The 55903-nt window shown below is 69.8% G+C and carries 53 protein-coding genes and 2 pseudogenes (2 of these 55 cut by a window edge); 33 read left to right on the top strand and 22 right to left on the bottom strand.

The features are described 5' to 3' along the window. Together ACTWPV_RS28330 and ACTWPV_RS28325 are read left to right on the top strand one after the other, a co-directional pair. Positions 1 to 624, top strand: partial view of an HAD family hydrolase gene (locus tag ACTWPV_RS28330; protein ID WP_443154128.1) — the 3' portion only. 147 nt of this gene lie to the left of the window's left edge; the window shows 624 of its 771 coding nt (coding positions 148-771); its start codon lies beyond the left edge, outside the window; its stop codon occupies positions 622 to 624. An 83-nt stretch (positions 625 to 707) separates the two neighbouring features. Next, the gene (locus ACTWPV_RS28325) at positions 708 to 971 is read left to right on the top strand and encodes a DUF4031 domain-containing protein (protein ID WP_347648953.1); all 264 of its coding nucleotides are present in this window, start codon (positions 708 to 710) and stop codon (positions 969 to 971) included. Here ACTWPV_RS28325 and ACTWPV_RS28320 read toward each other — a convergent pair. Next, complete coding sequence (locus tag ACTWPV_RS28320; protein ID WP_443154127.1) at positions 924 to 1553, bottom strand: HD domain-containing protein; 630 nt, start codon at positions 1551 to 1553, stop codon at positions 924 to 926. The genes ACTWPV_RS28325 and ACTWPV_RS28320 overlap by 48 nt on opposite strands. Between ACTWPV_RS28320 and ACTWPV_RS28315 the strand changes: the two genes are divergently transcribed. The 3 genes from ACTWPV_RS28315 (at position 1501) to ACTWPV_RS28305 (ending at position 4800) form a co-directional block, all read left to right on the top strand. Beyond that, positions 1501 to 2823, top strand: coding sequence for an alpha-hydroxy acid oxidase (locus tag ACTWPV_RS28315; RefSeq protein WP_443154126.1), 1323 nt, complete (start codon positions 1501 to 1503; stop codon positions 2821 to 2823). The two genes, ACTWPV_RS28320 and ACTWPV_RS28315, sit on opposite strands and share 53 nt — an antisense overlap. 110 nt (positions 2824 to 2933) lie before the next feature. Continuing rightward, positions 2934 to 3353: a hypothetical protein gene (locus tag ACTWPV_RS28310; protein ID WP_347648956.1), complete on the top strand. Its 420-nt coding sequence runs from the start codon at positions 2934 to 2936 to the stop codon at positions 3351 to 3353. A 181-nt stretch (positions 3354 to 3534) separates the two neighbouring features. After that, positions 3535 to 4800 (top strand): hypothetical protein, encoded by a 1266-nt coding sequence (locus ACTWPV_RS28305; protein ID WP_443154125.1) that lies wholly within the window; start codon positions 3535 to 3537, stop codon positions 4798 to 4800. A gap of 1 nt (position 4801) precedes the next feature. Here ACTWPV_RS28305 and ACTWPV_RS28300 read toward each other — a convergent pair whose 3' ends face one another. Continuing rightward, a complete protein-coding gene (locus tag ACTWPV_RS28300) occupies positions 4802 to 5380 on the bottom strand; it encodes an RNA polymerase sigma factor (RefSeq protein WP_347648958.1) in 579 nt (192 codons plus the stop codon). Between the two features lie 182 nt (positions 5381 to 5562). Between ACTWPV_RS28300 and ACTWPV_RS28295 the strand changes: the two genes are divergently transcribed. From ACTWPV_RS28295 to ACTWPV_RS28285, 3 genes are read left to right on the top strand one after another with little or no spacing between them, the layout of a single operon-like run. After that, positions 5563 to 6267, top strand: a complete 705-nt coding sequence (locus ACTWPV_RS28295) for a Crp/Fnr family transcriptional regulator (RefSeq protein WP_443154124.1) — start codon at positions 5563 to 5565, stop codon at positions 6265 to 6267. A gap of 22 nt (positions 6268 to 6289) precedes the next feature. Continuing rightward, complete coding sequence (locus ACTWPV_RS28290) at positions 6290 to 7591, top strand: oxygenase MpaB family protein (RefSeq protein ID WP_443154123.1); 1302 nt, start codon at positions 6290 to 6292, stop codon at positions 7589 to 7591. Then, positions 7588 to 10794 carry an ATP-binding protein gene (locus ACTWPV_RS28285; RefSeq protein ID WP_443154122.1) on the top strand — a complete coding sequence of 1069 codons (3207 nt, stop codon included), beginning with the start codon at positions 7588 to 7590 and terminating at the stop codon, positions 10792 to 10794. Before ACTWPV_RS28290 ends, ACTWPV_RS28285 begins: the two co-directional genes overlap by 4 nt. On the opposite strand, the gene ACTWPV_RS28280 is transcribed toward ACTWPV_RS28285, so the two are convergent. From ACTWPV_RS28280 to ACTWPV_RS28255, 6 genes are all read right to left on the bottom strand, one after another. Next, positions 10787 to 11653 (bottom strand): hypothetical protein, encoded by an 867-nt coding sequence (locus ACTWPV_RS28280; protein ID WP_347648962.1) that lies wholly within the window; start codon positions 11651 to 11653, stop codon positions 10787 to 10789. The two genes, ACTWPV_RS28285 and ACTWPV_RS28280, sit on opposite strands and share 8 nt — an antisense overlap. Before the next feature lie 91 nt (positions 11654 to 11744). Next, positions 11745 to 12488, bottom strand: coding sequence for an SDR family NAD(P)-dependent oxidoreductase (locus tag ACTWPV_RS28275; RefSeq protein ID WP_443154121.1), 744 nt, complete (start codon positions 12486 to 12488; stop codon positions 11745 to 11747). A 69-nt stretch (positions 12489 to 12557) separates the two neighbouring features. Further along, complete coding sequence (locus ACTWPV_RS28270) at positions 12558 to 13598, bottom strand: ABC transporter substrate-binding protein (protein WP_443154120.1); 1041 nt, start codon at positions 13596 to 13598, stop codon at positions 12558 to 12560. Then, positions 13595 to 14464, bottom strand: a complete 870-nt coding sequence (locus ACTWPV_RS28265; protein ID WP_443154119.1) for an ABC transporter permease — start codon at positions 14462 to 14464, stop codon at positions 13595 to 13597. Before ACTWPV_RS28265 ends, ACTWPV_RS28270 begins: the two co-directional genes overlap by 4 nt. Further along, positions 14442 to 15263 carry an ABC transporter ATP-binding protein gene (locus ACTWPV_RS28260; RefSeq protein WP_443154118.1) on the bottom strand — a complete coding sequence of 274 codons (822 nt, stop codon included), beginning with the start codon at positions 15261 to 15263 and terminating at the stop codon, positions 14442 to 14444. Before ACTWPV_RS28260 ends, ACTWPV_RS28265 begins: the two co-directional genes overlap by 23 nt. A gap of 498 nt (positions 15264 to 15761) precedes the next feature. Beyond that, positions 15762 to 16793, bottom strand: coding sequence for a hypothetical protein (locus ACTWPV_RS28255; RefSeq protein ID WP_443154117.1), 1032 nt, complete (start codon positions 16791 to 16793; stop codon positions 15762 to 15764). A gap of 444 nt (positions 16794 to 17237) precedes the next feature. Here ACTWPV_RS28255 and ACTWPV_RS28250 point away from each other — a divergent pair, with 444 nt between their 5' ends. The 6 genes from ACTWPV_RS28250 (at position 17238) to ACTWPV_RS28225 (ending at position 24824) form a co-directional block, all read left to right on the top strand. Next, positions 17238 to 18578, top strand: a complete 1341-nt coding sequence (locus ACTWPV_RS28250; protein ID WP_443154116.1) for a glycosyltransferase — start codon at positions 17238 to 17240, stop codon at positions 18576 to 18578. Next, the gene (locus tag ACTWPV_RS28245; RefSeq protein ID WP_443154115.1) at positions 18575 to 19750 is read left to right on the top strand and encodes a pyridoxal-dependent decarboxylase; all 1176 of its coding nucleotides are present in this window, start codon (positions 18575 to 18577) and stop codon (positions 19748 to 19750) included. Before ACTWPV_RS28250 ends, ACTWPV_RS28245 begins: the two co-directional genes overlap by 4 nt. Continuing rightward, entirely contained in the window at positions 19723 to 20628 is a 906-nt protein-coding gene (locus tag ACTWPV_RS28240) for a glycosyltransferase (protein WP_443154114.1), read from the top strand. Before ACTWPV_RS28245 ends, ACTWPV_RS28240 begins: the two co-directional genes overlap by 28 nt. Next, on the top strand, positions 20598 to 22511 hold the full coding sequence (locus ACTWPV_RS28235; RefSeq protein ID WP_443154113.1) for an ABC transporter ATP-binding protein: 1914 nt from the start codon (positions 20598 to 20600) through the stop codon (positions 22509 to 22511). Before ACTWPV_RS28240 ends, ACTWPV_RS28235 begins: the two co-directional genes overlap by 31 nt. Then, positions 22508 to 24403 carry an ATP-binding cassette domain-containing protein gene (locus ACTWPV_RS28230; RefSeq protein ID WP_443154112.1) on the top strand — a complete coding sequence of 632 codons (1896 nt, stop codon included), beginning with the start codon at positions 22508 to 22510 and terminating at the stop codon, positions 24401 to 24403. The genes ACTWPV_RS28235 and ACTWPV_RS28230 overlap by 4 nt, the downstream gene beginning before the upstream one ends. A gap of 79 nt (positions 24404 to 24482) precedes the next feature. Continuing rightward, on the top strand, positions 24483 to 24824 hold the full coding sequence (locus tag ACTWPV_RS28225; protein WP_443154111.1) for a hypothetical protein: 342 nt from the start codon (positions 24483 to 24485) through the stop codon (positions 24822 to 24824). Between the two features lie 48 nt (positions 24825 to 24872). Here ACTWPV_RS28225 and ACTWPV_RS28220 read toward each other — a convergent pair. Beyond that, positions 24873 to 25286, bottom strand: a pseudogene (locus ACTWPV_RS28220) (cytochrome P450); the annotation flags it as partial. Positions 25287 to 25806: 520 nt separating this feature from the next. On the opposite strand from ACTWPV_RS28220, the gene ACTWPV_RS28215 reads away from it, so the two are divergent. After that, the gene (locus tag ACTWPV_RS28215) at positions 25807 to 26466 is read left to right on the top strand and encodes a hypothetical protein (protein WP_443154110.1); all 660 of its coding nucleotides are present in this window, start codon (positions 25807 to 25809) and stop codon (positions 26464 to 26466) included. A gap of 307 nt (positions 26467 to 26773) precedes the next feature. Here the strand turns inward: ACTWPV_RS28215 and ACTWPV_RS28210 are convergent, their stop codons facing one another. The 4 genes from ACTWPV_RS28210 to ACTWPV_RS28195 are packed head-to-tail and all read right to left on the bottom strand — an operon-like array spanning position 26774 to position 31521. Continuing rightward, positions 26774 to 27652, bottom strand: a complete 879-nt coding sequence (locus tag ACTWPV_RS28210) for a carbohydrate ABC transporter permease (protein ID WP_347648975.1) — start codon at positions 27650 to 27652, stop codon at positions 26774 to 26776. A 2-nt stretch (positions 27653 to 27654) separates the two neighbouring features. After that, positions 27655 to 28605 (bottom strand): carbohydrate ABC transporter permease, encoded by a 951-nt coding sequence (locus ACTWPV_RS28205; protein WP_443154109.1) that lies wholly within the window; start codon positions 28603 to 28605, stop codon positions 27655 to 27657. A gap of 23 nt (positions 28606 to 28628) precedes the next feature. Next, on the bottom strand, positions 28629 to 29903 hold the full coding sequence (locus ACTWPV_RS28200) for an ABC transporter substrate-binding protein (protein WP_443154108.1): 1275 nt from the start codon (positions 29901 to 29903) through the stop codon (positions 28629 to 28631). A 28-nt stretch (positions 29904 to 29931) separates the two neighbouring features. Then, positions 29932 to 31521 carry an alpha-amylase family glycosyl hydrolase gene (locus ACTWPV_RS28195; protein ID WP_443154107.1) on the bottom strand — a complete coding sequence of 530 codons (1590 nt, stop codon included), beginning with the start codon at positions 31519 to 31521 and terminating at the stop codon, positions 29932 to 29934. Positions 31522 to 31533: 12 nt separating this feature from the next. Here ACTWPV_RS28195 and ACTWPV_RS28190 point away from each other — a divergent pair, with 12 nt between their 5' ends. The 7 genes from ACTWPV_RS28190 (at position 31534) to ACTWPV_RS28160 (ending at position 39306) form a co-directional block, all read left to right on the top strand. Further along, entirely contained in the window at positions 31534 to 32307 is a 774-nt protein-coding gene (locus ACTWPV_RS28190) for a TetR/AcrR family transcriptional regulator C-terminal domain-containing protein (protein WP_443154106.1), read from the top strand. A 479-nt stretch (positions 32308 to 32786) separates the two neighbouring features. Beyond that, complete coding sequence (locus tag ACTWPV_RS28185; protein ID WP_347643837.1) at positions 32787 to 33086, top strand: pentapeptide repeat-containing protein; 300 nt, start codon at positions 32787 to 32789, stop codon at positions 33084 to 33086. 5 nt (positions 33087 to 33091) lie between these two features. Then, on the top strand, positions 33092 to 33391 hold the full coding sequence (locus ACTWPV_RS28180; RefSeq protein ID WP_443154105.1) for a hypothetical protein: 300 nt from the start codon (positions 33092 to 33094) through the stop codon (positions 33389 to 33391). Further along, the gene (locus ACTWPV_RS28175) at positions 33391 to 34245 is read left to right on the top strand and encodes a hypothetical protein (RefSeq protein ID WP_443154104.1); all 855 of its coding nucleotides are present in this window, start codon (positions 33391 to 33393) and stop codon (positions 34243 to 34245) included. The genes ACTWPV_RS28180 and ACTWPV_RS28175 overlap by 1 nt, the downstream gene beginning before the upstream one ends. After that, complete coding sequence (locus ACTWPV_RS28170) at positions 34242 to 35156, top strand: ATP-grasp domain-containing protein (RefSeq protein ID WP_443154103.1); 915 nt, start codon at positions 34242 to 34244, stop codon at positions 35154 to 35156. Before ACTWPV_RS28175 ends, ACTWPV_RS28170 begins: the two co-directional genes overlap by 4 nt. A gap of 269 nt (positions 35157 to 35425) precedes the next feature. Beyond that, entirely contained in the window at positions 35426 to 35926 is a 501-nt protein-coding gene (locus tag ACTWPV_RS28165; protein ID WP_443154102.1) for a hypothetical protein, read from the top strand. A gap of 158 nt (positions 35927 to 36084) precedes the next feature. Beyond that, positions 36085 to 39306, top strand: a complete 3222-nt coding sequence (locus ACTWPV_RS28160; RefSeq protein WP_443154101.1) for a S8 family peptidase — start codon at positions 36085 to 36087, stop codon at positions 39304 to 39306. A gap of 224 nt (positions 39307 to 39530) precedes the next feature. Here the strand turns inward: ACTWPV_RS28160 and ACTWPV_RS28155 are convergent, their stop codons facing one another. The 3 genes from ACTWPV_RS28155 to ACTWPV_RS28145 are packed head-to-tail and all read right to left on the bottom strand — an operon-like array spanning position 39531 to position 41586. Beyond that, complete coding sequence (locus tag ACTWPV_RS28155) at positions 39531 to 40298, bottom strand: alpha/beta fold hydrolase (RefSeq protein ID WP_443154100.1); 768 nt, start codon at positions 40296 to 40298, stop codon at positions 39531 to 39533. After that, complete coding sequence (locus ACTWPV_RS28150; protein WP_443154099.1) at positions 40295 to 40861, bottom strand: dihydrofolate reductase family protein; 567 nt, start codon at positions 40859 to 40861, stop codon at positions 40295 to 40297. The genes ACTWPV_RS28155 and ACTWPV_RS28150 overlap by 4 nt, the downstream gene beginning before the upstream one ends. A gap of 56 nt (positions 40862 to 40917) precedes the next feature. Continuing rightward, positions 40918 to 41586, bottom strand: a complete 669-nt coding sequence (locus ACTWPV_RS28145; protein ID WP_443154098.1) for a helix-turn-helix domain-containing protein — start codon at positions 41584 to 41586, stop codon at positions 40918 to 40920. Between the two features lie 569 nt (positions 41587 to 42155). Here ACTWPV_RS28145 and ACTWPV_RS28140 point away from each other — a divergent pair. Genes ACTWPV_RS28140 through ACTWPV_RS28125 form a run of 4 tightly spaced genes read left to right on the top strand, consistent with a single transcriptional unit; the run spans position 42156 to position 44654 of the window. Next, a complete protein-coding gene (locus ACTWPV_RS28140; RefSeq protein WP_443154097.1) occupies positions 42156 to 42566 on the top strand; it encodes a DUF6069 family protein in 411 nt (136 codons plus the stop codon). Between the two features lie 22 nt (positions 42567 to 42588). Next, complete coding sequence (locus tag ACTWPV_RS28135; RefSeq protein WP_443154096.1) at positions 42589 to 42945, top strand: YciI family protein; 357 nt, start codon at positions 42589 to 42591, stop codon at positions 42943 to 42945. A gap of 7 nt (positions 42946 to 42952) precedes the next feature. Beyond that, the gene (locus ACTWPV_RS28130) at positions 42953 to 44155 is read left to right on the top strand and encodes an RNA polymerase sigma factor (protein ID WP_443154095.1); all 1203 of its coding nucleotides are present in this window, start codon (positions 42953 to 42955) and stop codon (positions 44153 to 44155) included. Position 44156: 1 nt separating this feature from the next. Beyond that, positions 44157 to 44654, top strand: coding sequence for an SRPBCC domain-containing protein (locus ACTWPV_RS28125; protein WP_443154094.1), 498 nt, complete (start codon positions 44157 to 44159; stop codon positions 44652 to 44654). A 73-nt stretch (positions 44655 to 44727) separates the two neighbouring features. Here ACTWPV_RS28125 and ACTWPV_RS28120 read toward each other — a convergent pair whose 3' ends face one another. Next, a complete protein-coding gene (locus ACTWPV_RS28120; protein ID WP_443154093.1) occupies positions 44728 to 45630 on the bottom strand; it encodes an aminoglycoside phosphotransferase family protein in 903 nt (300 codons plus the stop codon). Between the two features lie 272 nt (positions 45631 to 45902). Here ACTWPV_RS28120 and ACTWPV_RS28115 point away from each other — a divergent pair, with 272 nt between their 5' ends. Further along, positions 45903 to 47153 (top strand): serine hydrolase domain-containing protein, encoded by a 1251-nt coding sequence (locus ACTWPV_RS28115; protein ID WP_443154092.1) that lies wholly within the window; start codon positions 45903 to 45905, stop codon positions 47151 to 47153. 287 nt (positions 47154 to 47440) lie between these two features. Then, positions 47441 to 47926, top strand: a complete 486-nt coding sequence (locus ACTWPV_RS28110) for a hypothetical protein (RefSeq protein ID WP_443154091.1) — start codon at positions 47441 to 47443, stop codon at positions 47924 to 47926. Here the strand turns inward: ACTWPV_RS28110 and ACTWPV_RS28105 are convergent. Continuing rightward, positions 47923 to 48090: a hypothetical protein gene (locus tag ACTWPV_RS28105; protein ID WP_443154090.1), complete on the bottom strand. Its 168-nt coding sequence runs from the start codon at positions 48088 to 48090 to the stop codon at positions 47923 to 47925. The genes ACTWPV_RS28110 and ACTWPV_RS28105 overlap by 4 nt on opposite strands. A 166-nt stretch (positions 48091 to 48256) precedes the next feature. Here ACTWPV_RS28105 and ACTWPV_RS28100 point away from each other — a divergent pair, with 166 nt between their 5' ends. Next, positions 48257 to 49240, top strand: a complete 984-nt coding sequence (locus ACTWPV_RS28100; RefSeq protein WP_443154089.1) for a hypothetical protein — start codon at positions 48257 to 48259, stop codon at positions 49238 to 49240. A gap of 180 nt (positions 49241 to 49420) precedes the next feature. Here ACTWPV_RS28100 and ACTWPV_RS28095 read toward each other — a convergent pair whose 3' ends face one another. Beyond that, positions 49421 to 49999 carry a TetR/AcrR family transcriptional regulator gene (locus ACTWPV_RS28095; protein WP_347643854.1) on the bottom strand — a complete coding sequence of 193 codons (579 nt, stop codon included), beginning with the start codon at positions 49997 to 49999 and terminating at the stop codon, positions 49421 to 49423. Positions 50000 to 50092: 93 nt separating this feature from the next. Here ACTWPV_RS28095 and ACTWPV_RS28090 point away from each other — a divergent pair, with 93 nt between their 5' ends. Continuing rightward, complete coding sequence (locus ACTWPV_RS28090; RefSeq protein ID WP_443154088.1) at positions 50093 to 51505, top strand: MFS transporter; 1413 nt, start codon at positions 50093 to 50095, stop codon at positions 51503 to 51505. A 69-nt stretch (positions 51506 to 51574) separates the two neighbouring features. Further along, positions 51575 to 51709 (top strand): annotated as a pseudogene (locus tag ACTWPV_RS28085) (MerR family transcriptional regulator); the annotation flags it as partial. Positions 51710 to 51907: 198 nt separating this feature from the next. Here ACTWPV_RS28085 and ACTWPV_RS28080 read toward each other — a convergent pair. Continuing rightward, positions 51908 to 52435, bottom strand: coding sequence for a carboxymuconolactone decarboxylase family protein (locus ACTWPV_RS28080; protein WP_443154087.1), 528 nt, complete (start codon positions 52433 to 52435; stop codon positions 51908 to 51910). 422 nt (positions 52436 to 52857) lie between these two features. Between ACTWPV_RS28080 and ACTWPV_RS28075 the strand changes: the two genes are divergently transcribed. Beyond that, positions 52858 to 53385, top strand: a complete 528-nt coding sequence (locus ACTWPV_RS28075) for a DUF4396 domain-containing protein (protein ID WP_443154086.1) — start codon at positions 52858 to 52860, stop codon at positions 53383 to 53385. A gap of 461 nt (positions 53386 to 53846) precedes the next feature. Here ACTWPV_RS28075 and ACTWPV_RS28070 read toward each other — a convergent pair whose 3' ends face one another. Next, positions 53847 to 54284: a DUF305 domain-containing protein gene (locus ACTWPV_RS28070; protein ID WP_443154085.1), complete on the bottom strand. Its 438-nt coding sequence runs from the start codon at positions 54282 to 54284 to the stop codon at positions 53847 to 53849. A gap of 402 nt (positions 54285 to 54686) precedes the next feature. Continuing rightward, positions 54687 to 54899 (bottom strand): heavy-metal-associated domain-containing protein, encoded by a 213-nt coding sequence (locus tag ACTWPV_RS28065; RefSeq protein ID WP_443154084.1) that lies wholly within the window; start codon positions 54897 to 54899, stop codon positions 54687 to 54689. Between the two features lie 147 nt (positions 54900 to 55046). On the opposite strand from ACTWPV_RS28065, the gene ACTWPV_RS28060 reads away from it, so the two are divergent. Next, a protein-coding gene (locus tag ACTWPV_RS28060) for an NAD(P)/FAD-dependent oxidoreductase (protein ID WP_443154083.1) crosses the window boundary here: on the top strand, positions 55047 to 55903 show its 5' portion. Its footprint extends 322 nt past the window's final position; the window shows 857 of its 1179 coding nt (coding positions 1-857); its start codon is at positions 55047 to 55049; its stop codon lies beyond the right edge, outside the window.

Here is a 55903-nt window from a genome sequence, read left to right as displayed (position 1 = left end):
TCGGCGCCCTTCGACATCCGCGACGACTACCTCCGCCACGTCGACGGGCGTCCCCGGCTCGACGGCATCCGCACCTTCCTGGCCGCGCGCGGCATCACGCTGCCCGAGGGCGCGCCCGACGACGAGCCAGGCGCGCCGACCGTGCACGGGCTCGGCCTGGCCAAGGACCAGATCTTCATGGCCCAGGTGGACAAGTACGGCGTGGCCGCCTTCCCCTCCACGGTCGCGCTGCTGCACGAGCTGCGGCGGCGAGGAGCGCGTACGGCGGCCGTGTCGGCCAGCCTGCACGGCCGCAGGCTGGTGACCGCGGCGGGCGTCACGCACCTGTTCGACCTGCTGGTCGACGGCAACGACGCGGCCCTGATGAACCTGCCGGGCAAGCCCGATCCCGCCCTGTTCCTCGAGGCCGTACGCCGCCTCGACCTGCCCGCCGCCAGGGCCGCGGTGGTCGAGTCCGCGCTGCCCGGCGTCGAGGCGGGCAGGAAAGGCGGCTTCGGGCTGGTGATCGCGGTCACCAGGGACGGCGGCGGCGCGGCCGAGCTGCACGTGCACGGCGCCGAGATCGTGCTGCCCGACCTGGGCGAGCTGGCCGTGCGCGGCCGGGTCCTGCCCGTCCGGCGCTGAGGCGGCGGGCCCGGCCCGGCCGCCCATGGTGGCCTGGCCGTCCGGCGCCGGCCCGGCCGCGGCGCCCTTCTATTCTTGGGGTCGTGACCGTCCTCATCGACCCGCCCAACTGGCCGGGGCCGCGCGGCCTCATGTGGTCGCACCTGGTCAGCGACAGCTCGCTGCGGGAGCTGCACGACTTCGCGCTGCGGCTCGGGGTGCCGGAGCGGGCGTTCGACCGTGATCACTACGACGTGCCGGAGACCGTGCACGCCCGCGCGGTGTCGCTGGGCGCCCAGGCGGTCAGCTCCCGCGAGCTGCTACAGCGGCTCGTCGCCGCCGGCCTGCGCCGCCGCAAGCGCCGCTAGCTCGGCGGCCAGGTTGGCGCGGGCGGCCTCCTCCCACCACTCGCGCGCCCGCGCCGTCCGGTAGATGGACGGCCCGGCCAGCAGCCGGCGCAGCACCTCGGAGCGCCCCTTGGCGAACAAATCGTCGGGCACGTGGGCGTACTCCTCGCGGACGGCCGCGGCGTAGCCGGCGTAGTCCGGGCCGCCGAGGACGGCGAGGTCGGCGTCGCACAGGACGGCGCCGTCGCGGTCCCCGTCGGCCGGCGCGTGGGCGGCCGTCAGGCGTACCAGTCTGGCCACCTCGGCGACGCGGCCGGCGGGCACGCCGCACCTGGGCAGCCTCGACTGCGCGAGCTGGGCGCTGCGCTCCTCGTCCCAGCCCGGCCTGCCGTCGTAGACGGCGTCGTGGAACCAGGCGGCCAGCAGCACCGCCGCGGGATCGTCCGCGTCTCCTGCCAGCCGGCCGGCGGCCGCGAGCACGGCGGCCAGGTGGCCGAGGGTGTGGTAGCGGCGGTGCGGCTCCGACCAGCGGGCGACCAGTTCCGCCCCGGTGGCGAGGCTCGCGGGCGAGCCGCCCGCGAGCACGGTCCAGTCGTCGATCACCATCCCACCGTACGCGGTTCGTCCAGGATCGTTTGGTAACGTCCTGGTCATCGACGCCACACCGAAGCAGCCGCGGCGCCTGCCCCGCTGGCGGGAGCTGCGGGCCGTGATGCCCGGCCGGCCCCGCTGGTCCGCGGCCCAGCGCATCGCGGGCGCCGCCGACGTGGCCGGCCTGCGGCTGCTGGCCAGGCGGCGGGCTCCGCGGATGGTGTTCGACTACGTCGACGGCGCGGCCGAGGGCGAGCGGTCGATGGCCAGGGCGCTGGAGGCGTTCGAGCGCGTGGAGTTCAGGCCCCGCGTGCTGCGGGACGTCGCCGAGGCCCCGACCGCGGTCGAGATCCTGGGGCGGCGGATCGCGATGCCGGTCGTGCTCGGCCCCACCGGCTTCACCCGCATGATGCACCGCGAGGGCGAACCGGCGGTGGCGCGGGCCGCCGCACGCGCGGGTGTCCCGTACACGCTGTCCACCATGGGCACCACCAGCGCCGGCGACGTGGCCGCCGCGGCCCCCGGCGGGTGGAACTGGTTCCAGCTGTACGTCGTCCGTGACCGCGCCCGCAACCTGGACGTCCTGTCCCTGGCGCGGGAGGCGGGCATGGACGTGCTGGTGGTGACCGTGGACGTGCCCGTGGCGGGGGCCCGGCTGCGCGACGTGCGGCACGGCCTGACCGTCCCGCCGTCCCTGCGCTGGCGGAGCGCGCTCCAGGCGGTGCGGCACCCGGCGTGGTGGTTCGACTTCCTGACCAGCGAGCCGCTCAGGTTCGCCACCGTGGACGGCGCGCCCGACGACCTGGCGGGGATCACGAACCTGATGTTCGACCCCTCGGTGACGATCAGGGACCTCGGCTGGATCCGGTCGGCGTGGCGGGGCAAGCTGCTGGTCAAGGGTGTGCAGCGGGTCGACGACGCCAAGGAGCTGGCCGCGGTGGGAGTGGACGGCATCGTCGTGTCCAACCACGGCGGGCGGCAGCTCGACCGCGCCCCCACGCCGCTGGAACTGCTGCCAGCGGTGGTGGCCGCCGTCGGCGACCGCACCGAGGTCTTCCTCGACGGGGGCGTCCGCACGGGCGCCGACGTGGCCGCCGCGGTCGGGCTGGGCGCGAAGGCTTGCTTCATCGGCCGCGCCTACCTCTACGGGCTGATGGCGGGCGGCGAACCGGGCGTGCGCCGGGTGCTCGACCTGCTGCACGCCGAGCTCGTACGCACCCTGCAGCTGCTGGGCGTCGGCGACGTCACCGAGCTGGGCCCCGACGCGGTCCGCCTGCGCTAGACGGACGGCCAGAAGTCCGTCATCCATCACCAGAAGGGTGCGTATTTCCCCGCCATCGGCGGCGCTCTGCACCTTCGCACGGGGCACCGCCCCGCGGAGAGGAGAGCGACATGGCGACCGGGGAATTCCACGTGATGAAGGTGCCGGCCGAGCAGCTGACCGGGACTCTGCACGGTCAGGTGGTCGATCCCGGTGCTCAGCCCACGAAGGTCGTGCGGCGGGGCGAGGGCTGGACCGTGGACGTGAGCTGGGAGGTCACCGGTGAGCTGGTCGACTGGCTGGCGGGCTGCTGGAAGCTGGAGATCGTCACCGACCGGCCGGGAGGCGGTGAGTCACGGCATCCCACTCCGCCCATGGAGTTGACCTTCACCCCTGGCTCGGGCCGGTACACCGCTTCCGTCCCGATGCGCGGCCGGCTCAGCGCCGGCACCTATGACCTCGTGGTCAACCTCACCACGGCGACCGCCGCCGGCAGCGCGGGGGCGCTCGGCGGGTACGTCGTGCTCAGCAGGATCGTGGTGCTGGACTGAGGGCGCCGCCCCGGGAGTGCCGCCCGGGGCGGCGGATCGACGATTCGTCTGCAAGCCCGTCGCAAGCGGCGGCTCCTACGCTCCTGGCTGGCGGCCACGGGGCAGAGCCGGCCGCCGACCGTATCCGACGCCCCCGGAGCACGCTCTCCGAGGCGACGGGACCAGCAACACGGGAGACCCCATGTCCGACACTCCGATGACCGCGGACGACGTGCTGCGCATCGCGGCCTACAAGGACCGGAGCCCGGCGCTCGAAGCGATGGTCATCGCCCACAGCTACCACCGCGTCGCCGGTGACCTGGCCGCGCACCTCGGCAGGGACGCGACCAACTGGTACTGCTACGCCACCTGGACGTCCAAGGCGGTCGGGGAGAGCCTGGACCTCAGCCCCGGCTCGCCGTTCATCGAGGACGTCGGGCGCCGGCTCGGAGTACCGCAGCGGTTCATGCGGGTGTTCAGGGCCGCGCTGCTCACCCTGCTCGGCCCCAGCTACCGGCTCGGGCTGGCGCTGGCCAACCGGGCCATCTTCCTGGAGACGGCCAGCCTCGCGGTCAACCTGTGGAACGACACGCCCGACCGCTACCTCAAGGTGAGCCCCGAGTCCGGCCTGACGCCGACGCCGCCGCGGTTCCTGACCGACCTGCTGGCCGACGCCGACGAGCGTTACCTGAAGGACGCCGCGCAGCTGCTGGTGGAGGCCCGGGAGGCCACCGACCCGGCGGACCGGGCCGAGCTGATGCTGGGCGCCAACATCGCGCTGTCCGCCTACGAGCAGGCACGCGCGCAGAAGGCCCTGGAACTCGTGCTCTACCGGCCCGTCAGGTGGCTGACGCGGGTGTCGTGGCGGTCGTTGCGCTCGCTGGTGACCCGGCGGCCCTTTCCCAGGTTCCGGCTCTACAGCGCGCGGCACGAGGACCAGCCGTGGCTGACGCGCCTGCTGGAGTCGGCGTGGTCCTCCCTCTACACGCGCCACATGTTCGCGGTGCGCACGCCGCTCAGCGACGTCAAGGTCGGCAGGCCGCTCACCGCGCCCGCCGGCGTCGACCTGGCCGAGGTGTGGGCGCCGATCAGGAACGAGAAGGTGCGCAAGCTGGCCGAGGAGTTCATCACCGAGGACCAGGAGGCGTCCATGGCGGGCGTCGCCGACTGGGTGTCCTACCGCGACCGGATGCGCTTCATCGTCAGCTATTTCCGCGTCTACCAGACCGTCTCCGCGCTCTACGACGCCCCGTTCGCGAAGGAGATCTCCGAGGGCCTGGCGGAGGAGATGAAGCGCGGCCTGGTCCCCCAGGCGGTCGGCGACATGTTCGCCGGCAACCCGGGGCTCGGCCGTCCGCGCGGGGTCTACCGCTATCCGTCGGAGACCGATCCCGACGCGTACGAGATGGAGCACTTCGACTTCGAGCCGTTCCTGGAGGCGATCCCGCTCGGCCCGGACACGAAGTGAGTCAGTCAAGGAAGTCGCGGGTGATCTCCCGAGCCTGGAGCAGCCCGCGCAGCTTCGCGAAACAGCGGGCTCGGGTGGGCCCGATGCTCCCGACCGGCCTGCCCAGCCTGCGTGCCACGTCCACGTAGTGGGGCTCGGAGGTTTCCGTGAGCGCTCTGAACAGGACCCGCTGCGCCGCCGGCAGTTCCTCGACCAGCTCGGCCAGCGTGCCCGCCAGCCAGATCCTGGCCAGTTCCCTGTCGACGTCGTCCGTGCTGCCCAATGAATCGAGGTCGGGCGTGCAGATCTCCTTCGTCCGCCTGGTGAGCTTGAGACACTCGCGGAAGGCGATGGTCGCCAGCCAGCCCGCCATCCGCTGGCCGTCGCTCACGCTCTTCAGGTTCTGCCAGGCCAGCAGCCAGGTGGTCTGGAGCACGTCCTGGGCGTCCTCGTGGCTGAGCCTGAACCTGCGGATGCGCGCCCTGAGCATGGGGCTGAACTCCTCGACCAGCCGCTCCCACGCCGCCGCGTCGCCGTCCTGCGCGGCCGACACCAGCGCGGCCGTGGCCGTGCCGGGACGCTCGATGGTCTCCACGTGCATGTCTGTCTTCTCCCTGCCGGTCCGGGTACTCGGGGGGCCAATCCCGTCCGGCAGGTCCACCGTGCGTCGAGTGATCTGTCCGGTCTGTTCCGGACGACACAGTACGGCTGTGTTCCTCGTCACATTCCAGGCATCGGCGGCGGCTCCCTGTCCAGGCGCGGAATGCGGCCTAAAGTTCTTGCATGAAAGGGCATCTCCCTCACGACGCCGAGGCGATCGCCACCGTGCTGGCGGAGATTCCCTTGTTCCGCGTGCTCGGAGAGAGCGGCATCCGGAGCACGGCTCAGGCGGGGCTGGCGCGGAGATACCGCTCGGGGCAGATCATCTTCCACCAGGGCGACCCGGGAGAGTCCCTCTACGTCCTGCTGGCCGGCCTGGTGAAGGTGGTGTTCACCACCGAGCACGGCGACGAGATCGTGCTCAACATGCTGGGCAGGGGCGACACCTTCGGCGAGATGGCGCTGCTGGACGGCTCACCGCGCTCGGCGTCGATCGTGACGGCGCGGGCGGCGTGGGTGTTCGCGCTGCCCAGGGCGCGGCTGCTGGAGCTCATGCGGGAGCACCCGGGGCTGGCCGACGAGTTCCTGCGCATGCTCGGCCACATGGTGCGCAGGCTCACCGACCAGGCCGCCGACCTGGCCTTCCTCGACCTCGGCGGGCGGCTGGCGAAGCTGCTGCTGCAACTGGCCGACAAGCACGGCCACGCCGACGGCGTGGTGGAGATGCCAAGGCTGACGCAGTCCGACCTGGCGGCGCTGATCGGCGCGTCGCGACCGGCGGTCAACCGGGCGCTGCAGTCTCTCGTGTCGCGCAATCTCATCGCCGTCAAAGGCCGGACCATCACGCTGCTGGATGTCGCCGCTCTGCGCAAACGGGGCGGCCTCTGACCGAATCTGGAGTACGGGGCACATGACGGAACAGGACGAGCGCTGGCCGGAAGAACGGTTCCGGCAGCTGAGGCAGCAGGCGGATCCCGACATCGACAAGGTGGTCGCCGACTATCTCGAGGCCCAGCCCGAGGGGAGCGGCCCGCTGGAGCTGCTCAAGGCCGTGGTCGCCGAGCTGGGGCAGGCCAAGCGGGAGGCGAGGGCGCCCTCGGGCGAGCCGCCCGCCTCCGAGATTTTCGACGCCATCGACTTCGCCAGGGACCTGCCCGGCTGGGGCGACGACGAGGAGTTGCTGGCCAGGGGGCAGGCCGTGTTCGCCGACTACGGGCTCTACCAGTCGGCCGCGCTGTTCTGCAAGTGCCTGCCGATGGCGTACGTGGAGGTGTCCAGCGCCAAGGTCCTGGCCGGCGTCTCCAACCTGGCCACGCACAGCCTCACCCGGAGGGTGGCCGAGACGGGGCAGATGCTGATCGACGTGATGGGGCTGCGGGCGACCGGCAGCCTGCGGCCCGGTGGCCCCGGGCACACCACGGCGATCGGGCTGCGCATCCTGCACTCGTTCGTGCGCGCCGTGGTCGACGAGCGCTACGCCGACCGCTGGGACACCGCGAGATACGGGCCCCCGGTCAACCAGGAACTGCTGCTGGCCACCATCTTCGACTTCTCGGTGGTGACGTGGGAGGCTCTGGAGCGCATGGGCGTCGTGCTGACCGAGGAGGAGCGCGCCGCCCACCTGCACACGTGGAGCGTCTTCGGCCATCTGATGGGCGTCGACGCCTGCCGTGACAGGCCTCTCACGCTCGCCGATGTCGAGCCGGTCAGCGAGCGTCTCGGCCGCCTCTACGAATCCAGCGAGGAGGGCCGCCGGCTGATGGCCACGCTGCTGGCGGAGATGGAGGAGTTCATGCCCCTCGGGTGGCGCAAGCTGCCGCGCAGCCTGGTGCACTGGGTCTTCCGCGACGCCGCCCACCGTGCCGACCAGGTGCCCGAGCTGCTCCAGGTGCCGAAGCCCGCATGGTGGTTCACCGCCCTGTTCGCGGCGGCACGTTCGGCGCACCGGCACTCCTGGCTGGCGGGCCCCGTCGACGGCGTGGCCCGCCGGCTGACGCGCAAAGCCGGCAGGCACATCGTCATCGCGCTGATCGACCGCCACTCCGACGGCACCGCGGCGTTCCGGATCCCCGAAGAGCTGGCCCGCGCCTGGCGGATCAGGCAGTCGCGCCCCGCGGTGGCGACCCGGGCGGTCCGCCGGGAGGTCCGCGGCAGGTTGCGCGCGCCCGTGCGGGCCATGAAAGGGCGGACGCCGCAAGGGCCGGGCACGTGACTCCCCCGCACGCGCCCGGCGCGCTCACCACGGCGACCATCCTGTTCACCGACGTGGTGAGCTCCACCGCCCTGCGCGTCAGGCTGGGCGAGGAGCGGGCCAACGTCGTCTTCCGCCGGCTCTACCAGCTGCTGCAGTCCGTCGTGACCGCCAACGGCTCGACGTTCACCAAGAGCCTGGGCGACGGGCTGATGGCGGTGTTCGACTCGGCCACGGCCGGGCTCGACGCGATCATCGCGGTCGAGCAGGCGGTCGCCGACGAGAACGAGCGCGCCCCGGAGAAGATCTCCATCCGGGCCGCGCTCGCCGCCGGCGACGTGTGCTGGGGGCGCGACGACGTCAGCGGGCTGCCCACGGTGGAGGCGGCACGCCTGGTCGCGCTGGCCGAGGGCGGCCAGGTGCTCTGCACCGACCTGGTACGCCGGCTGGCGCAGGGGCGGGGCAGGCACGAGTTCAAGGACCTGGGGCGGCTGCCCGGCAAGGGGCTGCGGGAGCCGCTGCACACGTACGAGCTGCACTGGCAGAGCGCCGAGCACCACCAGAGCGGCGGGCCGGCGCCGTGGCTGGACGAGAACCACGTGCTGCCCTTCGTCGGCAGGGAGGAGGAGCTGCGGGCGCTGGACGGCGAGCTGGCGGCGGCCGAGTTCGGCAGCGGGCTGGTGATCCTGCAGGGCGAGCCGGGAGTGGGCAAGACCCGGCTGGCCTCCGAGGTCGCCAGGCGGGCGCTCAAGCGGCAGTTCACGGTGCTCGCGGGGCGGTGCACGGATCCGGCGCGGCAGGCGTACGAGCCGATCGCGGGCGCGGTCGAACGGCTGGCCCGCACCTCACCCGCGCTGCTGCTGCGGGCCGGGGTCGACCAGCAGTGCGGCCAGCTCGTCCGGCTCGCTCCGTCGCTGGCCGCGCCGCCGCTGTCGCTGGAGGTGCCGCCCGCCACCGAGCCCGTCTCGGAGCGCTACCACCTGATGGCCGCGGCCCGCACGCTGATCGAACGCCTGGCCACCGTACGACCGGTGCTGCTGGTGATCGACGACCTGCAGTGGGCGACGCTGGAGTCGCTGCAGATGCTCAACGCCCTCATGTGGGACGCCGACGCCCTGCCCATGCTCGTCCTCGCCATGTCGCGGCCGTTGCCGGTCGAGTCGGCGATGCCGGAGCTGCACAAGGTGACCGCGGAAAGCCGGGTCATCCCGGTCCCCGCCTTCGGCCTCGACGAGGTCGGTCACGCGCTGGCGCAGCTGCGCACCGGCGGCGACGCCGAGCGGCTGCACCGGATCACGGGCGGCAACGCGTTCCTGGTCAGCGAGGTGGTGAGAGAGCTGGCCGCGGGCAAGGACCTCGACGCGCTGGCCGTGCCCGACTCGGTGTCCAGGATGGCCGTGGCCCGCATGGCGCAGCTCCCTCCGGACGCGCGTGACCTGGTCAACCTGCTGGCCGTCGGCGAGCGCATGGAGCCGGCCGAGTTGCGGGCCGGGCTCGACCTCGACGAGGCGCGGTTCGTGGCCGCCGTCGAGGAGGCGATGGGCGCGGGCCTGGTGAGCATGTCCGACGGCGGCTCCTGCCACTTCACGCACGAGCTGACCAGGAACGCCCTCTACGCCAACCTGTCCGTGCCGCGCGCCGGGCTGCTGCACGGCCGGGTGGCCGACGCGCTGTCGCGGACCGACCCGGGCGCCATGGAGGCCCGGCCGTACGTCGTGGCCGCTCACCTGCTGGCCGCCGCCGAACACGGCCGCGACCCCGCCCGGGTGCGCGCGGCGGCGGAGGCGGCGGTGCGCGCGGCGCAACACGCGCTGGCCGGGCTGGCCCACCGCGAGGCGGTCACGTGGTACCAGCGGGTGCTCGACCTGCTCGGCGACTTCCCCGGCACGACGCGGGAGCGGCGCGCGGAGCTGCTCATGGAGTGCGGCAGGGCGATGTGGCTGGCGGGCGACCCGGAGGCCAGGCAGACCCTGGTGCGGGCGGCCGACCTGGCCAGGGAGTGCGAGCGCCACGACCTGATCGTCATGGCCGCGCTCGGCGGCGACCGCGGCTTCTCCACCATCTCGGCGGCGCCCGACACGCAGCGCATCGCCCTGCTGACCGAGGCGCGCCGGCTGGTCGACTCCACTGACGTCAGCACCAGGGCGCTGCTGGCGGCCCAGCTCGCCTCGGAGCTGATCTGGGCGCCCGACGGCGAGCGGCGCTTCGCGCTGAGCGACGAGGCGGTGGCGCTGGCCCGCAAGTCCGGCGACCCGCGCACGCTGGCCGGCGTGCTGGGGTTGCGCAGCCTGACGATCATCCCCGCCGACCCGCTGCACCAGCGGCACCGCGACGGCGACGAGATGCTGGAGGCCGCCCGCATGACGGGCGACGACCTCGCGCTGTTCCACGCGTACGTGCAGCGCACGCCCCCGGTGCTCGACAGCGGCGACGCGGCCAGGGCGGCGACGCTGCTCGACCGGGCCGACGAGCTGGCGCGCCGGCTGGCGCAACCCCAGCTCAACTGGGTGATCGGCTATTCCAGGGCCGGGCTGACCCTCATGCAGGGCGACCTGGCGCAGGCGGAGGCCGAGGCGGAGGCCGCCATGCGGCTCGGTTCGGAGATCGGCCGCCGCCTGGAGGCCGTGGCCATCTACGCCGAGCAGATCGGCGAGATCCGGCGGTTGCAGGGGCGGCTGTGGGAGCTGGGCGACCGGCTGCGGCGGGCCGCCCGGGCGCCGCGCGTCGACCCGGTGCACGCGGTGCTGCGCTTCCTGTGCGAGCTGGGCGACGAGGGGGCCGCTCCCCTGCTCGACCGCATCCTGGCCGACCAGGGCGCCGAGCCGCCACGGAACATGGCCTACCGGCCCGCTCTCGACAACCTGGCCGTGGCCGCGTCCAGGCTGGGGCGGCCCGAACTGGCCGGACAGCTGTACGACGCGCTGGCCGCCGACGGCGAGACGTTCGGGCACGGCACGGTGGCGCACCACTGCGGGCACCACTATCTGGCGCACCTGCGCGTCGCCATGGGGGATCCGCGGCGGGCCGCCGAACATTTCGAGGCGGCGGCCGAGGTGCACGAGCGGCGTGGGGTGCCGCTCATGCTGGCCGAGTCCCTGCTCGACTGGGCCGGCCTGCTGGCCGGGGGCGAGGCGCGCGGGCCCGACCCGGCGGATCTGCGCGAGTGGTGCGGCTCGCTGCTGGCGGGCCGGGGAGCGCACCTGCTGGAACGCCGGCTCACGTGATCTCGAGGGTCTGGCCCGCTTCGATGGCGTCGCGGACGCTCCTGGTCAGGGTCTCCTGCAGCGTGTCTCCCTGGGCTTCGAGCTCGCGCAGCCCTTCGGTGTCGTCGGTGTGGGCCAGCAGGGCCCGGTACTTGTGGTTGTTGCCCAGGGCGTCCATGGCCCGCAGGGCGGCGTCGGCCTCCTGGACCCGACCGGCGTACCGCTCCAGGCTCTCCACTCTGGCCGTCACCGACGCGACGGAGCGGCGCAGGGCCTCCTGCTGGGGTTCGAGCACGGCCAGCAGTTCGGGGGTGACGCGTCCCTGGCGGGCCTCGTCCTGCTCCTCCTGCAGGTGCGTCTGCACCCGCAGGAGCATGGCGATCTCCCAGAGCTGCCTCGGTAACAGGGTCTCGTTGGCCAGGTCGTCCAGCAGCCGCCGCCGCATGACCTGGGAGGTGTAGACGGACATGACGGCCGCTCTGGCCCGTTCCAGCAGGGCGCGTGACGGCGGGGACAGCTCGTCCACCGCCACGAACCTGTCACGGTACGGCGACCGCGCCGGGTTCCGTCCCAGCCTCGGAACGAAGCAGTCGATCACGGCCAGGCGCTCGACGTCGGTGAGGGAGGGGTCGGTGACGAGGTCGACGGTACGCCGGACCCGGTCACGCTCGCGGGCGAGCCGCTGCCGCTCGCCGGCGTTGACGGCCCGGTGGTTCATGACGTCGTGCGCGACGACCAGCCCGCACAGGCCGATGGGCGCCATCAGCAGGGCGAGGAGCAGGACGCCTGATCCGAGGTGGACGTAGGCGACGAAGCCGATCACGACGAGCGCCGCGCATCCCGCGCCGGATGCCAGCGCGTACAAGCACCCCTTGGCCACGCCGTCCCCCTCGAAACGAGTTTCCGAAGTGTCCCTAGAAATTCACAATAACCGCCTGATTAACGGAGATCATGAGATTTGGGTGGACTTGTCAGCGAAGGTATGAGGCGCCGTTCAGATCGAGCACCGTGCCGCTGGCCCACTCGGCGGACGGCGACGCGAGGTACAGCACGGCCGTCGCGATCTCCTCCGGCCGCGCCACCCGCCCGAACGGGCTCTGCGACCTGATCGCGTCGCCGCGCGGCGCCTTGAGGTGCTCGTTCGTCATGTCCGTCTCGACGAATCCGGGCGCCACCGAGGCCACCGCGATGCCCCGCGGGGCGAGCGCGATGGCCAGTGACTGGCCGAAGGCGTTCAGCCCCGCCTTGCTCGCGCCGTAGGCCGGGCTGTCGGGCTCGCCGCGGAAGGCGCCGCGCGAGGAGACGTTGACGATCCTGCCGCCGGCGGGCATGTGCTGGATCGCGCACCAGGTGGCGTTGGCCGCGCCCGTCAGGTTGACGTCGAGCGTCCGCCGCCAGGCGTCCTGCCACTGCTCGTAGGACATCTCGGTGACGGGGTGGTGGAGGAAGACCCCGGCGTTGTTGACCAGGATGTCGATGCCGCCGAGGGCGCGCGCCGCCTCGTCGGTCATGCGCCGCACGCCGTCGGGGTCGGCCAGGTCGGCCTGGACGACCACATGGCCCCGGCCCGGCAGCTCGCCGAGCAGGCTCTGGGCCTCCTTCGCGGAGTCGCGGTGGTGGATCGCGACCCGATCTCCCTGGGCGGCGAAGGCCGCCGCGATCGCGCGTCCGATGCCTCGCGACGCTCCGGTGACAAGAACTCCACGTCCGCTCATCCGCCGCACCCTAGCAGCACGCCACCGGTACGCCCCGCCTGCGGTCCTGTCCGCGGCGCCTGGTGACGCTCAGGAGCCGTCCTCCTGCTTGACCGTGTCGAAGACCACGTCACGCCAGTCGGCGGGCGTCTTCTTGACGACGCCGACCTCCTTCATGAAGGCGCCGAGCTTCAGCAGGGCGTGCGGCGTCGTGGTGAACTCGATGCCGTCGAACGTCAGGTACTCCTCGTACCGGGCCGGGGAGACCTTCCCCCCTTCGGCCTTGGAGAGGATCTGCGCGGCCTCGCCGGGAGAGTTCCTGATGAGGTCGCTGGCCCGGGCGATGTTCCTGTGCACCGCCTCGATCACGTCGCCGTTCTGCTCCGCGTACTCCTGGGTGGCGACCATCATGTTGAACCCGTGCGGGCCGAACAGCTCGTAGCTGTCGACCAGCTTGCGCGAGCCCTGCTCCACCGCCTGGAACTGGAACGGCGGCGAGGTGTAGGCGGCCGCGATCTGCCCGCCGACCAGGGCCTGCAACGCGTCGGGGTGGGCCATCGCGACGATGTTCCCGTCGAGCGCGTGGGCGTCGCCGAGCTGCTGCCGCGCGGCCTTCTGCAACATGACGGACTGGATGGAGCCCGGCGAGACGGCGGCGATCTTGTCGGTGGGCTCGAAGTCCCGCAGCCCGCGCAGGCGCGGGTCCTTGGCCACCAGCCACAGGGGCATGTCGTTGAGGGAGCTGACGATCTTCCAGGGGATGCCGGCGTCCCAGCCGATGAGGTAGGGGCCGACGCCGCTGGAGCCGACGTGCAGCTGGCCGGCCAGCAGCCCGTCGCGGGTGGCCGCGCCGCCGCTGACGAGCTTCCAGTTGATCGTACGTCCCGGGAGATCCTTCTCCAGCCAGCCGTTGGCCTGCATGATGGTGAGCGCGGCGTAGCTGATCCCGGAGCCCTGCGAGATGTTGATCTCCTCGCCGGAGCCACCCGAGCCGCCCCCTTCGCCGCACGCGGCGGCCAGCGCCGCCAGCCCGGCGCCGGCCGCGCCGACGCGCAGGGCGTCGCGGCGGCTGTAGCGTCGCGGTGCGAGCCGGTTCGCCGGCGTACGCGAGCCTTGCGGAGTCCAGATCATGCCGTGCCCTCCCTCATGCCCCAGCGGGTCACCGTGTACCGCTCGACCAGGTTGAACACCAGGTCGAGCGCGATGCCGATCAATGCGATCGTCACCAGCCCGGCGAACACGTCCGGGATCCGGGCGTAGTACCGGGAGTTGTTGATGAAGAAGCCGAGCCCGCCGTCGGCGCCGGCGGCCCCGAACACCAGCTCCGCCGCGATGATCGTGCGCCAGCCGAACGCCCAGCCGGTCTTCAGGCCGGCGATTGCGTGCGGCAGCGCGGCCGGCATCATCACGTCGCGGGCCAGCCGCCAGCCGCTCAGGCCCAGGTTGCGGCCGACCATGACGAGCGTGGCGGGCGTGGTCCGCAGGCCCATGCTGACGTTGACGGTCATCGGCCACAGCACGGCGTTGGCCGTGACGAAGATCAACGCAGTGTCGGTCAGCCCGAACCAGAGCATCGCGAGGGGCAGGATCGCCACCGACGGCAGCGGGTTGACCATGGACGACACCAGCGTCAGGACGTCGTTCCCGATCGTCGTGGTGACGGCGAGCACGGTGAGGACGACGGTCAGCACGACCCCGATGCCCACGCCAGCGCCGAGCAGCCTCATGGTGGTCAGGGTGGAACCGGTGATCTCCCCGCCGGCCCAGCCGTCGGCGAACGCCGTGGCCACGTCCCAGGGGCCGGAGAAGACGAACGGGCTCACCCCGGACAGCGAGGTGTAGAGCTGCCAGGCTCCGACCAGCGCGACGAACACGATCGTCCGGCGGGCCCAGCTCGGCAGGCGTGACCAGAGGCGCGGCGACCGGCGATGGGCGACCGGCTCCGGCCGGTCCCTCCCGGCGGGCTCCAGCACGTCACTCGAAGACGGCGCCGTCAAGGTCCTCCCCTTCCTCCGCGAGCAGGGCACGCAGCCGGCGCCGGGCCTCGGCGAACCCCGGCGAGTCCGGCTGCAGGCCGGAGACGTCGACGATGTCCTCGACGCGCGAGGGACGGCCGCCGAGCACGACCACGCGGTCGCCGAGCAGCACGGCCTCGTCGATGCTGTGGGTGACGAACAGCAGGGTCACGTCGGTGCGCGCGGCGATCCCGGCGAGCTCGCGCTGCAGCCGTCCCCTGGTCTGCGCGTCGAGCGCGCCGAAGGGTTCGTCCATGAGCAGCATCAGGGGGTCCATGGCCAGCGCCCGCGCGATCGCGACGCGCTGTTTCATGCCGCCCGACAGCTGGTGGGGATGGCTGTCGAGGGCATCCCCCAGCCCCATGAGCTCCAGGTGCTCGACGGCCCGCCGCCGGGCCTGCCGCCGGTCGGCGCCTGTCACCCGCAGCGCGTGGACGACGTTGCCGAGCACCGTGCGCCACGGGAAGAGCTGGTCGAACTCCTGGAAGACGAAGGCACGGTCCGGGCCTGGCTCCGGGGTGTCGCGCCCGTCGACGAGGATGCGGCCGGCCGTCGGGCGGAGATATCCCCCGACGGCCTTGAGCAGGGTGGACTTGCCCGAGCCCGAAGGGCCGAGCACCATGATCTTCTCGCCGCGCCGCACCTCGAAGCCGGCCTCCGCCACCGCCGGCACGTGGCGGCCCTGCCGCTGGTAGCCGATCGCGACCCGGTCGACGAGCAGCAGCGGCGGCTCACCCCTCGTTCCGTCGCGTGGGGTGGCGTCCGTCGTCGCGGATGTCACGGAAGTCTCCTTCGGTCCTTCTGCCCGTAAGGAGATTAAAGCTACCAACAAACAGGGGAATATGTCAGACCAGGTGCGCGTCCACCTCCAGGGCCGCGACCTCCCTTGGCTCGGCCAGCAGCTCGGCGTTGGTGACCGTGACCGCGGTGCCCGTCGCCGGCGGGCTTGGGCACGCTGATGCCGGACGCCACCGCGACCAGCTCGCCGACCATCCGCCCCGCGTCGCTGATCAGACCATCCACCAGGTGCAGGTCCGTGCCCGACGCCACGCACTCGCGCCGGGTGATCTCCGGCCGCAGCCCGGGAGACGCCGACCGCGGTCCCTGACCGGGGGCAGCTCGTGGTAGCGCCACAGGTCGGGCCCGCGCCCCGGGAGCTCAGCGAGGTGTGGACCCCTGCGGCCACGTCCACGGCCGCGCCAAGAACGCCACCGTCCACCGCATTCCGCCGGCGCCCCTCGGGGACGCCGGCGGAGGCGGGCATTCAGGTGCGGACCGGTCAGCGGAAGTCGGAGACGCGCAGCACCGCCAGCATGTCCGTGGCCCGGGAGCCGGTCGAGAAGGAGGCCTCCGCGCCGACCCAGCCGCGAAAGGCTCCCCGGTCGTCGATGATCTGCATGAGCGGTTTGACGTGGGAGTTGCCGGTGTAGCAGAACTCACGGCGCTCCATCGCCAGGCAGGTGCACCAGTGCCACAGGGTGTCACGGCGGTCGGACTTGGAGATCATCGTCAGGTAGTACTGGATGGAGCTGATGTTGGGGCGCGTCCCGCCTCCGTACTTGGGGCAGCCGCCGGACTTCTGGCACGCGCCGCGCGAGGACGGCTGCAGGTAGGTCAGGCATGAGGTGGTGCCGGTGCAGGCGCGGAAGGCGGAGTGGCCGAACGGCTGATCGGCGGAGTTCACGAGCTTGCCGCTCGCCCAGCTCGTCAGGTCCTGCCTGAGCGAGCCGCGGAACGCCTTGACCGAGCTCATCGCGCGACGGGTCCCGAGCGCGGCGTTGCTGCCGTAGGCGTACCCGTGGGTGGCCAGCGTGCTCCGCTTGAGGTCCAGGCGGGCCAGCCTGCCGTCGGGCGAGCGCCGCACGTACCACTGCTCCGTCCACGTCTGGGCGATCTTCCACCGGATCGTGAGCACGTCGCCCGCCACGGTGTACGTCCCCGTGCGCTTCTCGCTCGGGCCGCCGGTGAAGCCCCCGGCGGTGAGCACCTCGCAGGCGCGGGGCCGCGACGCGGCACCGCCCGCCTTGGTGGTGCAGCTGGGGTCGGGGACGGTGCCGGTGCGCTGCCTGGCCTTGGGATGACGTTGCCACCACAGGTACAGGGCGGCGCTCACCGTGCCGTTGGCGGCGAAGCGGTAGCTGCCCAGGCGGACCCAGTTCTGCCGGGAGGCGGCCTTCAGATGACCTTGTGAGACGACATAGGTGGTCTTGCCGCCCGGCAGCGGCGAGGCGGAAACCGCGGCGGTGGCGGGCCGGACGGGCAGGATGGTGATGGCGAGCACGAAGGAGAGGACTGCGGCTGCGGTGCGCATGAAGTGACCCCCGAAGGCTTACGGGCTTGGCCGAATGTCAACGAGTCACCGTATTCGGACCGGACCGGATGTGTCCCGCGAAACCGCGGTCTCGACGCACCTGGCGCACCGGGTGCCTGTCGGCGCATCTCGGATCCGTCCGCGGCGAACCGGCATCCGCCGCCAACTCATCACCCCCGGCTCTCTATTCCGCCTGACGGAATCCGGTCTTGCGGGAGCGCTCCCACGAAATTATATTGCGCTCGAAACGCGACTAACAATCATTGTTATGCATCTCAACCAGCTTGAGTCGGGGCGCAATGGCGTGCGTCCGGCCCGCATGGCCGGCGCCCCTTCTCGGGCACCGGGCCGGGGCTCGCGGCGCGAACGCCCCTGGCCGACGGAGAGAACCGCTGCCCCGATGCACCGACCAGTGCCGCAAGTCCCCGCACTCCTGGAGCCCCGATGGCGAAAGTCCTGTTCGCGGCGACACCCTTCCACGGTCACGTAACCCCCTTGCTCACGGTCGCGAAAAACCTCCAAACCCGCGGCCACGACGTGCTCTTCGTGACGGGTTCACGTTTCGAGGATGCCGTGATGTCCGGCGGGACCCGTTTTGAAGCGCTCCCCGAGGAAGCGGACTTCGACGACCGGCACATGTCCGCCGCATTTCCAGAATTCGCCGACGCGGGCACGGGACACGAGCACCACACCTTCTTCTGGAAGCGGGTGTTCGCGGACGCGGCGGCCGCGCAATACCGTCAGATCCAGGCCCTGCTCGAACATTTCCCCGCCAGCGTGCTCGTGCACGACACCGTCTTCCTCGGCGCCCTGCCGGTGTCCCTGCGACCGCCGAGCGCCATCCGGCCGACGACGATCTGCCTCGGCGTCCTTCCCCCCATGCTGCTGAGCGACGACGTTCCCCCGTTCGGGCCCGGGATTCCGTATCTCGGCGGCCCCGAGGGACGTGCGCGGAACCGCCGGCTCAACGCCGAGACGCTCGACGCGTACGCGGGCCTGCAGAAGGACGTCGCGAGCGTCTTCGGGGCCATCGGCTGTGACCTGCCCGGGTTCATCTTCGACTGTGCGGTCACCGGGCCCGATCACTATCTCCAGCTGACCGTGCCCGGCTTCGAGTACCCACGTTCGGACGCGCCCGATTCGTTCCGGTGCGTCGGGGCGCTGCCGCAACCGTCGAGCGACTCCTTCGTGACGCCGGAGTGGTGGCCCGAGTCCGCCACGGCGGGCCGCCCGGTCGTGGCGGTGACCCAGGGCACGCTGGCCAACGAGGACCTTTCGGAGTTGATCCTGCCGACGGTGCGAGGGCTCGCCGCCACCGACGTCACGGTCGTCGCGGCGACGGCCCGCCCTGACGGCCCGGAGGACTTCGCTCGCCTGCTCCCCGAGATCCCCGGCAACGCCGTCATCGCCGGCTACGTGCCGTTCGACCGGCTGCTGCCGCTGGCGAGCGTCCTGGTCACCAACGGCGGCTACGGCGGCGTGCATGCCGCGTTGCGGAACGGGGTGCCGCTGGTGGTCGCCGGCGACACGGAGGACAAGCCCGAGGTGGCGGCCCGGGTGCAGTGGAGCGGCGCGGGACTCGACCTGCGTACCGGGCGCCCCCGGCCGGAGCAGGTCCGTCGGGCGGTCACCACCGTGCTCGGCGATGCCCGCTACCGCGCGGCGGCCGGTCGGCTGCGCGCGGAGATCGCCGAGTTCGACCCGTTCGGTGCGGTGGCCGGCCTCGTGGCCGCGTCGAGCCCCGTGCGCGAGCAGGCCGCGCTCCGCCTGAAGAGCCCCCGGTGACCACCCTGAGCAGCAGCGACCCGCTCGCGGACACGGTCGCCGACCGGTTGCGCCGGCTCGCCGCCGCCGAACGCCACAAGGTCGGCTTCCCGGGCTGGTCGGCCGCCTTTCCCCAGTCGCTCGTGCCCTTCCTGTCGCATGAGCTCAACAACTACGGCGACCCCGAGGTCGACCCGGTCTTTCCCTGGCACACCAAGGACCTCGAACGCGAGCTCGTCGAGGACCTGGCCGACCTGTTCGGCGCCGGCCCGGCCCGGCGGTGGGGCCACGTGACCTCTGGGGGCAGCGAAGGCGTCCTGCACGGCCTGTGGCTCGCGCGGGCGGCGCATCCAGGGGCGAAGGTCTACCACTCCAGGGCGGCGCACCCCTGCGTGGCCCGCAGCGCCGGCATGCTGCGCATGGAGAACGTCGCCGTGCCGACCGACATCCAGGGCGAGATGAACTACACCGCCCTCATGCGGCGGCTCGTGGCCGACCCGCACCCGTCGGCGATCGTGGTGGCCACGATCGGCACCACGCTGACCGAGGCCGTGGACGACGTGCGGAGCATCCGTGTCACGCTGTCGGCCGCCGGCAAGCAGTCCCATCTCCACGCCGACGCCGCCATGTCGGGCATCCCGCTGGCGCTGCACGCCGAGGGCCGTCCCGTGTTCGGGCTGCACGCCCAGGGGGCCGACAGCCTGTCGATCAGCGGCCACAAGTTCCTCGGCGCGCCGTTCCCCTGCGGAGTCGTCCTGACCAGGATCGACCCCGGGCGGAGCCCGAGCGCCTCGGACCTGCTGTGCGGCGCCTCCGACTCGCTGACCAGCTCCCGCAACGGGCATGCCGCCCTGATCCTCTGGTACCTCCTCAAGGAACGTGGGATCAGCGGCCTGCGGGAGCTGGCACAGGCCGGGCAGGCCACCGCCGAGTACGCCCAGCGCCGGCTCGCCGCCGCCGGGTGGCCGGCGTGGCGCGCGCACCGCCGTGCCCGCACGGTGGTGTTCCCGACGCCCCCGCGCACCGTCCTCGAGACGTGGGCGCTTCCGGCGGTCCGCGGGATCAGCCACATCGTCTGCACCCCGGGCGTGACCCGTACCCGCGTCGACCGCTTCGTCACGGCGATCAGCGCCGCGATCCCCGAACCGATCAAGGACGGACAGCCATGGACCACTCCCTCACGTGTTCTGTGATCATCCCCACGTACAACCGCGCCCGCCTGCTCGACTGGACCCTGCACGCGCTGACCCGCCAGGACCTGCCGGCCGACCGGTTCGAGGTGGTGGTCGTGGACGACGGATCCAGCGACGGCACGGCCGCGGTCGTCGACCGGTACCGCGACCGGCTCGCGGTGACCTACCACTACCAGGAGGACCAGGGCTACCGGCTCGCCGCCGCCCGCAACGTAGGGATAGCACACGCGACCGCCGACATCTGCGTCTTCATCGACTCAGGGGTACTGGCCCACTCCCGCTGTCTCAGCGCCCATCTCGACAGCCACGCCTCCGCTCCAGGCCCGACGGCCGTCGTGGGGTACGTCTACGGCTTCAACCTGGACAACGAGGACGCCGAGCTCATCGAGCGGAGGGTCGACGTCACCGACCCCGACGCCAGCATCGTCCGGCTCGCCGAGGACGGGCGGCTGGATCTCCGGGAGGAGTTCTACGTCCGGCACGACGACAGGATCGGCGACCTGCCCGCGCCCTGGACGGTGTACTGGAACTGCAACGCCTCGGCCCGGACGGCCCAGTTGCGCTCGGTCGGGGCGTTCGACGAGGCCTTCCGCACCTGGGGCGGGGAGGACATCGACCTCGCCTACCGGCTGCACCGCGACGGAGCCCGGTTCGTCCTGAACCGGCAGGCGTGCTCCATCCACTACCCGCACGAGAAGAAGGCGGACGACAACATCGCGAGCTGTGCCCTCAACTACCGCTACATCGCCGACAAGTACGGCACGCCACTCACCCGGCTCCTCCTGCCGCTGCCGACCATCAACCCGTTCAACCTCAACGACGTCGCCCGCTTCCTCGACGTGCCGTCATGCGCGGACTACCTGGCCGGGAAGGCGTGAGCGGGGCGCCACACCCGGGTTCGCAGTGGCGGGTCGTCCGGCTGGTGCCGCGCGTGGGGCCGGCGCTGCTCTCGGTGATGGTGCCGGTGAACCTGGCGCTCGGCGCGCTGCCCGTCGTCTTCGTCGTCGCCGCCGGCCACCTGCTGGCGGAGGTGCCCGCAGCGGTGTCCGGCCCTGTGTCCGGCGCTGTGGCCGGCGCTGTGTCCGGCGGCACCGGGTCACCCGCGTTCGACCGGTTGCCGGCCGCGTTCGCGGTCGCCGCGGCTGCGTTCCTGCTGCGCGAGGTCCTCTCTCCGCTGCAGGAATCGCTGGGTGAGCTCGCGGCGCGCCGGGTGGACGGCCTCATGTACGACCGGCTGATGGCGGCCGCCCTTCGCCCCCGGGGCATCGCGGCCCTGGAGGATCAGCGGGTTCTCGACGCGCTGCGGCTGGCGTCGCGGGAACTGGAGTACGGGGTCCAGAGCCCGGGGCAGGCCTGCGCCGGAGCGCTCGCCCTGCTCGCTCGCGCAACCGAGTTGTGCTGCTGCCTCGTGGCCATCGGCACGGTGTTCTCCTGGTGGGCCGCGCTCGGGCTGGCCGGGGTGGTGCTGCTGTTCCGCCACGGGCAGCGGGGCGGGCTGCGCCGCTACGCGCAGGCGCGGGTCGCGCTGGCGGACGAGGAACGGCGGATCGACTACCTTCGCCGGCTCGTGATCGAGCCCGCCGCCGGCAAGGAGATCCGGGTGTTCGGGCTCATCGGGTGGTTGTCCGGCCTGCTGGAGGACGCCTACCGCGCGTGGCTGCGGCCCCTGTGGGCGGCCCGGCGGCGCGCGTACGTGTGGCCCTTCGTCTGGTTCACGGCCGCGGGCGTCGCCGTCACCGTCGCCGTGTTCTGGGCGGTCGGGACGACGGCGGCGGACCGGCTCACCCTGGTCGGTTTCCTGATCGTCGTGCAGGCGGCCCTGGGCGCGGTGCGGCTCGGCGAGCACTACTCCGAGGCGGACCTGCAGACCGAGGTCGGCCTGCGGGCGCATGACGCCGTCGAGCGCCTCGTCGCCCGGCTCGACGCGTACCCGGCCGGCCCGGGGACGGTGACCGCGGCCGGGGCGGTGCCGGATCCGGTGCAGGCCATCCGGTTCGACCAGGTCCGCTTCGGCTATCCGGGAGGGCCGGGGCTCGTGTTCGACGGCCTGGACCTGACGATCCCGGCCGGCCGGTGCACCGCCATCGTCGGCATGAACGGCGCGGGGAAGTCCACGCTGGTGAAGTTGTTGTGCCGGCTGTACGACCCCGACAGCGGCACGATCCGCGCCGACGGCACCGACATCGCGTCCTATCCGGTGGCGGCCTGGCGCCGGAAACTGAGCGTGGTCTTCCAGGACTTCGCCCGGTACGAGGTGTCCGCGGCGGAGAACATCGGCTTCGGCGCGGTCGACGCGCTGGGCGACCGGGCCGGGATCGAGGCCGCCGCGCGAACCGCAGGCGTGTCCGCCATGCTGGACGCGGTGCCCGGCGGCCTGGACGTGCCGCTGGCCCGGCACCTGTCGGGCGGCGGGGACCTGTCGGGCGGGCAGTGGCAGCGAATCGCCCTGGCCCGCACGCTGTTCGCGCTGCGGCACGGCTCACCGGTCATCGTCCTGGACGAGCCCACCGCGAGCCTGGACGTCCGCGCCGAGGCCCGGTTCTTCGACGAGTTCGCCGAGCTCACCCAGGGTGCGACCACTGTGCTGATCTCGCACAGGTTCGCCACCGTACGCCGGGCCGACCTCATCGTCGTTCTCGCCGGCGGCCGCCGCGTCGAGCAGGGCAGCCATGACGAGCTGATGGCGCTCGACGGCCGGTACGCGTACCTGTTCCGCCTGCAGGCCCACCGCTTCGCCGAGTGCACCGGAGACCCGACGTGAGGGAGGTCTTCCGGACGGTACGGCACCTGGTCTGCGGCGCCTGGCGGGCGGACCGCGGCAAGACCGCGACCGCGTTCGCCCTGGTGCTCGCCGGCGCGGCGGCCGCTCCGCTCCTGGCCGCCTGCCTGGGCCGGATGACCGACGACGTGCTCGCCGGCCGGTCCGGTGCCGCGGCGCTCGCCGGAGCCGGCGTCGCCGTTCTCGCCATCGTGTCGCTGACCTTCGGCCACTTCGCGCACATCGCGTACTTCGAGCTGTCCGAACTCGCCGAGATCGACTTCGACCTGCGGCTGGCGGCGCTGTCCAACGGGACGCCCGGGACCGCCCACCACGACCGGCCCGAACACGCGGACACGTTCACCGTGCTGCAGCGGGAGAGCCGCCGCTTCCACACCGGTCTCGGCGCGATCGTCAACGCCGCCGGCCTCGCGATCGCCATGGCTTTCACCGGGATCCTGCTGGCCCGGGTGAGCGCGCTGCTCCTGCTGCTCCCGCTCGCCGTGGTGCCGCCGCTGGTCGCCGGACGCGTCGCCGACCGAACCCTGGACCGCGCCCGGCAGGATTCGGCCGAGCCGACCCGCATCGCGCTCAATCTGTTCCGCCTGACGACCACGGCCCGGCACGGTGGCGAGCTGCGGGTCTCGGCGCTGGGAGAGGAGTTGCGCGACCGCCACGCCCGGCTGTGGGCGACCGCCACCCGGCGCCTGTGGCGAGGGCAGCTCACCGCCACGGTGGTCCGTGCCGCCGGACTGGTGACGTTCGCGGCGGGGTACACGGGCGCGGTGCTCGTCGCCGTCAGGAGCGCGGTTTCCGGGGGCGCCTCGGCGGGTGGCGTCGTCCTGGTCGTGGTGCTGGCCGTACAGGTCAACCAGCAGGTCACCACCGCCGTCCGGCTGATGCAGGACCTGCACAGGATGGCCACCGCGCACCGGCGGCTGGCCGACCTGGCAGCCGCCCTCGCAGAGCAGGCAACGGTCGGAGGACAGCCGGCGGCGGCCGGCGGTCACGGCCCACCGGACCGGCTCGATCGGGGGATCACCCTGGAGGACGTGAGCTTCGCCTATCCCGGCAGGACCAGGCCGGTGCTGACGGACGTCCGGCTGGTCCTCCCGGCCGGCGCCACCGTGGCCGTGGTGGGCGAGAACGGCGCCGGCAAGTCCACCCTGGTCAAGCTCCTGTGCGGGCTCTACCAGCCCACCCGCGGCCGGATCCTGCTCGACGGCGTCGACCAGCGGCAGGTGGCGCCCGACCCGTGGCGGCTGCGCGTCTCGGCCGGCTTCCAGGACTTCGTCCGGTACGAGCTGACGGCCCGGCAGGCGGTCGGCCTGGGCGACCTGCCGAGGATCGCCGACGATGCCGTGGTGGCCGCGGCCCTGGAACGCGCCGCCGCGTCCGACGTCGTCGCCCTCCTCCCGCACGGCCTGAGCACCCAGATGGGAAGGTCGTACGCCGACGGCGTCGAGCTCTCCGGCGGTCAGTGGCAGAAGCTCGCCCTGGGCCGCGCGTTCATGCGGGAGACCCCCCTGCTGCTCGTCCTGGACGAGCCCGGCTCGGCCCTCGACCCGGAGGCCGAGGACGCCGTGTTCGAACGGTACGCCGCGCAGGCCAGGCGCGTCGGCCGGTCGGTGGGCGCGATCACCGTGTTCGTCTCGCACCGCCTGTCCACCGTCCGCATGGCCGACCTCATCGTGGTCCTCGATGAGGGCCGGGTGGCCGAGGTCGGCGATCACGCCACCTTGATGGCGGCCGGCCGGACCTACGCCGGCCTGTTCACGATGCAGTCCTCCGCGTACGCTCCCGGCCGGCACCCGGTGCCCAAGGCGGGGCCGGAGAGCTCACCTCAGCCGGCCGCCGGCACCTGCCCGCGACGGGACAGGCCGGGCACGGGATAGCGAGCTCATAGGTTTTTCATAGAGCTCTGGGATTCGATGGCGTCTGTCCCGATCCGGTCCATCACCGTCTGGAGATCAGATGACCCGCCTTCGCGCCCTTGGACTCCTCGCCGTATCCGTCGCCCTGGCCGCCGGCGTGACCGCCGCGCCGGCCGGCGCCGCCGCACGGAGCGGCAGCGCCGCGTCCTGCTCCGCCACCAGCAACAAGACCGGCAAGTACGGCCTGGTCACTCTCAAGTGCACGACGACCTGGAAGTTCCAGGTCAGTACCTGGTGCTACAAGAAGAACAACACCGACTCCGACCGCACACGCATCTATGGAGGTCTGGCGCAGGGCCCGCGCCAGCTGTCCTCGGCCGTCTGCCGCGGCTCCTACCCCCACCGCCTCAGCACCGGATACACGTACGACGTCGTGGGCTAGCTAGGACGCGGTGGGTGCCGTAGGACTTACGCAGCCCCGTCACCGAGACGAGACACGCATCTCGATGCGGGCAAGCTGCTGACCGAGGCACAGACGGACGCCGTGGCCGAAGGCCGGATGCCCGGCGGCTGAGCGGCGCAGATCGAGCACGTGGGGGTCGGAGAACCTGGCCGGATCCCTGTTTGCGGCGTTGATCGCGATGACGACCGTGTCCCCGCCTTGAGTTGCCTGCCGCCGAGCTCCACGTCCTCAGCACGCCGCGCATACCGGTGGCGGCGACCACCCCGCCGAGCTCCTCGTCGGTCAGGTCGCCGCTGCTAATTAGGTCGCTGCGCAGGTCGCGGTCGGCTTGGCCCGCTTCGCGAGCGCGAGCTCCCGCAGGTACGGCACGCCGGGCAGCTCACAGATCGTCAGCGCTGGAACCGGCTGGGCGAAGACCTCGACGAGGTCGGCGGGCGGCCCCGTCATGGCGGAGCCGGCGTTCGGCCCGCGTGAGTGCCCCGGGGCCGGCCGCCACCCAGGTCAGCACCCTGATAGTGTGTTCCGCCGGCCAGGACGGAGGCGCGGTGACGGCATGGTGGCGACATCGCCGGACACGACGTGGGAACACTCGGTGATCTCTGATCAGCGCCTCGGCATCCGGGTCGATTCCGCCCTTCGAGGTCGACGGCGCCCCCGCGTCGCCCTCCGCCGATCCCGGTCAAAGCTGACCCGCGGCATCGCTCTACCGGAAAGCATCAGCAACCGTGCGCACAACGTCCCTCATCGCCCTTGCCCTCCTGGCGGTGACCACTGCGGGCTGCGGGCTGCCGCCTCTCACGCCGCCCACCGAGCAGGCTCGGCCGACCGCCTCCGCCCGCGGGTCGTCCCCGGTCACGCCATCGACGTCACCGGTCGCCACCGGCCTCACGATCGCAGACGCCAAGCGGGGCGCCGCGAACTGGCTGGCTGACCACAACCGGACGGTCAAGGACCGCGACTGGTGGGACGATTCATCCGCGATCGACAGACTGTCTGGGACGGCACCAGGCATGAAGCGGTGATCGACCGGTGGGCCGTGAAGGACGGCGACAGGAGGAAGAAACGCGAAGCGATCCGCCTGACCGGGCATGTCTACTACGTCCCCCGCGAGCAGACGATTCCTGACGGACAGTGGTTCCTCCTCCAGGCCACGTACGCGGGCCAGGACCGCCCGCACATTCTGGCGTTCTGGCGCCCCGAGGGCGGAGCGTTCAAGCTGGCGGCCAAGAGCCCGTTGCACCACGGTCAGCGGGTGCCCGAGCCGCGGCGGGACGCCGAGGGCTACGTCACCGCCATGCCGGCCCGCATCGGCAAGGAGGTCGCTCAGGAGTACATGGTGTTCTGGGATTACGACAGGCACGACCAGGAGGGCCGGAACGGCTACCGGCTGGCCGAGGACAACTACAGCAGGCGCGCCTACCGCACGGGCTCCAAGGGCGCGTACATGGGTTACCAGTCCTACAGCCGCCCGTACGGGTTCCGCACCGGGGACGGCGGTTCATTCCACGTCTTCTGCCTGCTCAACGACCCGCAGAGCATCTCGGCCGTCCTCACCTTGGGCGTGTCCACCCGCGGGAAGGGCAACGCACTCCACGAGATCGCCGCAGACTGGTACGCCTGAGGCCCCTCCCCCGGGCTCCAGCTGGGAGAGCAGGAGCTTGATCAGGGGCACCGGCGTGAACCAGACGAGGGTCCGCGGACGGTGACGAGCGCGAGGCTGGGCACGGCGATCGCGGACGGCCGACGGGCGACGCACGTTCGGTGGCACGACCTGATGGAGTCGTTCTGGTCACGCCTGCAGGTCGCGCTCCTGAGCCGCCGACGCTTGTCCATCGAACCGGGGCACCTTCACGATCTCGCCTGCGGGCGGACCCGGCCAAGCCCCTCCGGGCTGTTCGCCCTCCGCTCGCCTGACCGGCTCGTGTGTCCTACTTGAAGGCGCCCGCGGTGAGGCCGGTGACGATGCGCCGCTGGAACACGAGGACGGCGGCGATGAGGGGGAGCGTCACGATGGCCCCGGCCGCCATGATCGCCGTATAGGGGATCTGGTGCGGCTGGGAACCGGCGAAGTTGGCGATCGCCACGGTCACCGGCGCGACGTCGGGGTTCCCGTTCGACAGCAGGCTGGACAGCAGATACTCATCCCAGGCGGAGAAGAACACGATGATCGCAGTGGTGAACAGACCGGGCGCCGCGAGCGGGAGCAGGACCTTGCGGAACGCCTGGGCCGGGGTCGCGCCGTCCGCGAGCGCCGCCTTCTCCAACTCCCAGGGCATCGCGGCGAAGAAGCTGGTGAGAATCCAGAGGGCCAAGGGCAGGGCGAAGGAGATGTTCGGGACGATGAGCGCCTGGTACGTCCCCAGCCATCGGATGTCGGTGAACAGCTGGAACATCGGGGTCAGGATGGCGACGCCGGGGAACATCGACGCGCACAGGACGGCCGCCAAGATCTTCGGTTTGCCGCGCATCGGCAGCCGTACCAGCGCGTACGCCGCCGGGCCCCCGATGAGCAGAGCCAGCGCGGTCGTCGCGCACGCGACAACCATGCTATTGAGCAGCGCCCGTCCGAAGTGGTCGCCTCCGCTCGTGTCGAACGCCGCCCGGAAGTTGTCCAGCGTCGGGTGCGCCGGCCACGGGGTGGCGTCGAAGGTGTGGCCAACGTCCCGGAACGCGGTGACCACCATCCAGTAGAAGGGGCCCAGACACCAGAGCACGATGACGGCCGCGCCGGCGTACAGCCACAGTGGCCGCCGCGTCCGCCGAAGGCGCGTCTTCCACGTGTGTTTCGAGAATTCGGCTGTCGTCATCACTAGGACATCCCATGCTGTTCGGACTGGACGAGGTTGACCCGGAACACCCGGACAAGCGCCAGAGCGACACCGAAGATGAGCACGAAGGTCAGCGTGGAGAGGGCTGACGCGCCGCCGTAGCCTTGCTGGATCTGCCGGACCGTGAGAATCGACAGCGTCGTGGTCGCGTGCCCATCACCGCCACCGCCTTGAGTGAGGATCGCCGGCAGGTCGTAGATGCGCAGGACGTCCAGCACGCGGAACACGATGGCGACCAGCAGCGCCGGCCGTATCAGCGGCAGGGTGATCCGCAGGAAGCGCTGGAACGTGGAGGCCCCGTCGATGCGGGCGGCCTCGTAGAGCGCACCGGGAATGCCCGACATACCGGCGAGCAACAGCAGCGCGACGAACGGCGTCGTCTTCCACACGTCGCTGATGATGACAGCCACCCGTGCTGACCAGGCACCGTCCGTCCACAGGATATGGGTGCCGAGGGCTCGATTGACGATGCCGTCGTAGGCGAACATGAAGAACCAGAGCTTCGCGGTGACGGCCGTCGGGATCGCCCAGGGCACCAGGACGACGGCGCGGAGGAACCCGCGTCCGGCGAACGCCTGGTTCATGACGATGGCCATCAGGAGACCGAGGACGACCTCAAGGGACACCGTGACCACCGTGAAGAACAGCGTGACCAGGACCGAGGTCCAGAACTGGTCACCGAGCGTCCCCGGCGGACAGGACGTGTCGCCGCACTGCTGCCCCAGCCAGTGCAGGTAGTTGGAGAATCCCGCGAACTCCCCGCCGGTGGTGAAGAACCCGTCCCGCAGGGTCGGATCGGTGCGGAACGAGGTGACCAGCGCGGCGACGATCGGGTAACCGATGACGGCGGCGAGCAAGACGAGTGCCGGTGAGACCAGTAGCGCGCCGAGCCTGCTGCGGCTCTGCGCTGTCGTATCGGACGGTTTGGACATGGAACGTTCCCGTCTGGCGTGCGTCACTGCTCGCTGGTCGCGGCGAGGATCGCCGCCTGGATGTCTTCGACGGCCTTGTCGACCGGCTTCTCGCCCTTGATGGCCGCGTAGGCGTTCTCGCTGATGGCCTGGGTCACAGCCGGATAGAACGGCGTAACAGGCCGCTCGGCCGCGGTGGCGATGCTCCGTTCGAGCGCGCCCAGGTAGCCGAGCGCGGGATCGTCGAGCAGCGACTTGTCGCGGTAGAGGCTCTTGACGACGGGAGGCTGGCCCTGCTCGATGAGCAGTTTCCGCTGCACGTCCGGAGACTGCAGGTAAATGAGGAAGTCTCGGGCGGTCGCCTTGCGCTTGGAGTAGACGTTCACCGCGTTGTCCTGACCGCCGAGCACCGCCCGACCGGGCCCGTCGACCCCCGGAAGCATGGCCACCCCGAACTTGCCCTTCACCACGGAGCCGCCGTCGCTCTCGGCCAGCGGATACACGTAGGACCAGTTGCGCAGGAACAGTAGTTTGCCGGCTTCGAACGCCTGGCGGCTGTCTTCCTCCTGGTAGGTGATCGCTTCTTGCGGGATGTCGCCGGCGCGATAGGCGTCGACGAGTAGGGACAGGCCCTTGCGGACGGCCGGGGTGTCGGCCGAAGGGGTCGTGCCGTCGGCTTTGACGAAGCTGCCGCCCGCGGCGGCGACGGCCTCCGCTACGTTGACGGTGAGGCCCTCGTACTTGGCGAACTGCCCGGCGTAGCAGCCCATGCGCCGTTCCCGGGCGATCTCGCAGTACTTCAGCAGCTCCTTCCACGTCCGAGGCGGACGCGGTACCAGGTCCTTGCGGTAGTAGAGCAGGCCGGCGTCCGTCATGAACGGCGCGGCGTAGAGAGTGCCCTGATACCGTGCGGTCGTGACCGTCTGCTCCAGCAGCGGCGACGTGTCGAAGGTATAGTCGCCCTCGAAGGGCTGCAGCCAGCGGTGCGCCGCGTACTCCGCGATCGTCACGATATCGGCGCCGAGGACGTCGTAGTTCGCGTCCTCGGCCTTGAAGTGACGCACAAGGTTGTCGTGCAGTTCGTCGACGTCACTGAACTGCCTGAGCGTGACCCGCTGGTCCGGATGACGCAGGTTCCACGTCTCGATGACCTGTTTGGTCGCGGCCCCGGCCACGTCCGACGCCTGGACGTACGTGATCGGCCCGCGGCCCGACAAGTGCTGCCGCGCCGCATCGAGCCTGCTGTCCGGCGTCGCACAGCCGGTGACCGCAAGGATAAGCGCGCCCGCTGCGGCGGACAGCCTACGCCGCGCCCTCACGTCCATCTCCTCCTCGTTCCTCGCCGGGTCATCCCGCGGTCCGCAGGACGACCGCTTCCCAGGGGCGCAGCGTCGAGTTCGTGCCGGTCTCTGGCAGGCTCTCGCGCACCGTGGCACTCGACAGCAGCGGCTCACCGGTCAGCGTCAGCCGCTGCGGCTCGGCGGAGAAGTTGGCCGCCACCGTCAGCGGGCCGCAGGTGTAGATCCATCGCGAATCGCTCACCTCTACCTCGCGGTAGCCGGCGATGCCGCCGGCGAAGGCTTCCCGGCGGAGCAGCACGAGCGCGCGGACGAGAGCGAGAGTCGATGCAGAGTCGGCCCGCTGCTCAGCCACGTTGACGCTCTCGTCGTCGGGCAGCGGAAGCCAAGGTGTGCCGGTCGTGAACCCCGCGCCGACAGTGCGGTCCCAGCGCATGGGAGCACGCGCGTTGTCCCGCGGCCACTGCCCGTTCCGGCCGCCGGCCGTGAGCGGATCACGGTGCAACCGGGCCGGAATGTCGCTGTCCACCATTCCCAGCTCGTCGCCGTAGTAGAGCGCGTAGGTCCCGGGAAGGGTCGCCATGAGGGTGTGCGCCAGGCGGGTCTTGCGGTTGTCTCCGGCCGCCCATCGCGTCGCCATGCGCGGCAGGTCATGGTTCGAGCCGGCCCAGATCGGACACGTCCCCTCGGGGAAGGAGGCCAGAGACTCCGCCACCACCCGCGAAAGGGCCGGCGCCTCGAACGGCGCGAAGATGAACGGAAAGTTGAACCCCAGATGCAGCTCGTCGTCGTCCCCGAAATATGGCACGAGCTCGTCGACCCGCGCCACCCACGTCTCACCGAGGAGCAACGGCGTCTCCACCCGGCTCTCCGCACGCCGGCGCCATTCCCGGTAGACGTCGTGCACTTCGGGCTGGTTGAAGTTGTACAGGTGCTGTATCCCGTACCGTCCCTGGACCTCGGTGCCGTAGATGTGGGCGCCGTCGTGCGTGGGGTTGTCCCGGAGCAGCGCGTCCTTGTACAGCCCATTCGCCACGTCGATCCGGAATCCGGCGATCCCGCGGTCGAACCAGAAGTCCATGATGGCGGCGAATTCGGCATGCACCGCCGGATTCCACCAATTGAGGTCCGGCTGTTCGGGGAGGAAATTGTGGAAGTAGTACTCGCCGCTCTTCTCGTCCCATGTCCACGCCGGTTCGCCGGTGTCGTCGACCCAGTTGTTCGGCAGCGACCCGTCGCTCTTGGGCGGCGCCCACACGTAGTAGTCGCGGTACGGCGAGCCCGGGTCGGAACGGGCTTCGACGAACCACGGATGCTCGCTGCTGGTGTGGTTCGGGATGAGGTCGAGTATGACGCGCATCCCGCGCTCCCACGCCTGGGCGATGAGAACGTCCAAGTCGTCCAGCGTACCCAACTCTGGATGGACGCCACGGTAGTCGGAGACGTCATAGCCCCAGTCGTGGTTGGGAGACGGCATCGTGGGAGAGAGCCAGAGGGCGTCGACTCCGAGCCACTGGAGGTAGTCGAGACGTCCGATGAGACCTTGGAGATCTCCATAGCCGTCCCCGTCGCCGTCCTGGAACGAGCGGACGTAGACGTGGTAAAGCGTGGCACCGTGCCACCAAGGGGAATGGTCCACCGGAGTCCTCTCATGGAAGCCGAACACGGCAAACGAATCCGGATTCGTTTCTCCGGTATGGTGTCTACCAGGATTTATAGCTGTCAAGGCGCCAACCGAATGACGTTCGTTTATCGCGTCGGCCGCCACCATGGAAAGCAATCCGGAAGGGACCACGGGATGCCGCGCCCGCGCAAGGCACTTCTCTCACGGGAGATCATTGCGACCGCCGCACTGGAGATGACCAGCGAGACCGGCGGCTTCACCGTGCCCGATCTGGCGAGGCGGCTCAATGTCCGCCAGTCCTCGCTCTACAACCACGTGAGCGGGCGGGCCGAGATCATCGAGCTGATCCGGCAGCGGCTGCACGAGGCACTGGCGGTCCGCGTCGACGTCACCGCCGACTGGGCGGATGTGATCCGGCACGTCGCCTCCGCCCAGCGGGCCTCGATGGCCAAGCACCCGTGGGTCATCCCCCTGCTGGCAACGTCCCCCGCCGACCTGGACGCCACGATCACCACGCTGGAGAACGTGGCCATCGTCCTGTCCCGCGCGGGCTTCACCGATCGCGACGTCATGCTCGCGATAGCCATGCTTGACATAGTGACGATCGGCGCAAGCCTGGACCTGGTCTCCCCGGAAGACCTCTACCCAGCCGAAGCGCTCGCCCAGGCAGCGACACTTGCCCGCGTAGTCCGTACTGCGCCACCAGGCGTCCCCCGCGCCGACGTCGCCTTCAACTTCACCCTCGACCTGATCATCGAGGCCCTACGCATCCGCCTCTCCCACAACACGAATCCCCGATAGACCCTTGGACCCAACAGAACCATCCGGACCGGCTGCGGCGGAGTCGTACGACATCGCCTCCGAGCTCGGGCAGGGCGCACACCTTCGACACCGCCGGACCGTTGGATGGCGGAAGAGCGCCTCACTCCGGCCCATTCCTGAGGGCCTCAACGGCTAAGATCACCCGGTGGATGCCTGCGGAGTCCGCCATTGTTTGACATGCGGTCAGAATATCTTGTAGCAAAAACATCCAGTCGCGCGAACAAGGCACTGAAGGTGCCGCTGATGAGCATCATTGTGCAAGCACAATCCATGGCGGACACCTCCTCCCTGCCGGCCTTAAGACGCGCGAGATCCAGATCCGTTCGGCTGTAGATCTTTACTCGCATCCTCTCCGATCTTCCCAATCGTGCGCGGATGCAGTTCATGAAAGCGCCTCTTGTGGAGGCCCGGCATCCGAGTTATCGTCCTGTGTAGCGTCGACTGCCGGGAGGGGAATTATGGCAGAGGCTGACTCGCCAAGATCAAACGTGCTCTATCAAGGCGCCAATTCGCAGCAGACGGCGTGGGTGGGTTCAATTCTGGACGGCAGTCGCTTCGTACGGTCGAGTTTCAGCGACTGCGAGTTCATCGACACCTCCCTCCGAAGCGACACGTTCGCACAGGTTTCGTTCGATGACAGTCGGATGTTGAAGTGCAGCTTCAACAATGTCGTGATAGAGGCGAGTGACGTTTCCGGCCTCGTCATCAATGGCGTCAACATCGGCGATCTGCTGGCCGAGCGCAAGGCGGAGGGGTGATTCGTGTGGCGAGGGAAAAGTTCTTCATCGTTGAGAATGCCCGCCCGGACGTCCTCGGCGACTTCAGGTTGTCAGCGCTCACGATCGATGACGCCATCGCCAACGCCCTGTCCCTTGCCGCGGACGGCTGTCATTCCGATGGAAAGGAAGGCGGCTCCGACGGGAACGAGACGGGTAAGGAATCGAGCGAGAAGGACAGCGAGGGCAAGGAGGCCAGCGACCCTGAGATTCTCAGCCCGATCGACGCAGTCGTGCTTCCGGGTGAGATAAGCGCCGTGGAGCAATTCATGCGCCCAATGATGTGATGCGGTCGATCCTGGTTTTTGCTCCTCCGCATGACGACGGCGCCCAGGCCTTCAAGGAGCATTGTTCGAAAAGCAATGTTTCTTGCGCGCTCGTGAGCGATCTTCGAGATATGTCCTTGGCTCTTGCGTACGAGCACGCCCGTGATCCCCGATGGGTCTGCTTCGTGGATGGCCAGCGTTTGACGTCCACCGACACCTGTGTGTGGGTGAGGCACGCCGGAGCCCTTCGACCGATCATCGATGTCGAAGAAGAGCGATTCGCATCCCAGGAGTACTTCGCCGCCCTGTGGTCCTTGGCAGGCATGGCGTCCCACACGGTGAACCGTCCGGGTCGTTGGGCTTGGGACTACGTCCAGGGCCTACGATCGCTGATCGGGGATTCGTTCGTCGCCACCTACACGGGTTCCCGCACCGCTGAGCTCCAGGAATTGGTGCATCTTGCCCACGAGAAGTCGGCCGGCGAGATTCATTGGCAGAACGCGATCTCCTTGGTCACCTGGTGTGGTGACACGGATCCGACGGAGCGGGAGATGCCACCGTTCGTGCGGGCACAGGTGTGTGACACTGCGTCCTATGATCTGTACCTGATAGTGGGCGATCACTTGTTCCCCTTGAGGTCGGGGAGCGGCCTCGATCGCTCGTCGGAAGGGTACAAGACCTGGTTGACTCGTTTCAGGAACCGGGCCGCGAGAGAGGGCCTGTGTTTCTATACGGTTGCGGTGGTCGGCCGTCGAGGCCATCCTCTGGTCTCCGCAATCAGGACGGATCCGCCACTCGCCTGGTACCGGCAGTGGGCCGGTAAGGTACACGATGCTTTGCTTGACGTCTGCTGCGGGAGCGGTAAGGACTCGTGATCGTCCTCTTGGGTGCCACGCGTGACAAGACCATGGCTCATACTGCGGCGATGGCGAGGGGCCACGATGTTCCGTTTCTGTTCTTCGATGTGCAGCGTTATCTCGACGAGGGAGGGTGGATCTGGGACGGCGAAGCTCGTGAAGGACGACTGTGGTACGGCGAGACCGTCCTTGAGCTCTCGAAATCATCGGTCAGCGGCATATATTCCCGTCTGATCGATACCACCGAGCTGCTGCCCGCGGAAGCGAGAGGCGCGGCCCGTGCGCGGTTACGCGCCCTGGTCGAAATGCTCGGCGCATGCGAGATCACTGTGGTGAATCGTCCGCGCTCCGAGCCCAGCAACGGCTCCAAGCTCTATCATCTGTGGGTGCTCGCAGGTTTCCGGTTCACGACCCCTCCATCTCTGCTGACGAACTTTGGGGAGCCGCTCAGCGACTTCCTCGAACAGAACGGCCGCGTACTGTACAAGGGTGCGAGCTCGGAGAAGACCATCGTTTCCCAATTCACCGATGCGGAAGCGGCGAGGGTGAATTCACTGCGAAACAGTCCGGTCCTGTTCCAGGCGTATGTGCCGGGCGTGGATGTTCGATTGCACCTGGTGCGCGGTGAACCCTTCGCTGTCAGTGTGACCCCCGAGCGGTCGGAGGACTCTCTCGTCGTCGATTACCGCTTTGATCCTTCGCCGAAGCGTTACGCGGTTGTTCCGGTGCCGGACGACGTGCTGGCATCGTGTCACGCATACCAGGCATGGTCGGGGCTCGACTTCATCGGTTTCGACTTCCGGGTGAGCCAGAAGGGGTGGACCGTCCTGGAAGCGAACCCGATGCCTGGATACGAGAGTTACGACCGCAGAGCCGACAACCGGATATCCGAAGCGCTGCTGAGCGTGTTGGGCGTCCGCATGACCTAGTACTCCAGTGGCACTTGGCGATCTTGAGGGATCGGGGTCACATGGCGACGGCCAGCACCACAGACGACGGCATCCCCCTGACCCTGCCCGAGATCCGCCGGCTGCTCGCCGCCCTGATCGCGACATGTCACTGGAGTACTAGGCGCCTCAGGGGCACCTTCGGACTTCCTAGAAGTTTCGTGATGAAAATGACCTTTTGTGATGTCGAACCTCCGTACGGCCTACGATGAGCACCGTTAAGGATCATGGTGTACCAGAGGGAGTGTTCGGTGGTCGTAGCCAGACAAATCGCCAGGGCCGTCACGGCGGTCGTGATCTCAGGAGTGGTGTCCGTCGCATCTGCGGTCACGGTCAGCCAGCCTGCCCTCGCCGCGGACGGCTGTTCGGGAAAACTGCTCCAGACCCGGAACATGAAGGACAACGGGGGAAGGGTCATCGCCAAGCTTCACCTCTACTGGGACGGCACCCGCAACTGCGCCGTCCTACGGGCCACGTCGGCGTCCGTCGCGACGAAGAAGACCATGTCGGTCACCCTCCTCACGTGCGCGCGCTCCGCCAAGGGCAAGCGGACGTGCGACCCGCGCATCGGACGCGCCTACGACGGCGGCCAGTTCACGTACTACGCGGGTCCGGTCAGGCTCAACGGCGTCAACAAGTGCGTCGCGGCCTCCGGCACGTTCAGGAAGGTCCGCAACCCCGCCATCCGGCCGCCGGAGGCGCATCCGCAGTACACCGTCGCCACGAGTCCGTACGTGGGGCACTGCGGGTGACTCCCTCGCGCCGCGGCGCCCGACCGCCCGGTCACCCGGCTGCGGACGCTCGGGCGCCGTGTCGTACATGCGTCATGACCGATGGCGCCACCCAGGTTGCTTGATCGGGCGAATCCTCCCCTGCTTGACTCCTCATGCCCTATGAGGAGGAAACGACGATGTTAGCCAGAACGCTCGTCGCGGTGGTCGCGCTCGCGATCCCCTTGGCCGCCGTCCCCCCTGCCGTCGCGGACACCCCACCGCCCGACTCGGCCGCCGCCAGGAGCGTGACGCTGATCACCGGAGACCGCGTGACCGTGGACGGTGATCGTGTCGGCTTCGAGGCGGGTCCCGGCAGGAAGAACATCCGGTACGTCACGGAGGGCACCAAGGACGACTGGGCGCTCATCCCGCTGGACGTCGCCGGCGACGTGGCCAGAGGCGTGCTGGATCGCAGCCTGTTCCAGGTTCCCCGGCTGATCGCGGCCGGGCTGGATGACGCCTCGGTCAAGGGGCTGCCGCTGATCGTGCAGTATCGGGACGGGGCCGCGCCCATGGCCTCCTTGGCCGGGGCCCGTACGCTGGCCTCGATCAACGCCGTGGCGGCCACCGCTCCGCGTGAGCGGGCCGTGTGGACGCAGCTCGACCAGGACAGCTCGGTGGCGAAGGTGTGGCTGGACGCGCCCGTCAAGGCCTCGCTCGACCGCAGCGTTCCGCAGATCGGCGCGCCCGAGGCCTGGCAGGCCGGGTTCAGCGGCGAGGGTGTCAAGGTGGCCGTTCTGGACACCGGCGTCGACGACGAACACCCCGACCTCGCCGGCCGGGTGGAGGCCGCCCAGAACTTCACCGACAGCCAGGACGCCGTGGACCGGCACGGCCACGGCACCCATGTCGCCGCCACGATCGCCGGTCAGGGTGCCGCGGGGACGCCCGCGCGCAAGGGCGTCGCGCCCGGAGCCCGGCTGCTCAGCGGCAAGGTGCTGAACGACAGCGGCAGCGGCTACGCCTCCGGCATCATCGCCGGCATGGAGTGGGCCGCCCAGCAGGGCGCCAAGATCGTCAACCTGAGCCTCGGCCACCGGGACGAGCCCGGTCTCGACCCGCTGGAGCAGGCCGTCGAGCACATCTCCGCCGACAGCGGCGTGCTCTTCGTGATCGCCGCGGGCAACGACGGGCCGGGCGCGAGCACGCTCGGCAGCCCGGGCAGCGCCGACTCGGCGCTCACGGTGGGCGCGGTGGACTCCGAGGACGAGCTCGCGAGCTTCTCCAGCCGAGGTCCCCGCGTGGCGGACTTCGCGATCAAACCCGACCTGACCGCCCCCGGCGTGGACATCACCGCCGCCCGGGCCGGCACGACCGGCCACATCGCGTACTCCGGCACGTCGATGGCCGCCCCGCACGTCGCCGGCGCCGCCGCCATCCTGGCCCAGCAGCACCCCGACTGGACGTGGCAGCAGCTCAAGGCGAGCCTGGTCGGCTCGGTCAAGCCAGGTGGGCCGCTCACCGACAACGGCGCCGGTCGGGTGGACGTCGCCAAGGCCGTCAAGCAGAGCGTCGCCGCCGACGCGGGCACGCTGTCCTTCGGGCACCTGCGCTGGCCGTACGAGGACGAACCCATCGAGCGGACCCTCACCTACCGCAACTCCGGCACCGCGCCGGTCACGCTCGACCTCGCCCTTGACGCGCCCGAGGGCGTCTACAGGCTGGGCGCCACGCAGGTGACCGTCCCCGCGAACGACACCGCGGCGGTCACCGTCACCGCGCAGGTGAAGTCGTCCCGCCCCGGCGCCTTCCCCGGTCGCATCACCGCGACGGGCGGCGGCGTCACCATCTCCACCCTGGTCAACCTCTCCACCGAGGCGGAGAGCTACGACCTGCACGTGAAGATGATCGACCAGCTCGGTACGGTCCCCGACCGCCCGGACGACTACATGCCGATGACGCTCATGCCGGAGAGCGGCGGCGACCCCATCAGAATCGGCGTCAACCACGGCGACAGCGAGGGGCCCGTCCGCGTGCCCGCGGGCCGCTACCTGGCCTATGCCGTGCTGCGGACCGCGTTCCCCGACGGTCACGACGAGCTGAGCGTGGTACCGGTCCCCGGTCTGGAGGTCAAGCAGGACCGGGAGCTCGTCTTCGACGCCCGCGACGCGCGGCTGCTGAACGTGGCGACCGACCACGCCGACGCCAGGACGGCGGGAGAGACCTTCACCTTCATCCAGGACCGCCAGGACGGCCGGCAGTGGGGGGCGCGGTTCTCCCTCGACCGCTTCTCGCTGCCGCGGAACGTCTCGCCCGATCCGCTGCGTTTCCGCGTGTCGCCCACCGAGGGGAAGGCGCGCGGGTTCCGCTTCGAGACGTTCACCCAGCTGGCGGCCCTGCGCGCGGACGGCACGTTCACCGACACGCCCTACCAGTACAACCTGCTGCTGCGCAGGGAGGGATCCGTGCCGGGCACGTTGCGGGTGCGTGACCGCGAGCTGGGCACCGTACGAGCGCACCTGGCCACCCTCCGGGCCGACGCCACGGGCGCGTTCGGCGCGGGACCCGTCACCGACGGCCCCGCCGGGTCCTACACCTCGTGGAGCCAGGCGGTCGTGTCGTTGCCGGCCACGCCGACCTGGTACTTCACGCCGGGCGTGCCGTGGGCGCGCTCCATCGAGACCATGCCTACCGGGCGTCTCCACCAGACCGACGAGCACGCCGAGGCCGACTCCTACCGGGCCGGCCGTACCGAGAAGGAGTGGTGGAACACGGGCGTCGTGGGCCCGGCCCTGCCGGGCAACGCCGCCGTGACCAGGAACGACAAGGCCTTCACGATCACGCGCATACCGCTGTGGCACCCGCCCCGTCCCGGCCGCTCCGCCGTGAGCAGCGACTACGGCGGCGGCACCACGACGCTCCTGCGTGACGGCCAGGTCGTGGGAACGGCCGACAAACTGCCCGGTACGGTGACCTTCCCCGTCGAGTCCGGTCCCGGGCGTTTCCAGCTCGTCCTGGACGGCACGGTCAACCCCAAGGCCAGCGAGCTGTCCACCAAGGTCAGGACGGAGTGGTCGTTCACCTCGTCGGGTGCCGGTCCCGTGCCGCTGTTCGTGCTGCGTGCCTATCCCCAGCTCGACCTGGACAACGCGACCAGGCCGGGGGCCCTCGTGCTGCCCCTGCGGCTGGAGCGCATGACCGGGGCGACCCGGCCGCTGTCCCGCGTCGGCGTCGAGGTGTCGCGCGACGGCTCCTCGTGGATCAAGGCCGTGGTCGTGCCTGCCGGCAAGGACACCTGGAAGGCGATCGTCCCGGTCCTTCCGCGACAGGGAGGGTTCGCGTCGCTCCGCCTCACGGCGCGCGACACGGCGGGTAACACGGTCCAGCAGACCGTGGAGCGCGCCTTCCGCGTGCGCTGACGCCCCGTGGCGACGAACGTGGTCTCTCCGGCCGCTTCGTCCTGGCCGAACCGGTGCGCCTCGGCTGCCTGACCAGGCGTTGGGGACGACGTCGTCAGACGGGCATGCTCGCGGGCGTCACCGGGATCCCGTACAGGGCGGTCACCGCCGAATCGCCCGTACCGGTACGAGTCGCCTGTACCGGTACGGGCGGGACCTGGCCGCGCCGCACCCGCCGGCTCCGATCACTGGCGCAGGAACTCCGTGACCATCGGCAGCACCAGGTCGGGCCGGATGACCTGCAGGTGCTTCGTGCCCGGCAGGATCGCGAGTCGCGCGTCCGGCAGCAGCTGCTTCATCTCGACGGCGTGCTCGAGCCGGACGAAGTCGGTGTCGCCGATGATGATCAGGACCGGCATCGTCAGCCGGGCCAGCTGTTCATCGGTCCACCCTTCGAAATCGTGCACCGCCGGCTGGAGCTTCACCACGAACGGGAAGAAGTCCTCCGGCTTCGGCGCCACCTCGTCGTAGGCACGCTTCATCGCCGCGGAGTCCTCCTCGGTCGGCATCCGAGGCGAGTCCAGCTTCAACTCCGTGATCTCGGGGTAATACGCCTCGGATCGTGTCGACCGGACATGCGAGGCCGCCAGCACGACCCGGCCGACGCTGTGCGGGGCCGAGACAGCGACCTCGGTGGAGACCAGCCCGCCCAGGCTGTAGCCGAACAGGTCGGCCCGCTCGACGCCGAGATGATCGAGCAGCGCGATCACGTCCTCGGCGCACTGCCGGATGGAGAACGGCCGGTCACTGTCGGCGGTGTGCCCGTGCCCCTGCAGCTCGACACCGATCACCTTCCGCTCAGCGGTCAACGCCGGCAGCAGCGAGTCGAAGCTCAGACGGAACGTGTACGCGCCGCCGTGCAGCATGATCAGCGGCGGACCGGGCCGATCGGCGCCCAGAACCTCGTAGTAGAGGTCGATACCGTTCACCGAGGCGTACGCACCCTGAGTCATGTCGATTCCCCCGTCCCTGTCCACCGACTCGGCACATAGGTCAGCACCACTGTGCCGTTACCGAGCTCGGTCACCTTCGTCAGATCCATTGCGGTGGCACGCATGCCGGACAGCAGCGACTCACCGGATCCAGCGACGAACGGGGAGATGCTCAGATGCAGCTCGTCGAGCAGACCCGCCTCGACCAGCGCCCGGCTGAACGGGCCGTTGCCATACTTGATCAATGTGCCGTCGCCGGCCTCCTTGAGCCGGGCGACTGCCTCGACCGCATCGCCGGCCAGCACCTCCGCGTTCCACGTGGTGCCGGTCAGCGTGGTGGAGGCGACGTACTTGGGCAAGGAGTTGATCTTGTCTGCGACATCGCCGGTCATGGTCGGCCAGGTTTGGGCGAAGCCCTCATAGGTCGCCCGGCCGAGCACGAGACCGGCCGCCGAGGACAGCAGCCCGAGCTGATAGGCGAAGTGGTCGTCGTTGGGGACGATCTTCGCCTGCCCGGCCCACCAGGCGTCGCCGGACATCCTCCCATCGATCGAGAGGTGGTCGTATTCGATCAGTTTTCGCACGGCCGGGAGTCAACCATCCGGCTTGTCGGTCTGTCTTGTATCGAACCGAACCCGTGTCACAACGCCAGGAACGGCGTACCGGACCTCAACTCGCCCGGAGTCTGACCGGTCGCCCACCGCATCGCCCGCGCGAGCTGCGACTGATCGTAATAGCCGCCGGCGGTGACCACGTCGGCGATCGAGCTCCCCGCCATGAGGAGTTGCGCGGCGTGCCGTGCCTGCTCGATGCTGGCGAGCTTGCGGTGCGAGATCCCGACGGCCCGGCGGAACCGGATCTGCGCGCTCCGTTCGGACATGCCGCGTGGCCGTTCGCCGTGCCGGATCTCGTCGATGAGCGGGTCGAAGGACAGCAGACCTGCGCGCACCAGCCGGTCGACGAAGACGTCGATGTTCTGCACGGTCGGCATCTCCCAGTCCCGGTTGCCCAGCAGGATCCGGCCGCTCGGGAGGATCGGCACCAACGCATCCCTGAGGTCGGTCAGACCGGAGGGCGGGTGAAGCGGCAGACAGGCACCGAGCCGCAATTCCACACCGAAAAACTCCCAGCCGGCCGGGAAAGTCAGCGATGAGCCCTTCGTCTCCGGTCCGCGCACGTGCACCGTCATTCCACGGTCACCTCGCGCAAACGCGATCATGGATGAGGCTTTGACCGCCGAGCTGAAGACAGTCGTGGTGTCACAGCTCGCCGACCACACTCGTTGCACCAGCGGGAGTTCGCCGATCACAGCGTCGAAAATTATCCCCACCCGGCGTGATTCTAGATCTCACACGACACCCGGCCACAACCGGGACCTGGCAGGGCCGGAGCCCACGTCTACACTCAGTCCAAGGACGTGACCAGCCAGAAGACGATCGGCAGCGCCCGGCCGGCGCTGGCAATCGGATGAAAGTGTCCGGCAGAAGTCCGGATATCGCCCTGTCAGATGTCCGACCGACATCACATGATGCAAGTGGAAATCCGGAGCTGCGCTCTTGAAGGCGCTCATTTGGATATCGCGACGAGCACGTAGGCTCGCCTCCCGCAAAAAGATCGTCGCACTACGGGAGCACGACGGTGAATGTGGAAACGAACATCAGCCCGCAGGTGCGAAAGCTCGGATCGGCCAGGCCCTCCCTGTCCACCGTGGATCCGGCCACCCGCGAGCGTGGAAGGGGCAGGTCCTGTCGCCTCGGAGGCGGTCGGATGAAGACTTCTTCCGAATTTCTCTGCGGACGTGTCGAGTGGCGTCGAGCCCGTTCGTAGCCAGGGTGAGAGGCCGGCGACGGGCCGGTCACCACTCACCGGAGGTCCGCAATGTCCATCATCACCGCTACCACCGCCACCACCGCTACCGCCAAGCGGCTGATCATCGGCGGTCTGACCGCCTCCCTCGTGGCCGGCGCGGCGACCGCGGCCGTCGCCGCGGCGGGCGAGGCCGCCGGGATCAGCCTCGTCGTCAACGGCGCGCCGATCCCCGCATCCGGCTTCGCGGTGCTGACCGTCGTCTTCTCCCTGGCAGGCCTGGTGCTGGCCGTGGCGCTGGCCCGCTGGGCCCGGCGGGCGCGTACGGCGTTCGTCCGTGCCACGCTGGTGCTGACCGCGCTGTCCCTGGTACCGGATGTGCTCGTCGGCGCGTCGGTGGCCACGAAGGTGCTGCTGATGGTGACGCACGTGGTCGCCGCCGCGATCGTGATCCCCGCCATCGCCCGCCGCCTGTCCGCCTGATCCTGGTTCAAGGAGTTCGACCGTGAAGAAGTACCTGCTGGCCGTCCAGTTCGACGAGAGCACGTCATGGCCGTCCGATGCGGAGCTGCAGGAGCAGCAGGCCCGGACGGCCAAGGTCACCGCTGACATGCAGGCGGCTGGTTGCTGGGTGTTCGTGGGTGGCCTGGTGGGCTCGCACGCCACCACCGTCGTACGCCCTGGCAACGGCACGACCACGATGACCGACGGCCCGTTCGCCGAGACCAAGGAACAGCTCGGCGGTTTCTGGGTGATCCAGTGCGACGACCTGGACCAGGCGCTGGCCTGGGGCGAGAGGTGCGCACTGGCTTGCGGGGCCCCGATCGAGGTGCGCCCGTTCGAAGACGCGCAGTGGAAGTGAGCAGGCGATGGACGCGGTGGATCTGGACGTCGTCTACCGGGCCGAGTACGGCCGGTGCGTGGCCACGCTGACGCGCCAGCTGGGGGACATCGGCCTGGCCGAGGAGTTCGTGCAGGACGCCTTCGCGGTGGCCGTCCAGAAGTGGGGCGAGGCGCCGCCGCCCAATCCCGGCGCATGGATCGTGACCACCGCCCGCAACCGGGCGATCGACCGCCTGCGCCGTGAATCCACCCGCGAAGCGCGCCACGCCCAGGCACTGCTGCTGCACCAGCCCGGCGAACCCCAGGAGGTGGGACCGGTGCGCGACGACCAGCTCCGCATGATCTTCACCTGCTGCCACCCGGCGCTGTCGCCGCTCGCGCAGACCGCGCTCACCCTGCGCCTGCTCGGCGGCCTGGAGGTGGCCGAGATCGCGCGCGCCTACCTTGTTCCGGAGGCGACCGTCTTCCAGCGGATCGTCCGGGCCAAGAAGAAGATCCGCGACGCCGGCATCCCCTACCGGGTGCCCGGCGCCGCCGAGCTCCCCGACCGGCTGGCGCCGGTTCTCACCGTGCTCTACCTGGTCTTCAACGAGGGATACACCGCCACGGCGGGGGAGCTCCTGCGCACCGACCTGAGCCTGGAAGCGATCCGCCTGGCCAGGGAACTGGCCGAGCTGATGCCCGACGAGCCGGAGGTGATCGGCCTGCTGGCGCTGCTGCTGCTCACCGAAGCCCGCCGGCCCGCCCGGCTGGGGCCGGCCGGTGAGCTGGTGGTGCTGGCCGAGCAGGACCGCTCGCTGTGGAACCGGGAGCTGATCGCCGAAGGACACGAGCTGGTACGCCGCTGCCTGCGCCGCGACCAGCCGGGACCGTACCAGCTGCAGGCCGCGATCAACGCCGTGCACACCGACGGGCCGGCCACCGACTGGGCGCAGGTGCTGGCCCTGTACGACCAGCTGCTGCGGCAGTCCCCGACCCCGATCGTGGCACTCAACCGAGCGGTCGCCGTCGCCGAGGTGCACGGACCGGCGCAGGCGCTGGCCGCCATCGACGAGTTGGACCTGCCGGGCTACCACCTGCTGCCCGCCACCCGCGCCGACCTGCTGGCCCGCCTGGGCCGCACCGCCGAGGCCGTCGCCGCCTACGACCAGGCGATCACCTGGGCTGCCAACGACACCGAACGAACCTTCCTGCGGACCCGGCGGGCACGCATGGAGCAGGAGGCCTGAGATGACACGGAGCGTGCACATCATGAACCAGGAGAACGTGAACGCCACCTTGACCGTCGCCGTGCCCGCCGCGAGGGTGTTCGCGGTGCTGGCGGACCCGGCGAGCCACGCCGCGATCGACGGCACCGGCTGGGTGCAGCAAGCCGTCAACCAGGCGCCGCTGACCGAGGTGGGGCAGATCTTCCGGATGGACATGCATCACGCCGACCATCCGGACGGTGACTACCAGGTGGTCAACAAGGTCCAGGTGCTCGACCCGCCGCGCGCCATCGGCTGGCTGACGGGCTATGACAAGGGCGACGGTCAGCTGGAGTTCGGCGGCTGGATCTGGCGGTACGACCTCACGCCGCTCGGTCCGTCCAAGACCGAGGTCACGCTCACCTACGACTGGTCGGCGGTGCCCGACTCCGTCCGGGCATACCTCCGGTTCCCGCCGTTCGGCCCCGACCATCTCATCAACTCGCTGCGCCACCTGGCCGAGCTCGTCCCCGGCAGGTGACGTCGTCCGTCTCTTCGCAGCACATCAACTGGATTCGAGGAGAACATCATGACCGCCACCCCGGCAGACGGCCTCAAACGCCCGCCAGAACACGATCAAGTGCCGCCCGGCCCGCAGGCCCCCAGTGCGGCTTGCCGCCGGGAAGGCCCCGATCTCCGTTCTGTCCCATGAGCATCAGGAAGAGGCTCTTCATAGCGGCCAGCCCGCGGGCGCGCCGGATCGTCGCCTCGTCCGCGTGCCCGTACGCGTCGAAGAACCGGGCAGCCGCGCCCGCGGGGAGCAGCACCCACGCGGCGCCGAGGTCCCACGCGGGATCGCCGGCGAACAAGGCACCGAAATCGATCACACCCGAGAGCGTTCCGTCCGAGACGACGACATTCGCGGGATGGAGGTCGCCGTGCACCCACACCGGCGGGCCCTCCCACTCGGGGGCCGCGACGGCATCGGCCCAGACGGCCCGGACGGCGCGGACATCGCCGACGGCGTCGGGGTCAATGGCCTGCAAGAACTGCTCGAAGCCGCCCGTACACCTCTTGGGGTGAGCGCCGAAGTCCGAACTGGCCGGGGCCTCGGCGGGCGCCTCCACATGGAGCGCCCCGAGGAAGCCCGCCAGCGTGTCGGCCGCGTGGGCGCCGCGGCTGATCAAGCCGTGGTCCAGCGGCTCGCCGGGAACCCATGTCATCACGGTCCAGTGCTTGGGGAAGCGTCCGGACGGTTCGCCGAACCGCACCGGGGTCGGCACCGGGAGCGGCAGGCGCGGGGCCAGCACGGGCAGCCACCGCCGCTCCTTGAGCTGGAGCTCCGGGGTGGGGTCCATGCGCTGCATGCGCACGGCCAACTCGTCCCCGAGGCGCCATATCTGGTTGCCCCAGCCACCCTCCACCTCACGGATGGCCAGCCCGGCAAGATCTGGATGTTGCTCCCGAAGCAGGTCGCGGACCAGGTCTGCGGTGATCTCGATCTCGGTGTCGGTCATGCGAAGTCACAGTACTGCGCTGCTCTGCCCGAACCGGCAGTGCAAGGTGGTCCAGCCCGCAGCACCGCCTGGACCGCGAGCGACCCACCCCCTGATGGCCGAGGCCGGGTCCGTCAAGCCTTCTTCCTGATCAGGCCCAGGAGGCGCCGGCCCAGCGCCCGGCTTGACCGCCGACGGCCACACCGACTTGGTGTGAGAACTGACTTCTGTCATGCGGGACCAGTGATACAGAACACTGACCTCCGCCGAGCGGAGGGCTCATGCTGAGCGCCATGACCACTCGTCGATTCGGCACACTCGCCTCGCGGCTGGGAGCCGCGACCCTGGCCGCCGCGTTGCTCGCGGCGGCACCCGCGGCCGTCGCCGAGGACGGCGGCCTCGACCGGCAGCGGCTGCGCCAGACGCTGGACGCCGTGCACGAGGCCGGCATGTACGGCACCTCTTCGAACGTCGTGGACGGCCGGCGGAGCTGGAAGGGCGCCGCGGGCGTCGCCGACGTCGGGACCCGCCGCCCGATGCGTCCCGAGATGGTGCACCGGGCCGGGAGCATCACCAAGTCGTTCGTCACCGTGGCGGTGCTACAGCAGGTCGGCAAGGGCACGATCGAGCTCGACGCCCCCATCGGCCGCTACCTGCCGAATCTGCTCCCGGGTGAGCGCGGGCAGCAGATCACCGTACGCATGCTGCTCAACCACACCAGCCACATCGCCAACCACACCGAGGTGCTCTTCCCGACGATCGAGAGCCTGGACGCCAACCGCTTCCGCGCCTTCCCGCCGGAGGAGCTGGCGCGGGCAGGGCTCGGCGCCCCAGCGACCGGGCAGCCGGGGGTGACACCCGGGTCGTACTCGAACACGAACTTCGTCATCGCCGGCCTGCTGCTGGAGAAGGTGACGGGCACGAGTGCCGAGCGGTACATCACCGACCAGGTCTTCAGGAAGGCCGGGCTGCGGCACACGTCGTTCCCGCGTACGCCGTACCTGCCTGGGCCGAGCTCCAAGGCGTACGAGGCGCTGTTCGGCTACTTCGACCCGCCCAAGGACTACAGCGTCTACAACATGTCCTGGGCCTGGACGTCGGGTGCGGTCGCCTCGACGATGGAGGACCTCAATCGCTTCTTCCGGCTGCTGCTGCGCGGAGAGCTGCTCGACGCGACTCTGCTCGCCGAGATGCAGAAGACCGTGCCCATCCGGTCGTTGTCGGGCGCCGCGGTCGACTACGGTCTCGGGATCTTCCCTCTCGACCTGCCGTGCGGCAGGTTCTGGGGGCACGACGGGAGCGTCCCCGGCATGCAGACCTTCGCGTTCTCCGACGCCGGCGGCGGCCACCAGTTCGCCTTCGGCATCAACCTGAGGAACTACCAGCAGCTCGACGAGAACGGTAGTCCTGTCACGCACGCCATCGACTTCGCGATCGGGAACCACTTGCTGGAGGCGGCGTGCGGGCCTGACGCGGGGGCGGCGACCAGGGCGGCACTGCCGCTCCCGGCGATCGGCGTGGACGGGGGCACGGCCACACCGTGACCGGCGGCGCGGGCGGGTCACCGATCGGCGGCCCGCCACAGCACCGCCGCCCTACCCCGGACGTTGAGCTCTCTCGCCGGCGAGGTAGGCGACACCCGGCTGGCCATCGGCGAGCCGGCACAGCGGTTCGGCCTGGCCACGCACGTTGTGCGGCACCGGGGTGGCATCAAGGTAGCTTTACCGGCCGCCTGTGCGTACTTATGCATGGCTACGGACGCGTGGACGCTCTTACAGTCCGGTCACGACTTGCCGACAGGCAAGCTGCCATCCAGGACGGGGAGATCATCATGGCACGTTCCAAGTGCGCAGTTGTCATCGGGCTCAGCCCGGCCCTCCTCATCCCCCTGTTCCTCACAACCGCGCTAGCGACGCCGGCGCAGGCAGCCGTCTGTGACGGCAGCCGGAGGATGTCCGAGCGGATCGCCGCCAGCGGGAACTTCTTCGAGGCCGACATTGCCTTCGGCATCCCTGGCGGGAAGGTCGTCCTCCGAGTCGGCGGGCCTTGCGCATGGGGGCTCATCGAAAGCCCCTTGCCGTGGATGCGTACGGGCTGGGTATGGCTGGAGCGCAAACAGCCCGGATCGTCGACCGTCGACAGGCTCGGCGAGCGCGAGCTGGGAGGTACGAAGTCTCGCACGCACACCGGCGCCTACACCCGGGCCGGCTACTACGTTCGTGCCTGCGGCGCGGTGCTGGACAACCGCCCGTCCAAGAACCTCGGCTACGTACCGGAACGCTTCGCCGACTGCACCAAGTGGTCGTTGTACATCTAGAGGTGCCCCGCCACGGGCAGCGAGGCGTCCAGACCACACATCTGCAGCACGCCAGGGCCCATCTCGTACGGACGGTCCAGCGGGCCGAAGGCACGCAGTACGGCGCTCAGCCCGAGGGGTTTCCCAGAAAGATCTTCTCCCCACCGCCGCAGCAGGCGTGCCACGGCGACGCACCGGCTCGCCCAGTGATCATGTAGCTGCGGCGGTCGTGAGCGGGCAGCCGAAGACCGCCATCGAGATGAACCGGAACCTGATCCGGCTGTCGCCGTATCACAACCACCCGCAACGAACTCTTGTCTCTACTGAGTCCCGACGACAGTGGGAGAGGGCATGTTCTCGGCGTCCAACTACGCGGCACAGCGGTACGAGAGCGAAGCGGGTAAGGAGCACCTCGAGGCACTTCAGGTGCTGGTCCACCTCGCAGGACTGGAGGAGGAGGACGAGTTCATCACCGCCGTGCTGAACGGCGTCACCTACAACGGGCCGGAGGGAAACCTCGCCTCCGACATGGAGAGCATTCGCACGGCGCTGGCGGAGGCCTCGGCCATCTACAGGCTGGGTGACCCGTGGCGGGATCATCTCAAGGAGTTCGCCGTGCACCTGGGCGAGGACGACTACTTCAGCGCGGAGAAGTTCTACAAAGCCCGCTCGTTCTCCCCCGACCACACGGAGGTCGTCGGCGGGCGCTCTCTGCAATTCGCCACTCCGATGGTGCTTGCCCATCCGCCGATCGTCGAGGTGAATCAGCACCTCAGGGGCGCTCTCGCCGGATACGCCTTCCAGCCCCCGACGATCTGGATACGTTTCGGTCTGTTCAAGGTTCTCACGGCGCTCAAGGCCGACGGGGACAATACGGACGCGACGAAGGCCGGCGTCCTGCAGTTCGTCACAAGCAGCCGGGTCGCCGAGTATGACGGGCTAAAAGTCGACTACTCGTTCGAGCGGTCCTTGGACACCAGCCAGCCGCCCTGGTACAAGGGCCAGACCGACGATATCCCGCCCGGCGAGCCGGTGGTCCTCATCCGCGACGACTCCCCGACATGGGCAGTGCCGACCAAGTGGCAGAAGGGCCAGGATCTTCGTAGCGTCACGATCACCGACACCTTCGAGACGTACTTAGCCGTACAAGTAGGTCCCCATGCCTTCACGACGCTTTTCACCTGCGAATGGACGTTCCACGCCAAGTACGACATGCAAAAGCCCAGTGAGGGCAGCGCGGAGTACAGCATCACGGCTCAGAAGATCGAGACCCGCGACATCAAGGTGACCGGGCTACCGCTGGCGCACAACGTCGAGGCGAAGGTCGTGAGCTGAGGCGACCCGCACCTCACTGTTAAGCGGGGGGGTGAACGGGCGCGGTCCGGGATGACGGACCGCGCCCGAGCCTCAGGAGTCCACTGCGGCGTGGAAATCCTGGACTCGGTCACGACGACGGCGAAGCCGCAGCCGCGGGCCAGCCCCAAGAAGGCGGCTCTGCATTTCCGGACAGTGCTTCTAGCCGGTCAGCACCGATTGAACGGACTTCGTCACCATGTCACCGGCGTCGTGTGAGGGCAGGCGTCCCACGCGTACCTCGCTCGCCGCCCCGTGCAGGATGTAGTGGACGAGGCTCACCAGCCAGGTGGTGGGAAGATCGGCGCGGAAGACGCCTTGTTCCTGGCCGCGGCGGATGAGTTCGGCCATGCGTCGAGCGGGTTCGGCGTGCAGTTCGCGGACCCGGCCTGCGGGGAGGACTGTCTCGGCGGCGGTAAGCAGCGCCGCGGACTCGGCCACGATCTCCCAGCTCGACGCCAGTAGGCGGGTCATGGCTTCGTGGGCGTCCCCCGTCAGGTCGAGGGACGACAGGGTTTCGTCGCCGGCTCGCAGGGCGTCCATGAGTGCGGCTTCGACCAGGTCTGCCCGAGTGCGAAAGTGCCCGTACAGGGTCATCCGCCCGACACCTGCGGCCTGCGCGATGTCGTCCGTGGTCGTGTTCGGATCCGAACTCAGCAATGCGCGCGCTGTGGACACGATGCGGGCGATGTTGCGCTCGGCATCGGCGCGGCGCCTGGAGCGCGCGGAGGGTGCAGCCATTCCACCAGTCTAACTCGTATGTGCATATACAGGTTATAGTGTCGACTAGATCTCGTACACGAGAGTACGAGTTATGTGCATGGAGGAGAACTGATGGCCCAACCAGAAGTACGGCAGGTCTCACCCCAGGAGCCGCATCCGGCCCGGTGGCACATCCTTGGTTTCCTCGGGGTGGCCCAGCTCATGCTGATCCTCGACGTCACCGTCGTGGCCATAGCACTGCCCCACATCGGGACGGACCTCGAACTCGGCCGCGAGGCGCTGACCTGGACGGTCAGCGCCTACACGCTCACCTTCGGCGGACTGATGCTGCTCGGCGGACGGATCACGGACCTCGTAGGAGCCAAGCCGGTCGTGCTCGCCGGACTGCTTCTGTTCGCCGTCGCATCGCTGGTCACCGGGCTGGCCGGGTCCGCGGGCATGCTGGTGGGCGGTCGCGTGGCGCAGGGCGTCGGGGCGGCGCTCCTGTCGCCCTCCGCCTTGTCGCTGGTGGTGGCGCTGTTCGACGGAGAGGAGCGGAACAAGGCTCTGGGCGTCTGGTCCGCGCTGGGCGGCGGTGGCGCCGCCCTCGGTGTCCTCCTCGGCGGCCTGCTCACCGCAGGCCCAGGATGGTCATGGGTCTTCTATGTCAACGTGCCCATCGGGCTCGTGATCGCCGCAGTGCTCGCCGCTCTGCTGCCGGCCCGGCCGGCCACGTCCGCCGACCGGCCAAGGCTCGACGCCCTCGGCGCGATTCTGGTGACGTCCTCCTCCGCGTCGTTGATCTACGCCCTCATCGCCGCAGGCGAGCGGGGCTGGCTCAGCGCGCTCACCGGATGGCTCGTCCTGGCGGCCGCCGTGGGCTATGTGCTGTTCGTGCTCTGGCAGCGGCGGGCCCGGTCACCCCTGATGGACGTCCGGATGCTGGCCAGGCGGCCTGTGGCGACCGGCGCTTTCCTCATCCTGATGGCAACGGCGCTGATGATCGCCGTGTTCTTCCTGGGCACCTTCTACTTCCAGCACGCTGTCGGATACGGCGCCTTGCAGGCAGGGCTGCTGTTCCTGCCGGTGGCGCTGGCGACGATGCTCGGCGCCAATCTGACCGGACGCATGCTCGGCCGATGGGGTGGACGCCGGCTGGCCGTCGCGGGCCTGACGGTCGCGGCGATCGGCCTGGCCGTACCGGCGGTGTCGATGAACACGGTCAGCGTCGTGCTCGGCGTGGCCGTCGCGGCGGCGGGCACCGGCGCGATGTTCGTCATCGCCTCAGCGACCGCGCTCGGGCAGGTGGCGCCCCATGAAGCCGGGATCGCCTCCGGCATCGTGAGCACCTTCCACGAGTTCGGCGCCTCCATCGGAGCCGCGGTCGTGTCGAGCGTCGCAGCCGCGAGCCTGGTCGGGACCACGCTGAGCGGCTTCACCAACGGGTTCATCGTGGCGGCCGCCGCAGCGGCGGTCGGCGCCGTCGCCGCCGCGCTGTTGACACCCGGCCGCACGAACCGGCAGAACCAACCTCATCAGTCCTGAGCCATCCGTGGTGCGGGGGATGACGAAGGGCATTGCACGCATCACGGCACCAGAGCCCGGTCAAGACTGGTGATCCATCCGGGATCGCTGCTCGCCCCCGCCCGCGCCGAGGGTGGCCGGCGCCGCTACAGCCGCATCGATTTGTACCGAATCGCGGTGGTCCTCCGCGCCAGGGAAGCGGGCATCGCTTGGGAGGACCTCCGCGAGATGTTCACCGCCCCGGAGCCCACCGCCCGCCGCGAGATCCTCCATCGCCACCGCCGGAGCCTGGTTCGGGCGCGTCGCCCGGGCCCAAGCGTCGCCAGAACGCATCGACTGCGCGTTGACCTGCGACCACGAGGACTTCGCCAGTTACGCGGACTTCCAGGCGATGCTGACCGCCCCGCGTCGCGCAGGCCGCCCCTAGGCTTCCGGCGCCGCGGGTTCGAGCCCGGCGAGGAGGTTGAACGTGCCGGTGAGCTGGTTCAGGGCGACCAATCCCGGGATCTCGGCGATGATCCTGTCACTCCAGCCATGTGCGCGCAGCTCCGCCACATCGTCGTCGCCGATGGAGGACGGCTCGGCCAGAATACGGACCGCCATCGCGATGAGGGCCGCCTCGCGCGTGTCCGTGGCCGATCCCTGACGAGCGAGTGCGATGTCGCTCTCGCTCAGCCCTGCCGCACGTGCCGCCTCCGTGTGTGCTTCCAGGCAGTAGGCGCAGCCGATCCACTCCTGCACGGCGAGCGAGATCTTCTCGCTGAGAGCACGAGGCAACTTGACGCGCTTCATGGCACGGGACAGCTCCAGGTAGCCCTGCAACAGGGCCGGCGAATGAGCCATGGTGGCGACCATGGCTCCCACACCGCCCCTCCTGACGACGATGTCCTCCAGGAGCTCACGGGATTTCCCGGGTGCTTCGGCGGGCTCCAGCGCGGTAAGGCGTCGCATACGATCTCCTTAGCTCCATTTATACCCCCTAAGGGTATATCGACGAGAGGCATTCCCGCCACCTCACCGAGCCCTCCCCAGTCCTGCCCCTGTTCCGCGACGCCTCGAAGCCCACACGACTTCCCCGCACGCTTTCACACTCACTACCGCGGCCAGGCACACAGTCCACTCCCGCCCCGCCCGCTTCTGTGCGCACCTATGCGGTAGCCCTTCGGACCCGCACCACTTCACGACACCCTGCCGCTTCGCCGCAGCCAGTCACACGCCGGCCCAGCCGCAACTCTCCCAGTCCAGGTTTCGCCGCGGAGATGCCGTGCCACGCCAGCATGCAGCCCTCTCCGCCAGTCTCACTTGCCACATACCCAAGGGGGGTATAGCTTCGGGATGAATGACCTCTAACCCATACCGTTGAGGAGGGGCCGATGGCTGAGCAGAACCCGCCCACGCAGGACCAGCGCGCCGTGCATGCCCAACACCACCCCACCCAGGGAACGCACCAGGGACACACGGGCAAGGCGTCATGGTCGATGGCCGCCTCAGCCACGTTGCACTGCCTAACCGGGTGCGCCATCGGCGAGGTGCTGGGGCTGGTCATCGCAACCTGGCTAGGCTGGAGCACCGCTCCCTCCATCGCCCTGGCCGTGGTGCTGGCCTTCTTCTTCGGCTACCTGCTCACCTTGCTGCCGCTGCGCCGGGCCGGCGTGAGCTGGCGCGCTGCGATCAAGCTAGCGCTGGCCGCCGACACCGCGTCGATCCTCGTGATGGAGATCGTGGACAACGGCGTGATGCTCGCCGTCCCCGGCGCCATGGACGCCACGTTGACCTCCGGCCTGTTCTGGGGAGCCCTCGCCTTCGCGTTGCTGGTGGCCTTCCTGGTCACCACCCCGATCAACAAGTGGATCATCGGCCGGGGCAAGGGCCACGCAGTCGTACACGCCTATCACCACTGATCTCGATCCGCGGCGGGCCGCGCAGGCCACTGCGGCCGGAGCGCCCCGTCAGGTGGGCGGCCGGTCTGCTGAGCGCTCGCGCTGCGCACGCCAGTCGCCCGTGCCGCCCCGTTCGAGCAGGCGATGGCCTTTGAAGGCGCGCACGTGGAAGCCGAGGTCGCGATGAACGCTGATACGGGTTAAGCGGCTCGGCGCCGACGGTCTGCTACTGCTCAACGTGGTCACCGTCATCTCCGCCCTTGGCGGGGCCGGGCGGTCGGTGCAGGGCCAGGCTTGCCCGCATCCAGACGCACCTCTCCTCATGCGGGAGGCGCTCGCGGCCAGCGGCAACCAGGCGGTCACGCTGGTCCACTTCCCGGACGTCCCAATGCGGACGGACATCACGCCACCAGGCGCTCCTATCGGCGTCACCCGACCTCGCGGGACATGACCCGTCCGGGCGTCCATCGCGCTCGGACGGGTCATGAAATCAGAGCCGGTCGAGGATCTTCTGCAGTTCCTCCACCTCGGCCTGCTGCGTGGTCTCTATGGTTGCCGCCAACTCTCTGGCCTGCGGGTTCGACCCACCGGCCTGCTGGGTGCGGGCCATCTCGATCGCACCCTTGTGGTGGGCGATCATCTGCTGCGCGAACAGCTTGTCGAAGTCCGTGCCCTTGGCCGCCTTGCTTGGTCATCTCCTTCTCGGACATGACGCCGGGCATGTCGTGTCCCATGCCGCCCTCCAGCGCGGCCTTGCCCCACCCCGTCAGCCAGCCCTTCATGGTGCGAATCTCCGGATCCTGGGCAGCCTTGATCTTGACCGCGAGCTCCTTGATCTCCGGATCGGCTGCACGCGCCGGTGCGAGATCGGCCATCTCGACGGCCTGCTCGTGGTGCGGAATCATCATCTGCGCGAACATGACATCCGCGTCGTTGCTTGTCCGCACTTGTCATCGGCTTATATGCGCAACATCGAGAGACTTGCCAGACGTTGAGACGTGAGCTTCGGCGGAGGCCGGGCGCCATGCCTGATGGAGGATCGTGTCAAGCCCTTGGCGCTGCTCCGTCGGCCCGCTTTCGTCCAGGCGGCCATCAGCAGCAGGACCACGAACGACACGAGCACGGCCAGGCAGACGTCCGTGGGGTCGAACCCGGGCATCTCAGGGGCGGGAACGAAGGCATGTCACGGCACTTGCCGGTGTACTAGTGCGGCTCGTAGCACCTGCCAGGAGCCGGCCGGGTGCCGGCACACACAGATGCACGACACCCGGCCGTCAGCCGTTCACCGCGGCTCTCCCGCCAGAGCCCTCTTCGAGGCCCGGTCAGGCGGAGACCAGCTCGTAGCCCGCTTCTTCTACGGCATCGCGCACAAGAGTTTCCTCGATCGGCTCGTTCCCCGTCACGGTTACCTGGCCGGTGGCCAGGTCGACATCGACCGCAGTGACACCGGCGATCTTGCCGACTTCGGCCTTCACGGTGCCCACACAGTGGCCACAGGTCATCCCACTTACGGTGTAGGTCGCATTGCTCATCATGACTCCCCTCGACAAATACCCCTATTAGGTATACGGGCGAGTTGACCATACGGCAGCGCAGCTTCTCTGACAACCGTAACCCCCTATGGGTATATGAGATCTAAATCACGTTCACACATATACCCCTTAGGGGTATGGTCGTCCCTCATGAGAGAGCTCAACTCCATCGCCATCGTCGGAGCTTCGCTGGCTGGCTTTCGTGCGTTTCAGGCTCTGCGACGTGAGGGCTTCGACGGCACGATCACCCTGGTAGGGGCTGAGAAGCACCTTCCCTACAATCGTCCCCCGCTGTCCAAGAGCATGCTCAGGGGCGATGACGAGGTCACTCTCCCAGGCGCCGAGGAGCTCGGCAACCGCTGGCTACAGGGCCGCCATGCCGTACGGCTGGCCCCGTCTCAGCGCCGGCTCATCCTGGACGATGCCTCGGAAATTCGCTACGACGGCCTGGTCATCGCCACCGGCGCCCGCCCACGCCACCTGCCGGACACCCCCGACGGCGTGTACACCCTGCGCACCGTCGAGGATTCCCTGGCGCTGCGCGCCGAACTGGCCGCAGGACCCGGCGACGTCGTCGTGATCGGCGGTGGCTTCATCGGAGGAGAGGTCGCCTCGACCGCTCGAGCCCTCGGGCTCGGCGTCACCCTCGTGGACACGTCGCCGCACCCGATGGAGAAGGTCGTCGGCGCCGAGACCGCACGCTGGCTGGCCGCCCATCACCGGGACAACGGCGTCGAACTCGTCACCGAGACCCGCGTGACCGGCTTCGACCGGAACGGCAGGGTAACGGGCGTGCGATTGAGCGACGGCCGGACGCTGCCCGCCGACCTGGTCATCGCGGGCATGGGCGTCGTCCCGAACACCGACTGGCTGGAAGGCAGCGGGCTGACGCTGAGCGACGGGGTGGTCTGCGACGAGCGCCTGTTCGCGTCGGGAGCGGAGGACGTGGTCGCCGCGGGTGACGTGGCACGCTGGCCGCACAGCCTGTACGGCGGCGCCATGGTACG

The organism is Nonomuraea sp. KM88 (assembly GCF_052245635.1).
Classification (GTDB): domain Bacteria; phylum Actinomycetota; class Actinomycetes; order Streptosporangiales; family Streptosporangiaceae; genus Nonomuraea.
The sequence above is the reverse complement of the archived record's forward strand: the minus strand, read 5'-3'. Positions and strand labels throughout refer to the sequence as shown.

What these genes read in the sequence shown, in the direction of transcription:
- ACTWPV_RS28090 (WP_443154088.1), top strand. Translation starts at nt 50,093, where the DNA reads ATGGCCCAACCAGAAGTACGGCAGGTCTCACCCCAGGAGCCGCATCCG.
- ACTWPV_RS28140 (WP_443154097.1), top strand. Translation starts at nt 42,156, where the DNA reads ATGTCCATCATCACCGCTACCACCGCCACCACCGCTACCGCCAAGCGG.
- ACTWPV_RS28210 (WP_347648975.1), bottom strand. Translation starts at nt 27,652, where the DNA reads ATGACGACAGCCGAATTCTCGAAACACACGTGGAAGACGCGCCTTCGG.
- ACTWPV_RS28125 (WP_443154094.1), top strand. Translation starts at nt 44,157, where the DNA reads ATGACACGGAGCGTGCACATCATGAACCAGGAGAACGTGAACGCCACC.
- ACTWPV_RS28235 (WP_443154113.1), top strand. Translation starts at nt 20,598, where the DNA reads ATGCGCGGACTACCTGGCCGGGAAGGCGTGAGCGGGGCGCCACACCCG.
- ACTWPV_RS28300 (WP_347648958.1), bottom strand. Translation starts at nt 5,380, where the DNA reads ATGCACGTGGAGACCATCGAGCGTCCCGGCACGGCCACGGCCGCGCTG.
- ACTWPV_RS28190 (WP_443154106.1), top strand. Translation starts at nt 31,534, where the DNA reads ATGGAAGCCGAACACGGCAAACGAATCCGGATTCGTTTCTCCGGTATG.
- ACTWPV_RS28250 (WP_443154116.1), top strand. Translation starts at nt 17,238, where the DNA reads ATGGCGAAAGTCCTGTTCGCGGCGACACCCTTCCACGGTCACGTAACC.
- ACTWPV_RS28295 (WP_443154124.1), top strand. Translation starts at nt 5,563, where the DNA reads ATGAAAGGGCATCTCCCTCACGACGCCGAGGCGATCGCCACCGTGCTG.
- ACTWPV_RS28205 (WP_443154109.1), bottom strand. Translation starts at nt 28,605, where the DNA reads ATGTCCAAACCGTCCGATACGACAGCGCAGAGCCGCAGCAGGCTCGGC.
- ACTWPV_RS28075 (WP_443154086.1), top strand. Translation starts at nt 52,858, where the DNA reads ATGGCTGAGCAGAACCCGCCCACGCAGGACCAGCGCGCCGTGCATGCC.
- ACTWPV_RS28100 (WP_443154089.1), top strand. Translation starts at nt 48,257, where the DNA reads ATGTTCTCGGCGTCCAACTACGCGGCACAGCGGTACGAGAGCGAAGCG.
- ACTWPV_RS28310 (WP_347648956.1), top strand. Translation starts at nt 2,934, where the DNA reads ATGGCGACCGGGGAATTCCACGTGATGAAGGTGCCGGCCGAGCAGCTG.
- ACTWPV_RS28070 (WP_443154085.1), bottom strand. Translation starts at nt 54,284, where the DNA reads ATGTTCGCGCAGATGATGATTCCGCACCACGAGCAGGCCGTCGAGATG.
- ACTWPV_RS28095 (WP_347643854.1), bottom strand. Translation starts at nt 49,999, where the DNA reads ATGGCTGCACCCTCCGCGCGCTCCAGGCGCCGCGCCGATGCCGAGCGC.
- ACTWPV_RS28255 (WP_443154117.1), bottom strand. Translation starts at nt 16,793, where the DNA reads ATGCGCACCGCAGCCGCAGTCCTCTCCTTCGTGCTCGCCATCACCATC.
- ACTWPV_RS28240 (WP_443154114.1), top strand. Translation starts at nt 19,723, where the DNA reads ATGGACCACTCCCTCACGTGTTCTGTGATCATCCCCACGTACAACCGC.
- ACTWPV_RS28185 (WP_347643837.1), top strand. Translation starts at nt 32,787, where the DNA reads ATGGCAGAGGCTGACTCGCCAAGATCAAACGTGCTCTATCAAGGCGCC.
- ACTWPV_RS28270 (WP_443154120.1), bottom strand. Translation starts at nt 13,598, where the DNA reads ATGATCTGGACTCCGCAAGGCTCGCGTACGCCGGCGAACCGGCTCGCA.
- ACTWPV_RS28175 (WP_443154104.1), top strand. Translation starts at nt 33,391, where the DNA reads ATGCGGTCGATCCTGGTTTTTGCTCCTCCGCATGACGACGGCGCCCAG.
- ACTWPV_RS28160 (WP_443154101.1), top strand. Translation starts at nt 36,085, where the DNA reads ATGTTAGCCAGAACGCTCGTCGCGGTGGTCGCGCTCGCGATCCCCTTG.
- ACTWPV_RS28155 (WP_443154100.1), bottom strand. Translation starts at nt 40,298, where the DNA reads ATGACTCAGGGTGCGTACGCCTCGGTGAACGGTATCGACCTCTACTAC.
- ACTWPV_RS28080 (WP_443154087.1), bottom strand. Translation starts at nt 52,435, where the DNA reads ATGCGACGCCTTACCGCGCTGGAGCCCGCCGAAGCACCCGGGAAATCC.
- ACTWPV_RS28065 (WP_443154084.1), bottom strand. Translation starts at nt 54,899, where the DNA reads ATGATGAGCAATGCGACCTACACCGTAAGTGGGATGACCTGTGGCCAC.
- ACTWPV_RS28305 (WP_443154125.1), top strand. Translation starts at nt 3,535, where the DNA reads ATGTCCGACACTCCGATGACCGCGGACGACGTGCTGCGCATCGCGGCC.
- ACTWPV_RS28275 (WP_443154121.1), bottom strand. Translation starts at nt 12,488, where the DNA reads ATGAGCGGACGTGGAGTTCTTGTCACCGGAGCGTCGCGAGGCATCGGA.
- ACTWPV_RS28110 (WP_443154091.1), top strand. Translation starts at nt 47,441, where the DNA reads ATGGCACGTTCCAAGTGCGCAGTTGTCATCGGGCTCAGCCCGGCCCTC.
- ACTWPV_RS28290 (WP_443154123.1), top strand. Translation starts at nt 6,290, where the DNA reads ATGACGGAACAGGACGAGCGCTGGCCGGAAGAACGGTTCCGGCAGCTG.
- ACTWPV_RS28225 (WP_443154111.1), top strand. Translation starts at nt 24,483, where the DNA reads ATGACCCGCCTTCGCGCCCTTGGACTCCTCGCCGTATCCGTCGCCCTG.
- ACTWPV_RS28115 (WP_443154092.1), top strand. Translation starts at nt 45,903, where the DNA reads ATGACCACTCGTCGATTCGGCACACTCGCCTCGCGGCTGGGAGCCGCG.
- ACTWPV_RS28120 (WP_443154093.1), bottom strand. Translation starts at nt 45,630, where the DNA reads ATGACCGACACCGAGATCGAGATCACCGCAGACCTGGTCCGCGACCTG.
- ACTWPV_RS28130 (WP_443154095.1), top strand. Translation starts at nt 42,953, where the DNA reads ATGGACGCGGTGGATCTGGACGTCGTCTACCGGGCCGAGTACGGCCGG.